Annotated in this window: 59 protein-coding genes and 1 tRNA gene (1 of these 60 cut by a window edge); 47 read left to right on the forward strand and 13 right to left on the reverse strand. The window is 68.3% G+C overall.

All coding sequences use genetic code 11. From position 1 onward, the window contains the following. Window positions 1-160 precede the first annotated feature (160 nt). The 13 genes from G328_RS14505 to G328_RS0106450 all read left to right on the forward strand — a co-directional run bounded on the left by G328_RS14505 (window position 161) and on the right by G328_RS0106450 (window position 11,546). Window positions 161-637 carry a nuclear transport factor 2 family protein gene (locus G328_RS14505; protein ID WP_019618514.1) on the forward strand — a complete coding sequence of 159 codons (477 nt, stop codon included), beginning with the start codon at window positions 161-163 and terminating at the stop codon, window positions 635-637. An 8-nt stretch (window positions 638-645) separates the two neighbouring features. Beyond that, the gene (locus tag G328_RS0106395; protein WP_235619851.1) at window positions 646-2,001 is read left to right on the forward strand and encodes a purine-cytosine permease family protein; all 1,356 of its coding nucleotides are present in this window, start codon (window positions 646-648) and stop codon (window positions 1,999-2,001) included. 4 nt (window positions 2,002-2,005) lie between these two features. Next, a complete protein-coding gene (locus tag G328_RS14510; protein WP_019618516.1) occupies window positions 2,006-2,668 on the forward strand; it encodes a cyclase family protein in 663 nt (220 codons plus the stop codon). 195 nt (window positions 2,669-2,863) lie between these two features. Then, the gene (locus tag G328_RS0106405; RefSeq protein WP_019618517.1) at window positions 2,864-5,785 is read left to right on the forward strand and encodes an Rne/Rng family ribonuclease; all 2,922 of its coding nucleotides are present in this window, start codon (window positions 2,864-2,866) and stop codon (window positions 5,783-5,785) included. 195 nt (window positions 5,786-5,980) lie between these two features. Further along, on the forward strand, window positions 5,981-6,289 hold the full coding sequence (gene rplU / locus G328_RS0106410; protein ID WP_026339697.1) for a 50S ribosomal protein L21: 309 nt from the start codon (window positions 5,981-5,983) through the stop codon (window positions 6,287-6,289). Between the two features lie 19 nt (window positions 6,290-6,308). Then, entirely contained in the window at window positions 6,309-6,566 is a 258-nt protein-coding gene (gene rpmA, locus G328_RS0106415; protein WP_019618519.1) for a 50S ribosomal protein L27, read from the forward strand. A 153-nt stretch (window positions 6,567-6,719) separates the two neighbouring features. Then, window positions 6,720-8,252: a GTPase ObgE gene (gene obgE / locus G328_RS0106420; protein WP_019618520.1), complete on the forward strand. Its 1,533-nt coding sequence runs from the start codon at window positions 6,720-6,722 to the stop codon at window positions 8,250-8,252. 9 nt (window positions 8,253-8,261) lie between these two features. Next, window positions 8,262-8,600 (forward strand): hypothetical protein, encoded by a 339-nt coding sequence (locus tag G328_RS0106425; RefSeq protein ID WP_019618521.1) that lies wholly within the window; start codon window positions 8,262-8,264, stop codon window positions 8,598-8,600. Between the two features lie 12 nt (window positions 8,601-8,612). Next, on the forward strand, window positions 8,613-9,239 hold the full coding sequence (gene nadD / locus G328_RS0106430; protein ID WP_019618522.1) for a nicotinate-nucleotide adenylyltransferase: 627 nt from the start codon (window positions 8,613-8,615) through the stop codon (window positions 9,237-9,239). A gap of 25 nt (window positions 9,240-9,264) precedes the next feature. Further along, a complete protein-coding gene (rsfS, locus tag G328_RS0106435; protein WP_019618523.1) occupies window positions 9,265-9,642 on the forward strand; it encodes a ribosome silencing factor in 378 nt (125 codons plus the stop codon). Window positions 9,643-9,650: 8 nt separating this feature from the next. After that, on the forward strand, window positions 9,651-10,454 hold the full coding sequence (locus G328_RS14515) for a sulfite exporter TauE/SafE family protein (protein WP_019618524.1): 804 nt from the start codon (window positions 9,651-9,653) through the stop codon (window positions 10,452-10,454). Between the two features lie 97 nt (window positions 10,455-10,551). Continuing rightward, window positions 10,552-10,624 (forward strand) — tRNA-Ala (locus G328_RS0106445). A 361-nt stretch (window positions 10,625-10,985) separates the two neighbouring features. Beyond that, a complete protein-coding gene (locus G328_RS0106450; protein WP_019618525.1) occupies window positions 10,986-11,546 on the forward strand; it encodes an NADPH-dependent FMN reductase in 561 nt (186 codons plus the stop codon). Between the two features lie 12 nt (window positions 11,547-11,558). Here the strand turns inward: G328_RS0106450 and G328_RS0106455 are convergent, their stop codons facing one another. Beyond that, the gene (locus G328_RS0106455) at window positions 11,559-12,014 is read right to left on the reverse strand and encodes an SRPBCC family protein (RefSeq protein WP_019618526.1); all 456 of its coding nucleotides are present in this window, start codon (window positions 12,012-12,014) and stop codon (window positions 11,559-11,561) included. A gap of 12 nt (window positions 12,015-12,026) precedes the next feature. After that, entirely contained in the window at window positions 12,027-12,665 is a 639-nt protein-coding gene (locus tag G328_RS0106460) for a DUF2249 domain-containing protein (RefSeq protein ID WP_019618527.1), read from the reverse strand. Window positions 12,666-12,857: 192 nt separating this feature from the next. On the opposite strand from G328_RS0106460, the gene G328_RS0106465 reads away from it, so the two are divergent. After that, complete coding sequence (locus G328_RS0106465) at window positions 12,858-13,346, forward strand: hypothetical protein (protein WP_154651542.1); 489 nt, start codon at window positions 12,858-12,860, stop codon at window positions 13,344-13,346. Window positions 13,347-13,356: 10 nt separating this feature from the next. On the opposite strand, the gene G328_RS0106470 is transcribed toward G328_RS0106465, so the two are convergent. Next, complete coding sequence (locus G328_RS0106470) at window positions 13,357-14,448, reverse strand: NAD(P)-dependent alcohol dehydrogenase (RefSeq protein ID WP_019618529.1); 1,092 nt, start codon at window positions 14,446-14,448, stop codon at window positions 13,357-13,359. 219 nt (window positions 14,449-14,667) lie between these two features. Between G328_RS0106470 and G328_RS0106475 the strand changes: the two genes are divergently transcribed. After that, the gene (locus G328_RS0106475) at window positions 14,668-15,549 is read left to right on the forward strand and encodes a hypothetical protein (RefSeq protein ID WP_019618530.1); all 882 of its coding nucleotides are present in this window, start codon (window positions 14,668-14,670) and stop codon (window positions 15,547-15,549) included. Window positions 15,550-15,665: 116 nt separating this feature from the next. Beyond that, a complete protein-coding gene (locus tag G328_RS0106480) occupies window positions 15,666-16,055 on the forward strand; it encodes a barstar family protein (protein ID WP_019618531.1) in 390 nt (129 codons plus the stop codon). Window positions 16,056-16,065: 10 nt separating this feature from the next. On the opposite strand, the gene G328_RS0106485 is transcribed toward G328_RS0106480, so the two are convergent. Next, complete coding sequence (locus G328_RS0106485) at window positions 16,066-16,446, reverse strand: YchJ family protein (protein WP_019618532.1); 381 nt, start codon at window positions 16,444-16,446, stop codon at window positions 16,066-16,068. 88 nt (window positions 16,447-16,534) lie between these two features. On the opposite strand from G328_RS0106485, the gene G328_RS0106490 reads away from it, so the two are divergent. Together G328_RS0106490 and G328_RS0106495 are read left to right on the forward strand one after the other, a co-directional pair. Next, entirely contained in the window at window positions 16,535-17,314 is a 780-nt protein-coding gene (locus G328_RS0106490; protein ID WP_019618533.1) for a cyclase family protein, read from the forward strand. Between the two features lie 8 nt (window positions 17,315-17,322). Then, a complete protein-coding gene (locus G328_RS0106495) occupies window positions 17,323-19,047 on the forward strand; it encodes a thiamine pyrophosphate-binding protein (RefSeq protein WP_019618534.1) in 1,725 nt (574 codons plus the stop codon). A 60-nt stretch (window positions 19,048-19,107) separates the two neighbouring features. On the opposite strand, the gene G328_RS0106500 is transcribed toward G328_RS0106495, so the two are convergent. Both G328_RS0106500 and G328_RS0106505 read right to left on the reverse strand, forming a co-directional pair. After that, window positions 19,108-19,824, reverse strand: coding sequence for a PIG-L deacetylase family protein (locus tag G328_RS0106500; protein WP_026339700.1), 717 nt, complete (start codon window positions 19,822-19,824; stop codon window positions 19,108-19,110). Window positions 19,825-19,827: 3 nt separating this feature from the next. After that, complete coding sequence (locus G328_RS0106505) at window positions 19,828-20,679, reverse strand: NAD(P)-dependent oxidoreductase (protein ID WP_338063020.1); 852 nt, start codon at window positions 20,677-20,679, stop codon at window positions 19,828-19,830. A 23-nt stretch (window positions 20,680-20,702) separates the two neighbouring features. Between G328_RS0106505 and G328_RS0106510 the strand changes: the two genes are divergently transcribed. From G328_RS0106510 to G328_RS0106535, 6 genes are all read left to right on the forward strand, one after another. Further along, complete coding sequence (locus tag G328_RS0106510) at window positions 20,703-21,350, forward strand: GntR family transcriptional regulator (RefSeq protein ID WP_019618537.1); 648 nt, start codon at window positions 20,703-20,705, stop codon at window positions 21,348-21,350. 115 nt (window positions 21,351-21,465) lie between these two features. Then, entirely contained in the window at window positions 21,466-22,425 is a 960-nt protein-coding gene (locus G328_RS14520) for a DUF6282 family protein (protein WP_019618538.1), read from the forward strand. Then, complete coding sequence (locus G328_RS0106520) at window positions 22,425-23,195, forward strand: ABC transporter ATP-binding protein (protein WP_019618539.1); 771 nt, start codon at window positions 22,425-22,427, stop codon at window positions 23,193-23,195. Before G328_RS14520 ends, G328_RS0106520 begins: the two co-directional genes overlap by 1 nt. Further along, window positions 23,192-24,064, forward strand: coding sequence for an ABC transporter permease (locus G328_RS14525; RefSeq protein WP_110463798.1), 873 nt, complete (start codon window positions 23,192-23,194; stop codon window positions 24,062-24,064). Before G328_RS0106520 ends, G328_RS14525 begins: the two co-directional genes overlap by 4 nt. A 31-nt stretch (window positions 24,065-24,095) precedes the next feature. Then, window positions 24,096-25,109, forward strand: a complete 1,014-nt coding sequence (locus tag G328_RS0106530; RefSeq protein WP_187325740.1) for an ABC transporter substrate-binding protein — start codon at window positions 24,096-24,098, stop codon at window positions 25,107-25,109. A gap of 3 nt (window positions 25,110-25,112) precedes the next feature. Further along, window positions 25,113-25,721 carry an RraA family protein gene (locus G328_RS0106535; protein ID WP_019618542.1) on the forward strand — a complete coding sequence of 203 codons (609 nt, stop codon included), beginning with the start codon at window positions 25,113-25,115 and terminating at the stop codon, window positions 25,719-25,721. Window positions 25,722-25,853: 132 nt separating this feature from the next. Here G328_RS0106535 and G328_RS0106540 read toward each other — a convergent pair whose 3' ends face one another. Together G328_RS0106540 and G328_RS0106545 are read right to left on the reverse strand one after the other, a co-directional pair. Next, entirely contained in the window at window positions 25,854-27,293 is a 1,440-nt protein-coding gene (locus tag G328_RS0106540) for an MFS transporter (protein ID WP_019618543.1), read from the reverse strand. Between the two features lie 162 nt (window positions 27,294-27,455). Then, the gene (locus G328_RS0106545; protein ID WP_019618544.1) at window positions 27,456-28,388 is read right to left on the reverse strand and encodes a LysR family transcriptional regulator; all 933 of its coding nucleotides are present in this window, start codon (window positions 28,386-28,388) and stop codon (window positions 27,456-27,458) included. A gap of 117 nt (window positions 28,389-28,505) precedes the next feature. Here G328_RS0106545 and G328_RS0106550 point away from each other — a divergent pair, with 117 nt between their 5' ends. Genes G328_RS0106550 through lysA form a run of 3 tightly spaced genes read left to right on the forward strand, consistent with a single transcriptional unit; the run spans window position 28,506 to window position 32,905 of the window. After that, window positions 28,506-30,065 (forward strand): aminotransferase class I/II-fold pyridoxal phosphate-dependent enzyme, encoded by a 1,560-nt coding sequence (locus G328_RS0106550; protein WP_019618545.1) that lies wholly within the window; start codon window positions 28,506-28,508, stop codon window positions 30,063-30,065. Between the two features lie 48 nt (window positions 30,066-30,113). Then, window positions 30,114-31,607, forward strand: coding sequence for an APC family permease (locus G328_RS0106555; RefSeq protein ID WP_019618546.1), 1,494 nt, complete (start codon window positions 30,114-30,116; stop codon window positions 31,605-31,607). Further along, window positions 31,604-32,905 carry a diaminopimelate decarboxylase gene (gene lysA / locus G328_RS0106560; RefSeq protein WP_019618547.1) on the forward strand — a complete coding sequence of 434 codons (1,302 nt, stop codon included), beginning with the start codon at window positions 31,604-31,606 and terminating at the stop codon, window positions 32,903-32,905. The genes G328_RS0106555 and lysA overlap by 4 nt, the downstream gene beginning before the upstream one ends. 7 nt (window positions 32,906-32,912) lie before the next feature. On the opposite strand, the gene G328_RS0106565 is transcribed toward lysA, so the two are convergent. After that, window positions 32,913-33,767: an IclR family transcriptional regulator gene (locus G328_RS0106565; protein WP_019618548.1), complete on the reverse strand. Its 855-nt coding sequence runs from the start codon at window positions 33,765-33,767 to the stop codon at window positions 32,913-32,915. A gap of 129 nt (window positions 33,768-33,896) precedes the next feature. Here G328_RS0106565 and G328_RS0106570 point away from each other — a divergent pair, with 129 nt between their 5' ends. The 9 genes from G328_RS0106570 (at window position 33,897) to G328_RS14530 (ending at window position 42,626) form a co-directional block, all read left to right on the forward strand. Beyond that, complete coding sequence (locus tag G328_RS0106570) at window positions 33,897-34,559, forward strand: ABC transporter permease (protein WP_019618549.1); 663 nt, start codon at window positions 33,897-33,899, stop codon at window positions 34,557-34,559. Further along, window positions 34,556-35,581 carry an ABC transporter ATP-binding protein gene (locus tag G328_RS0106575; protein ID WP_019618550.1) on the forward strand — a complete coding sequence of 342 codons (1,026 nt, stop codon included), beginning with the start codon at window positions 34,556-34,558 and terminating at the stop codon, window positions 35,579-35,581. Before G328_RS0106570 ends, G328_RS0106575 begins: the two co-directional genes overlap by 4 nt. Before the next feature lies 1 nt (window position 35,582). After that, a complete protein-coding gene (locus tag G328_RS0106580; protein WP_026339702.1) occupies window positions 35,583-36,383 on the forward strand; it encodes an ABC transporter permease in 801 nt (266 codons plus the stop codon). Between the two features lie 61 nt (window positions 36,384-36,444). After that, window positions 36,445-37,392 carry a glycine betaine ABC transporter substrate-binding protein gene (locus G328_RS0106585; RefSeq protein WP_019618552.1) on the forward strand — a complete coding sequence of 316 codons (948 nt, stop codon included), beginning with the start codon at window positions 36,445-36,447 and terminating at the stop codon, window positions 37,390-37,392. Between the two features lie 8 nt (window positions 37,393-37,400). Further along, window positions 37,401-37,916 (forward strand): formaldehyde-activating enzyme, encoded by a 516-nt coding sequence (fae, locus tag G328_RS0106590; RefSeq protein ID WP_235619852.1) that lies wholly within the window; start codon window positions 37,401-37,403, stop codon window positions 37,914-37,916. Continuing rightward, window positions 37,913-38,902: an NAD(P)-dependent oxidoreductase gene (locus G328_RS0106595; RefSeq protein ID WP_019618554.1), complete on the forward strand. Its 990-nt coding sequence runs from the start codon at window positions 37,913-37,915 to the stop codon at window positions 38,900-38,902. The genes fae and G328_RS0106595 overlap by 4 nt, the downstream gene beginning before the upstream one ends. Further along, window positions 38,895-39,680 carry an SDR family oxidoreductase gene (locus G328_RS0106600; protein ID WP_019618555.1) on the forward strand — a complete coding sequence of 262 codons (786 nt, stop codon included), beginning with the start codon at window positions 38,895-38,897 and terminating at the stop codon, window positions 39,678-39,680. Before G328_RS0106595 ends, G328_RS0106600 begins: the two co-directional genes overlap by 8 nt. Window positions 39,681-39,744: 64 nt before the next feature. Then, a complete protein-coding gene (locus tag G328_RS0106605) occupies window positions 39,745-41,208 on the forward strand; it encodes an FAD-binding oxidoreductase (RefSeq protein WP_019618556.1) in 1,464 nt (487 codons plus the stop codon). Beyond that, the gene (locus tag G328_RS14530) at window positions 41,205-42,626 is read left to right on the forward strand and encodes an FGGY-family carbohydrate kinase (RefSeq protein ID WP_019618557.1); all 1,422 of its coding nucleotides are present in this window, start codon (window positions 41,205-41,207) and stop codon (window positions 42,624-42,626) included. The genes G328_RS0106605 and G328_RS14530 overlap by 4 nt, the downstream gene beginning before the upstream one ends. On the opposite strand, the gene G328_RS14535 is transcribed toward G328_RS14530, so the two are convergent. Beyond that, complete coding sequence (locus tag G328_RS14535; RefSeq protein WP_019618558.1) at window positions 42,577-42,981, reverse strand: helix-turn-helix transcriptional regulator; 405 nt, start codon at window positions 42,979-42,981, stop codon at window positions 42,577-42,579. The two genes, G328_RS14530 and G328_RS14535, sit on opposite strands and share 50 nt — an antisense overlap. A 14-nt stretch (window positions 42,982-42,995) precedes the next feature. Here G328_RS14535 and G328_RS0106620 point away from each other — a divergent pair, with 14 nt between their 5' ends. The 5 genes from G328_RS0106620 to G328_RS0106635 all read left to right on the forward strand — a co-directional run bounded on the left by G328_RS0106620 (window position 42,996) and on the right by G328_RS0106635 (window position 47,757). Next, entirely contained in the window at window positions 42,996-44,030 is a 1,035-nt protein-coding gene (locus tag G328_RS0106620) for an ABC transporter substrate-binding protein (RefSeq protein WP_019618559.1), read from the forward strand. Continuing rightward, entirely contained in the window at window positions 43,982-44,389 is a 408-nt protein-coding gene (locus G328_RS16735; protein WP_235619853.1) for an iron chelate uptake ABC transporter family permease subunit, read from the forward strand. Before G328_RS0106620 ends, G328_RS16735 begins: the two co-directional genes overlap by 49 nt. 87 nt (window positions 44,390-44,476) lie before the next feature. Then, a complete protein-coding gene (locus tag G328_RS16170; protein ID WP_390295652.1) occupies window positions 44,477-44,875 on the forward strand; it encodes a FecCD family ABC transporter permease in 399 nt (132 codons plus the stop codon). Continuing rightward, window positions 44,872-45,936, forward strand: a complete 1,065-nt coding sequence (locus tag G328_RS0106630; protein WP_051082866.1) for a FecCD family ABC transporter permease — start codon at window positions 44,872-44,874, stop codon at window positions 45,934-45,936. The genes G328_RS16170 and G328_RS0106630 overlap by 4 nt, the downstream gene beginning before the upstream one ends. A 69-nt stretch (window positions 45,937-46,005) precedes the next feature. Then, entirely contained in the window at window positions 46,006-47,757 is a 1,752-nt protein-coding gene (locus tag G328_RS0106635) for a siderophore-interacting protein (protein WP_019618561.1), read from the forward strand. Here G328_RS0106635 and G328_RS0106640 read toward each other — a convergent pair. Further along, entirely contained in the window at window positions 47,750-48,769 is a 1,020-nt protein-coding gene (locus G328_RS0106640) for a LacI family DNA-binding transcriptional regulator (protein WP_019618562.1), read from the reverse strand. The genes G328_RS0106635 and G328_RS0106640 overlap by 8 nt on opposite strands. A gap of 201 nt (window positions 48,770-48,970) precedes the next feature. On the opposite strand from G328_RS0106640, the gene G328_RS0106645 reads away from it, so the two are divergent. Continuing rightward, window positions 48,971-49,903 (forward strand): dihydrodipicolinate synthase family protein, encoded by a 933-nt coding sequence (locus G328_RS0106645; RefSeq protein ID WP_019618563.1) that lies wholly within the window; start codon window positions 48,971-48,973, stop codon window positions 49,901-49,903. A 214-nt stretch (window positions 49,904-50,117) separates the two neighbouring features. Beyond that, window positions 50,118-51,368: an Nramp family divalent metal transporter gene (locus tag G328_RS0106650; RefSeq protein WP_019618564.1), complete on the forward strand. Its 1,251-nt coding sequence runs from the start codon at window positions 50,118-50,120 to the stop codon at window positions 51,366-51,368. A gap of 19 nt (window positions 51,369-51,387) precedes the next feature. Here the strand turns inward: G328_RS0106650 and G328_RS0106655 are convergent, their stop codons facing one another. Then, window positions 51,388-52,458 (reverse strand): 2,3-butanediol dehydrogenase, encoded by a 1,071-nt coding sequence (locus G328_RS0106655; RefSeq protein WP_019618565.1) that lies wholly within the window; start codon window positions 52,456-52,458, stop codon window positions 51,388-51,390. A 91-nt stretch (window positions 52,459-52,549) separates the two neighbouring features. Beyond that, window positions 52,550-53,605, reverse strand: coding sequence for a helix-turn-helix domain-containing protein (locus tag G328_RS0106660; protein WP_083919573.1), 1,056 nt, complete (start codon window positions 53,603-53,605; stop codon window positions 52,550-52,552). Window positions 53,606-53,855: 250 nt separating this feature from the next. Between G328_RS0106660 and G328_RS0106665 the strand changes: the two genes are divergently transcribed. The 4 genes in view from G328_RS0106665 to G328_RS0106680 are tightly spaced (at most 41 nt apart) and all read left to right on the forward strand, a layout consistent with a single transcriptional unit that may run on beyond the window. Next, on the forward strand, window positions 53,856-54,491 hold the full coding sequence (locus G328_RS0106665) for a TRAP transporter small permease (protein WP_110463800.1): 636 nt from the start codon (window positions 53,856-53,858) through the stop codon (window positions 54,489-54,491). After that, complete coding sequence (locus G328_RS0106670) at window positions 54,488-55,897, forward strand: TRAP transporter large permease (protein ID WP_019618568.1); 1,410 nt, start codon at window positions 54,488-54,490, stop codon at window positions 55,895-55,897. The genes G328_RS0106665 and G328_RS0106670 overlap by 4 nt, the downstream gene beginning before the upstream one ends. Before the next feature lie 41 nt (window positions 55,898-55,938). Then, the gene (locus G328_RS0106675) at window positions 55,939-56,370 is read left to right on the forward strand and encodes a carboxymuconolactone decarboxylase family protein (protein WP_026339705.1); all 432 of its coding nucleotides are present in this window, start codon (window positions 55,939-55,941) and stop codon (window positions 56,368-56,370) included. A gap of 39 nt (window positions 56,371-56,409) precedes the next feature. After that, on the forward strand, window positions 56,410-56,586 hold the 5' end (the start) of the coding sequence (locus G328_RS0106680; RefSeq protein ID WP_040904966.1) for an NAD(P)-dependent oxidoreductase. Its footprint extends 726 nt past the window's final position; 177 of the gene's 903 nt are visible here — the first part of the coding sequence; it begins with the start codon at window positions 56,410-56,412; its stop codon lies off the right edge, out of view.

Genomic DNA, 56,586 nt, shown 5'->3' on the forward strand with positions numbered 1-56,586 from the left:
TCGGTGGGTGGCCTCCAGTATCCACCAGTGCCCGCACATCCTCGCGAGGCGCGAGCGCGCGCGATGGGTTGCATTAGAGAAAACAAATGTTTCATACTGGGTGAACACCGCGCGACGTTCGCGGACGCCGGCCACGGCGAGAACCCCCTCGGAGGACTCAATGACGAACCCCATCCCGACGTCCGGCGCTGCCGACGCAACGGCAACCGACATCACGGTCGACGACATTGCGACCGCCGCCCAGGCAATTGTCGACGCGTTCGCAGCGAACGACGAGGCCGACTACTTCGGCCGGTTCGCGCCCGACTGCTCGTTCGCGTTCCACACCGACGGCGTGATTCACACCGAGCGCGACGCGTGGCAGCAGGGATGGCGCGAGCTGCGCGCCGACGGATGGGAAGTGCTCGAGTGCCACAGCCTCGTGACGCACATCCAGCTCATCCCCGAGGGCGGCATTTTCGTGCACGAGCTCGAGACGACGGCCCGCACCGGCGACGACACCGAGACCTACCGCGAACGTGAAACGATCGTGTTCACGCGCCGCGACGGCGAACTCGTCGCGGTGCACGAGCACCTCTCGACAATCGACGACACCGCGGCCGACACCCAGACCGACGCAAGTGAGGCAGCGGCATGAGCCATGACGTGACCACCGAATCTGCCGACGCGACCCAGGCCGAGGGGCCGATTCGCGGCACCCTCGGCGGCGGGCGCATCCTGCTCATCTGGCTCGCCGCGAACCTCGTCGTGACGACGCTCCTCACCGGCACGCTCTTCGTGCCCGGCGTCACCTTCGCCGAATCGGCGCTCTGGATTGTCGTCGGCACCGTGCTCGGCGCCTGCGTGCTCACCCTCATCGCCGTCATGGGCGTGCGCACGGGCCTGTCGACCATGGCGCTCACGAAGGGGTCGTTCGGCCTGCGCGGCTCGATCGTGCCCGCGCTGTCGAACCTCGTGATTCTCATGGGCTGGTCGTGGGTGCAGGCGATGCTCGCCGGCATCTCGCTCGACTACCTCATCTACAGCTGGACCGGCTTCTCGAACCCCGCGCTGTTCGCCGCCCTGTGCGAGATCGTCGTCGTGCTGCTCGCGATCTTCGGGCACGAGGGCATCGCGAAGATCGAGCCGCTGCTCGGCATCGTCATTCTCGGCTTCATGGCGTACGTCTTCATCACCGCGTTCGGGCAGCACTCGCTCAGCGAGTACCTGCAGCTGCAGGCCGACCCCGAGCTCGGCATGACCGGGCTCAGCGTGTTCGACATCGTCTTCGCCACGGCGATCTCGTGGACCGTGCTCTCGGCCGACCTCACCCGCCCCGCCCGCACGCCCCGCGGCGGCGCGACCGGCGCGGCGATCGGCTACACGCTCTCGACCGTGCTCGCGATGATGCTCGGCGCCGTCGCGATCTCGTACGTGCTGCTCGAGGGCGGCGAGGCGATCCCGTTCGACCCGACCGTGATTATCGACGCGTTCGGTGCGCCGCTCGCGATCGTGATGTTCCTGTCGGTCATGGCGACGAACACCATGGTCGTGTTCGGCATGACGCTCTCGCTGCAGCACGCGTTCCCCCTGAAGAAGCCGCTCCCGTTCGTGCCGACGGCGATCGGCGTCGGCATTGTCTCGGTGATCGGGTCGACCTGGCTCGGGCTGCTCGACCAGTTCACGACGTTCCTCTCGACCATCGGCGCCCCGTTTATTCCGGTGTTTGCCGTCATGATTATCGACTACTACGTCGCGCGCCGCGGCGTGTACGACCGCGACATTCTGCGCCACAGCGGCGGCAAGTACTGGTTCGCGGGCGGCTGGAACCTCGGCGCGATCCTCGCGTGGGTCGTCGGCGGTGTCACCTACTGGGTGCTCGCGTTCGTGTGGCTGTCGCCGGTCGGCGCGGCCCTGCCCACCGTGCTCGTGTCGGCGCTCGTTTATCTTGTGTGGGTGAAGGCCACCCGAATCACCGCCGAACCCGGCGCCCGCTCGCGCCACCTTGCCGAGGAGTCGTAGCGGCGTGTTCGTCGACCTCGCGCATCCGCTTCGCTCGGGCATGCCGGTGTTCCCCGGCGATCCCGCGGTCGCGGTGCGCCCGGCCGCCGAGCTCGAGCGCGACGGCTTCGCGGTCGCCCGGCTCGAGCTCGGCAGCCACAGCGGCACGCACGTGGATGCGCCGGCGCACTCGATCGCGGGCGGCCGCACGATCGACGCGGTCGGGCTCGACGAACTCGTCGGCGACGCGGTTGTCGTGCAGCTGCCGGGGCTCGCGCCGCGCGAGGTGATTTCGCGCGCGCGGCTCGCGCCCCTGCTGGATGCGGGGCTCGGCGGCGCGCGCATCGTGCTGCTCGCGACCGGCTGGGATACGCGGTGGGGCACGCCCGACTATTTCGCGCATCCGACCCTCGACCCCGACGCCTGCCGAGCCCTCCTCGACGCGGGGATGCACGTGCTCGGCGTCGACACCCTCAACCCCGACCCCTCCGACGGCGCCGACCTGCCGGTGCACGGAGCGGTGCTCGGCGGTGACCATCTCATTGTCGAGAACCTGCGGAGGCTCACCGAACTGCCGGCACGGGTGCGCTTCGCCGGAGTTCCGCTCCGAATCGCCGAGGGCGACGGCAGCCCGATTCGGGCGTACGCCGAAGTCGAATACTCCTGCTGCCCGGTGTCACAAAAGTGACCCGGGCAGCGAAGGTGTTGCGTGCCATAATGAGTGCGTGCGCGAGAGCGCATCGAGACTTTCGGGGGAGACCCCGGCCGCACCAGCGGCACGACGCAGAGCGTCGACAGACTTCCCGCGGAAAACCCCGCGGCCAACACAGAGTTCCGACCAGGAATCGCAGACGCGACTGGCCGGTAGTAGCAGGAGCACCCAGTGACGGTGGACAACCACGAGAACAATGCCAGCAACGACGCACAGAACGAGAACGAGCAGGTAGTCGAGGCGCAGCAGCCCGACACCGAGGCGGCCCCGACCGCGCAGACGCAGCTCGACGAGGCGCAGGCTGACGAGACCCAGGCTGACGAGGCACAGCCCAAGGTAACTGAGCCCGAAGCGGCCGACGTGGATGCGGCTGGCACGAATGCCGATGACGCTCAGGCCGACGGCGCCGAGGGTGAGTCGGCTGACGCTGAGCCGGCCGACAGCGAGTCGACCGACACCGAGGCAACCTCGTCCGAACCCGAGCCGACCGAGGACGAGGTCAAGACCCCGGAACGCGACCCGCGCATCCCCGAGGTCATCACGCGCCGCACCCTCTTCTTCCTCGCCCCCGACCTGCCGCCGCTGCCCGAGGCACCGCGCGACAGCCGCGGCGAGCAGCGCCACGACGACGGCGACGACGACTCGTCGCGCAGCGGCCGCCGCAGCCGCTCCCGCCGGGGCGGGCGTGGTAGCGAGAGCCGCGATTCGGGCCGCGACCAGCGCCAGCAGCGCGACCAGCGCGACGACCACGATGACGACGAGCCCGAGGCGCCGCAGATCACCGAGCCGCAGGCGGTCAAGGGGTCGACGCGCCTCGCCGCGAAGCGACAGCGCCGCCGCGAGAGCCGCGAGCTCGGCCGCCGCCGCACGGTCGTAACCGAGAGCGAGTTCCAGGCGCGTCGCGAGTCGGTCGACCGCAAGATGCTTGTGCGGGCGAAAGACGGCCGCGTGCAGATCGGCGTGCTCGAAGACAACATTCTCGTTGAGCACTACGTCGCCCGGAACGAAGACGTCTCGCTCATCGGCAACGTGTACCTCGGCCGCGTGCAGAACGTGCTGCCGAGCATGGAGGCCGCGTTCGTCGACATCGGGGCCGCGCGTAACGCCGTGCTCTACTCGGGCGAGGTCGACTGGAGCGCCGCCGAGCTCGGGCCGAACACGGCCCGCAAGATCGAGAATGCGCTGAAGCCCGGCGACAAGGTGCTCGTACAGGTCACGAAAGACCCGGTCGGCCACAAGGGCGCGCGCCTCACGAGCCAGGTCTCGCTGCCCGGTCGCTACCTCGTGTACGTGCCCGGCAACTCGCTCAACGGCATCAGCCGCAAGCTCCCCGAGACCGAGCGCAGCCGCCTCAAGAAGATCCTCAAGGAGGTGCTGCCCGACGGCGTCGGCGTCATCGTGCGCACCGCCGCCGAGGGTGCGACGCAGGAGCAGCTGCAGCGCGACGTTGACCGCCTCACGAAGCAGTGGGAAGACATTCAGCGCCGCGCCAACTCGGGCGGCAAGGGCGCGCAGACGCTCCACGCCGAGCCCGACATGCTCATCAAGATCATCCGCGATGTCTTCAACGAGGACTTCCACCAGCTGATCATTCAGGGGCAGTCGGAGCTCGACACGATCAAGAGCTACCTCGGCCAGGTGGCCCCTGACCTCCTCGAGCGCGTCGAGCGCTACTCGGGCGACGACATCTTCACCGAGTACAAGGTGAACGACATGATCGAGAAGGCGCTCGGCCGCAAGGTCTGGCTTCCCTCGGGCGGCTCGCTCGTCATCGACCGCACCGAGGCGATGACTGTCATCGACGTGAACACCGGCAAGTTCGTCGGCTCGGGTGGCAACCTCGAAGAGACCGTCACCAAGAACAACCTCGAGGCGGCCGAAGAGATCATTCGCCAGCTGCGCCTGCGCGACATCGGCGGCATCATCGTCATCGACTTCATCGACATGGTGCTCGAGTCGAACCGTGACCTCGTGCACCGCCGCCTCGTCGAGGGCCTCTCGCGCGACCGCACGAAGCACCAGGTCGCCGAGGTGACGAGCCTCGGCCTCGTGCAGATGACGCGCAAGAAGATCGGGCTCGGACTGCTCGAGACGTTCTCGGAGCCTTGCGACGCCTGCGCCGGTCGCGGCGTGGTCGTGCACTCGCACCCCGTCAACCACGGCGGTGGCGGCAACCAGTCGCGCGGCAACAAGTCGCGGTCGAACCGCGGCGGCAACGGCGGCGGCAACAACAACCGCGGCCAGAACACCGACTCGAAGCACCAGAAGTCGCAGAACGGCGGCACGCATGAGATCACCGACGATGCGCGCAACGCGCTCACGAAGATCGCGGCGTCGACTATGCCCGGCACGAACGGTGACGAGGCGGCTCGCGAGGCCGCGGCGCAGAAGCTCGCGGATGCGGCTGCCGCGGCTGCTGCGGGCAAGCCGGTCGCCGATGTGCTCGCGGCGGCGGGGGAGACCTCGACCGACAGCAACGATGGCAATGGCAACGACAACAACGGCGGGGATGAGCGCGAGGGGCGCCGCTCCCGGCGTTCGCGTCGCGGTGGTCGCGGCCGCAACAAGGGCAACGATCAGCGCGACGGCAACGAGTCGCAGAACGGCGGCGAGGCGCAGAACAGCGACGACTCGCAGGACAACACTGCGAAGCAGGATGCCCCCGCGCAGCGCGACACCAGCGACCAGCAGCAGCCGAGCGATGCCACGCAGGGCACCGAAGCGGCACCCGCGGCCGAGCCCGCGACGCGCCCCGACGCATCCGAGTCGAAGGCGCCCGCGCGCAAGTCGCGTCGCCGCATCAGCACCGGCACCGTGACCGCCGACGAGTCGCTGCGCAGCCCGCGGGAGCCCGAACAGCTCGCGATCGAGCTGCCCGAGGCGAAGCCCGCGGCCGAAAAGCCCGAGCTGGCCGGCGATCCGTCGGCGGCCCTCGCCTCGCTCGACGCGGCGCTCGACTCCCTCGCGGGCGTCGAGACGACGTCGACCGAGCCGGCTCAGGCCGCAGCGCCCGAGCAGGCCGCAGCGCCCGCCGCGGAGTCGAAGCCGAAGCGTCGGCGCCGCATCACGACCGGCCCCATCTCGACCGAATAGCGGGTCGAGCCGGGGACGGCTCGCAGGGTTGACGCTCACCCTGCGAATCGAGTAAAGTTGGTCGCTGTTGCACGCTCTTCGAGCAACGCGGCGTCGGCCGCGCAGTTGAGCGTCAGGTTTCGTGCACCGGCACGTCACGCAAGATTCGTTCGCGGGTCGATTGAGTTCGATTTGCAAAGAGAAAAGGTAACTGAAGTGGTATTCGCAGTAGTGCGCGCCGGTGGCCGGCAGGAAAAGGTCGAGGTTGGCTCGGTCGTCACCATGAACCGCGTTGTGGCCGATGAGTCGGGCAAGGTCGAGCTTCCCGCCGTGCTGCTCGTCGACGGCGACAAGATCACCAGCGACGCTGAGAAGCTCGCCAAGGTGACCGTCTCGGCCGAGGTTGTCGAAGACCTCCGTGGTCCGAAGATCCGCATCCAGAAGTACAAGAACAAGACCGGTTACAAGAAGCGCCAGGGCCACCGCCAGGAGCTCACCACGGTCAAGATCACCGACATCAAGTAGTCCAGAGGAGCAGACTGAAATGGCACACAAGAAGGGTGCGAGCTCGTCGAAGAACGGCCGCGACTCCAACGCCCAGCGCCTCGGCGTGAAGCGCTTCGCTGGTCAGGAAGTCAACGCCGGCGAGATTCTCGTTCGTCAGCGCGGCACCAAGTTCCACCCCGGCGCAAACGTCGGCCGTGGCGGCGACGACACGCTGTTCGCGCTTGCGACCGGCACGGTTGAGTTCGGCAACAAGGGCATGCGCAAGGTTGTCAACATCGTCGCAGCTGCCGAATAGGCACTGTGCGCCGCACCTGCGGCACCTGATGAAGGGGCGGAGACTTTCCGCCCCTTTTTCATTGCAGTTTTTCGCGGCGGTGGGTCACCGCCCGCGCCGTACCGTGACTTTGCTCGCGGCGACGGCACAATGGATGTGAGCTAAGGAGCACGCATGGCAACGTTCGTAGACGAGGTACGTCTGTACCTGCGCGCGGGCGACGGCGGCAACGGCTGCATGTCGATTCGTCGCGAGAAGTTCAAGCCCCTCGCCGGGCCTGACGGCGGCGACGGAGGCAACGGTGGCGACATCGTGCTCGTCGCCGACCCCGACGTGACGACGCTGCTCACGTATCACCACACCCCGCACCAGCGCAGCGACGCGGGCGGCTTCGGCATGGGTGACTACCGCAACGGTACGCAGGGTCGCGACCTCGAGCTGCCCGTGCCGGTCGGCACCGTCGTGCGCGACAGCGACGGTGAGGTGCTCATCGACCTCGACACGGCCGGGATGCGCTTCGTCGCGGCCGAGGGCGGCCTCGGCGGGCGCGGCAACAACTCGCTCGCGAGCTCGAAGCGCAAGGCGCCGGGCTTCGCACTGCTCGGCACGCCGGGCGACGAGCTTGAGCTCGTGCTCGAGCTCAAGACGGTCGCCGACGTCGCGCTCGTAGGCTACCCGAGCGCCGGCAAGAGCTCGCTCATCGCGGCCATGAGCGCCGCGAAGCCGAAGATTGCCGACTATCCCTTCACGACCCTGCACCCGAACCTCGGCGTCATCGAGACGGGCAACAGCCGATTCACGATGGCCGACGTGCCGGGCCTCATTGAGGGCGCGAGCGAGGGCCGCGGGCTCGGGCTCGAGTTCCTCCGCCACGTCGAGCGCTGCGAGGCGCTGCTGCATGTGCTCGACTGCGCGACGCTCGAGCCGGGGCGTGACCCGCTCAGCGACCTCGACGTCATCCTTGCCGAGCTCGACGCGTACGAGGTGCCCGAGGGGCAGACGCCGCTCACGCAGCGCCCCGCGATCGTCGCGCTGAACAAGATCGACGTGCCCGACGGTCGCGAGCTCGCCGAGTTCGTGCGGCCCGAGCTCGAGGAGCGCGGGTTCAAGGTCATGCTCGTGTCGACCGTGTCGCACGAGGGCCTGCGGGAGCTCGGCTTCGCGCTCGGCGAGATCGTCGAGGCGGCCCGTGAGCGCCGCGTCGATGACGACCAGCACCGGGAGCGCATCGTCATTCGCCCGAAGGCGGTCGACGAGAACGACTTCACGATTCGCGTCGAGGGCGGCACCTGGGGCGACATTTACCGCATCCTTGGCCGCAAGCCCGAGCGCTGGGTGGCGCAGACCGACTTCGCGAACGACGAGGCGGTTGGGTATCTCGCCGACCGGCTCGCGAAGCTCGGCCTCGAGGATGCGCTGGTCGCGAAGGGTGCGCAGGCCGGGTCGACCGTCGTGATCGGTCCCGGCGACGGCATGATCTTCGACTGGGAGCCGACGCTGTCGAGCGCCGCCGAGGTCATGACGGCGCGCGGCACCGACATCCGTTTCGAGGAGCGCACGCGGCGAACGACGAAGGAACGCCGCGACGACTACTACAAGTGGATGGACGCGAAGGCGTCGGCCCGTGCCGAGCTTGAGCAGGAGCGCGAGGCGGGCCTGTGGCGCGAGTCCGACGAAGCGGCCGATTCGCCTGAAAACTCGCGGTAGGATTGCAGTATGTTCGCGATTTCCCCGGTGATTCAGGCCGCAGATGACGTCATGATCGTGCACCCCGGCGAGATGTGGTTCCCGCCGATTGTGTTCGGCATCCTCACGCTCGTCATCCTGCTCGCACTGGCGCTCGTCGCTTTCTCGTTCCGTAACATGGCGGCGTCGCACCCCGTGAACTCGGAAGTCTCGCCGTACGAGCCCGTCGGCCACCCGGGGCACCCCATCGAGGGCCCGAGCCACGAGGGCGCGCAGGTTGCGCACGGCCACGAAGACGCGCTCGTGCGTGACCAGATCGGCCGCTCGCAGGGTGAGCAGCGCGCCGCCGAGCAGCACCACGACCGCTAGCGAATCACCGGCGTGACGCCAGCCGAACAGCACTCGAGCCCCCGCCGCCGTCGCGTCGGCATTATGGGCGGCACGTTCGACCCGATTCACCACGGACACCTCGTCGCGGGCAGCGAAGTCGCACAGCACTTCGACCTCGACGAGGTGTACTACGTTCCCACCGGGAACCCGTACATGAAGTCGGGCGTCTCACCCGCTGAGCACCGCTACCTCATGACGGTGATCGCGACCGCGTCGAACCCGCGATTCTCGACGAGCCGCGTCGACATCGACCGACCGGGGCCGACCTACACGATCGATACGCTCCGTGATTTTCACGAGAAGCTGCCCGACGCCGAACTCTTCTTCATTACGGGAGCCGACGCCGTCGCGCAGATTCTCGAGTGGAAAGAGGCGAGCGAGATGTTCGACCTCGCGCACTTCGTCGCGGTCTCGCGGCCTGGCCACGAGCTCGACCTCGAGGGGCTCTCGCTCGAGAACGTCTCGGTGCTCGAGATTCCCGCACTCGCCATCTCATCGACCGACCTGCGCAACCGCGTGCGGGCCGGCGCCCAGGTCTGGTACCTCGTGCCCGACGGCATCGTGCAATACATCAACAAGAACCGGCTGTATCGGCCGGACGAACAGCGCAGCATTTAGCTGCCGGGGTTGGGAGACCAGATTTATGACCGCAACTGAGCACGCCATCGAGCTCACCCGCGCCGCGGCCCGCGCCGCCGACGAACGACAGGCCACCGACCAGATTGGCCTCGATGTGAGCGAGACGCTGCCGTATGCGGACGTGTTTCTCATCGCCTCGGGCCGCAACGAGCGCATGGTGCTGTCGATCGCCGAAGAGATCGAAGACAAGCTCCGCGAGGGCTACGACCTGAAGGCGCTGCGCCGCGAGGGCACCGACCTCGGCCGATGGGTGCTGCTCGACTTCGGCGACCTCGTCGTGCACGTGTTCCACGAGGAAGAGCGCGAGTACTACTCGCTCGAGCGCCTCTGGCGTGACGCCCCTGTCGTCCCGCTCGAGCTCGCCACCGAGGCGCAGGACTAGCGCCCGCCGTGGCCAGCGAGGGGCTGCCCGAGCACCGCAACTGGTGGGGGCTCGTCGTCACGGGCCTCGCCGTTGGTATCGCCTCGGGCCTGTTCGGGGTCGGCGGCGGCATCATCGTCGTGCCGGCGCTCGTGTACGTGCTCGGCTACGGGCACAAGCTCGCCTCGGGCACGTCGCTGCTCGCGATCGTGATTCCGGCCGCGGTCGGGGTCGTGAGCTACGGCGTGCGCGGTGACGTCGACTACCTCCTGGCACTGCTGCTCGCCGTCGGCTCCATCGTTGGCGCGCCGATCGGCGCGTGGCTGCTCAAACGCTTGAACCGGCGCGCCGTGCAGTGGGCGTTCATCGCGTTCATCGTCATCGTGATCGTCTCGCTGTTCCTCGTCGTGCCGTCGCGAGACGCCACGGTGCACCTCGACCCGATCAAGGGCGCGCTCGTCGTCGTCGCGGGCTTTATCGCCGGCGTTGCGGGCGGCCTGCTCGGCATCGGCGGGGGAGTGATCGTCGTGCCGACGCTCGTGCTGCTGTTTGGCGCGAGTGACCTCGTCGCGAAGGGCACGTCGCTACTCATGATCATCGCGACCGGGTTCGCGGGCACCGTCGCGAACATCCGTCACCGCAACGTCGATGCGCGGGGCGCGCTCGTGCTCGGGCTCGCGGCGGGGGCAGTGACGCCGTTCAGCGTGTGGCTGTCGACGATCATGTCGCCGTACGCGGCGAACGTCACGTTCTCGGTGTTCCTCGTGCTCATCATTGTGCGAATGCTGCGCGATGTGCTCTCGAAGCCTGACTCGAGCGGCTCCGCGAAGTAGGGCGAGGGTCGGCGGATACGCGCCGGCAGTAATTTGCGAAGCCCGGTTTCGGTGGGCTATAGTCGTTGAGTTGCCTCCGCAGCTGCGGAGACGAAATGGGCCCATGGCGCAGCTGGTAGCGCACCTGCATGGCATGCAGGGGGTCGCGGGTTCGAATCCCGCTGGGTCCACAAAATTTCGCGAGTCGCGACACCGAGTATCGGGTCGCGACTCGCGTCGTTTCCGCGCGCCGCCCTCGGCCGGCCTTCGGCCAGCCTTCGGCCAGCCCTCGGCTCACGGCTCTCGGCTCTCGGCCCTCGACCGCTGTGCCGTATCCACCTCCGCGAACTGACGGCAATTTGCGGCGTTTCGCCCCGAAACGCTGCAAATTGCCGTCAGTTCGCGAGGGTAGTGGCCGGGTTTCCGGCGCGCTTGCGCTGTAGTTCGCGAGGTCTGCGCAATTGCCTGGTGAGATGATGCTTTAGGAGTGCGTACCGGCCGAAGCTTCGGCCGGCCCGCACGGCGAACCACATCGAGCAGAAGGAGTCAGGCATGCGGGTCGGCATTGTCGTCGGATCAATTCGTGAGGGACGCAAGGGGCGCCACGTCGGCGACTGGGCACTAACGCACGCGCGTGCGTGGGCCGAAGCAAACGACGCAGACGTGCAGTTCGAGCTCATCGACCTCAAGGACTTCGACCTGCCGCTGCTCACCGCCGCGGTCGTGCCGGGCGCCGCGAACCGCAAGTACGACGACGAGCGCGTGCGCAACTGGAGCGCCGCGATCGACGCCTGTGACGCCTACGTGTTCGTGACGCCCGAGTACAACCACGGCGTGCCGGGCGCCTTCAAGAACGCCGTCGACTCGCTCGGCCCCGAGTGGTCGGGCAAGACCGTGGCGTTCGTGTCGTACGGCGCCGACAGCGGCGTGCGCGCCGTCGAACAGTGGCGCCAGATCATGGGCAACTTCCAGATGTTCGTCGTGCGCGCGCAGGTGTCGTGCTCGACGTTCGCCGAGTTCACCGACGGCGAGTTCACGCCGACCGAGCGACGAGCCGGGTCGCTCGGCGACCTGCTTACCCAGCTCGTCGCGGCGACGCGAAAGCTCGCCTGACGGCGCCGACCGCTACAGCGACTCGGCGAGCGCCTTCAAGCGTGCGACCGAGGCGGCAAGCTGCGCCTCGCCGGTTGCGCGAGCGCGCGGGAAGCGCGTCTCGTCGGTGAGCTGCGTCCAGTCGTAGGTGTGCGTGACGTGGCACGTCGCGTCGCCGGTCGCCTCGACGTCCCAGCGCCACACGTGACCGCGAGCCTCTTCGCCGGTGGGCGCGGGCTTCCACGCGATCGTGGTGCCTTCTGCGAAGTCGATGACGTGGTTCTCGCGCGACTCGCCGTTCGTGAGGTTCATGTTGAACACGTCGCCGACCGTGAGCACTCGCTGCCCTTCGGCGGCGGAGGCGAGGTTGTCGTTGCCATCCCACTCGGGCTGGCGGCTCGGGTCGGCGATGAGCTCGAAGACCGTCTCGGCGGCGGCGTTGATGTCGTCGCTCGCGGTGACGATGCGCGATTCGGTGGTGTCAGTCATACCGTCATGCTGTCACGCAGAGGTGGGAGGCGGCACCGAGCCCGCGGGAGAAATCGAGAGGCCCGGCTTGCGCTGGTGCACCGAGAGGTACCGCAGCCCCTCCGGCCCCGCGACGATGCGCCGCTGCGACCGCGCCGGCAGCCACACGAGCGCATCCGGACGCAGGCCGACCGGGTCGCCCTCGGTCTCGAGCGTGCCCGATCCGGAGAGTACGAGCAGCAGCACATCGAGGCTTGGCCCGTCGTGTCGGCGAATCTCGTCGCCGGCCGGGAGCACGATGACGTTCGCGTCGAGGTCGCGGGCGGCCGGCTCGAGCCGCCACGCCGAGCCGCTCGCCGAGTCGCCGTCGCGGGCATCGCCGACGAGGCGGGGGAGCGGCGTGCGCGTGCGCTTCGAGATACGGATGCGCCAGCCGGCTTCGTCGCTCGACCCGGGCAGCGCATCCCAGCCGTACGAGCCCGGCAGCTCACGCGCGAACTCGTCGCGCAGGTGCTTCGGCTCGTGGTCGTTGATGAGCACGAGGGCTTCACCGACCGCGAGCGTCGCGAACTCGGCGAAGATGCGCCCGTGGCGCTGCGGCTTCGGGATCGACCGCACGTCGAGCTCACGGTCCGTGGCGTTGGGTGATGTGGGGTCGGTCTCGTTGGGCATATGGCCATCCTGGCAGCTCACCGCGGGTAGTGAGCACGAATCCGGAGGGGATTTCGTTCCCTACGAACAGCATGCGCGAGGAGTCGGCACCAGTGGTTGCGAGTGAGTCGTCATCGTTGGAGCTGCCATCGCTCGGCCTGGTCGGGTCGTCGGTATCGCGGCGATGTCGGTGGCCCGGTGGACACTATGCGCATGAGTGACGAAGCCTGGACCGAACGAGACGATGCCCTGCGGCACTTTGCCGCGCTCCCCGACGGCCATCCCGCACGACAGTTCGAAGCCTTCGCGCGTCGCGCCATCGATCCCGACTATTCGATGACCGAACTCCTGAAATTCGTGACACCTGAAATGGGCCGCAGGTGGGCCGATTTCAGCGACGTCCACGCGTGGTTGACGAGCAGCGCGTTCGCGATCGCGACCGGGGCCCTTCGACACGTTGGTGCGGAGGACGTCGCCTATGTCCTGCTCTCGCTCGACACGGGGCAGTACCACCACCCGGGCGGCATCCCCGATGAGGTTGCCCATGTGAGCTATGTATGGCGACCCGAGCTTGGCGGATGGCGGATCGATGCCCTCGGCAACCCGCTGCCTCCGCACTGGTTAAACCGCAGCGCTGGAGCGGCAGCCAGCGCGCCCCGGTACGAGACCGACCAATTGGTCGACCTCGTGCCGGGCGACTGAACGAGGCAGCCTACGGACGCGGAGCGTCAGCGAGCCCCTGGTCGGCGCTCGCCGCGGCGTCGGCGAGCGTGTGCGTGTCGATGACGAAGCGGTAGCGCACGTCGGAGCTCAGCACCCGCTCCCACGCCTCGTTGATCTCGGTGGCGCCGACGAGTTCGGTCTCGGGGTGAATGCCGTGCTCGGCGCAGAAGTCGAGCATCTCCTGGATCTCGCCGATGCCGCCGGTCGTCGAGCCCGCGAGCGTGCGGCGGGCGGGAATGAGCGAGAACGCCGGCACCGAGAACGGTTCGGCCGGGGCGCCGACGTTGACGAGGGCGCCGTCGACGTCGAGCAACTGCAGGTAGCTCGTGATGTCGAGGCCCGCCGACACCGTGTTGATGATGAGGTCGAGGCTGCCCTTCAGCGCGCCGAACGCCTCGGGGTCGGTCGTGTCGACATACCGGGCAGCGCCGAAGGCGAGGGCGTCGTCGCGCTTCTTCGTGCCGCGCGAGAGCACCGTGACCTCGGCGCCGAGCGCGACCGCGAGCTTCACCCCCATGTGGCCGAGCCCGCCCATGCCGACGACCGCGACGCGCTTGCCTGGGCCGGCACCCCAGTGGCGCAGCGGCGAGTACGTGGTGATGCCGGCGCACAGGAGCGGCGCGGCCTTCGCAGGGTCGAGACCCTCGGGGATGCGCACAACGTAGTTCTCGTTCGTCACGATCGCCTCGGAGTAGCCGCCCTGCGTGATCGTGCCGTCGACGTCGACCCCGTTGTAGGTCTGGGTGTTGCCGTTGATGCAGTACTGGTCGTGGCCGAGCGCACACTGCGCGCACTCGCCGCACGAGTTCGACTGGCAACCGACACCGACCGTGTCACCGACGCGGTGCTTCGTCACGGCCGACCCGACCGCGGCGACGCGGCCGACGATTTCGTGACCGACGACCTGCGGGTACTGAATCTGGCCCCACTCGCCGCGGATCGTGTGGATGTCGGAGTGGCAGATGCCGGCGTAATCGATGTCGATGAGCACGTCGTGCGGCAGCAGGTCGCGGCGCTCGATGGTGAGTGGAACAAGCGGGCTCGTCGCGTCGACGGCGCCATAGGCGTGCACAGTGCGCATGGGGTGCTCCTTGAAGAGGAAGGGGGAGTGACGGAAAGGTCAGGCGCACGACTGTACCGCCATCGGGTGGTGGCTTCTTGGGGAGGTTCCCAGTCGCGGAACGCGGCGGCTGCTGCGGCGTCGGCACGACGTGCACGGGGCCATGTCGCAGGGTCGACCTAGCTTCACGAGTGAGGCGCGACGTCCGTCGAACCCCGCCTCGCAACCTTTGGAGTAACCGTGTCAAACTTCCAGGCTCCGGCCCAGAACCCCATCCCTCCGGCTCCCGCACCCGCGTCGGGTCTGCAGCCGCCCATCCCGGCTCCGCCGAAGCGCAAGAACGGCCTCGGCATCGCGGCGCTCATCGTCGCGATCGTCGGCTTCGTCTTCGCTTGCATGCCGGGTGCGCTCATCGTCGGCTGGGTGCTGCTGCCCGTCGGCTTTATCCTCGGCCTCGTCGCGCTGTTCCTGCGCGGCAAGGTGAAGTGGCAGGCGGTGAGCGCCGTGATCATTTCGGTCGTCGGCACCATTGTTGGTGTTGCCGTCTTCTTCGGTGTCGTTGCGAACGCCGTCAACGAGGTCGTCGAAGAGAACGGCAACGTCGACGTCACCTCGAACGACGGTGCCGAGGCCGATGCGGTCGACGCTGACGAGGAGGCGGTCGCAGAGGAGGCTGGGGCCGACGACGCTGCCGAGGCAGGCACGCGCGAGAACCCGGTTCCGCTCGGGTCGACGCTCGAGGGCAAGGACTGGATCATCACGATCAACTCGGTCACGCTCGACGCGACCGAGGCGGTCTTGGCCGAGAACCAGTTCAATGAGGCTCCCGCCGACGGCAACGTCTACATTCTCGTGAACTACACCGTCACCTACACTGGCGACGACCTGGAGGGCTCGATGCCCATCATGACGACGGTCGAGTTCGTCACGGCTGCGGGCAACACGGTCGAGTCGTACGAGAGCTTCACGGTCGCACCCGACGCGATTGACACCACGAGCACCCTCTACGAGGGCGCGTCTGCCACCGGGAACGAGGTCTTCGAGGTGCCCGCTCCCGCCGACGGTGTGATCGCGGTGAAGCCCGGCATGACGGCCGACACCGTGTTCGTCGCCATTCAGTAGTTCGGCGGGCCCGGCGTTCGGTCCGGAGCTCGGTCCTGCGGCCCCGCGTATCCGAGTGGATGCGCGGGGCTACGCGGCGCCGCGGTGCGGACATCCCGGTCTGCCACAATCGACGCATGTTTGAGGTCGAGCTGCGCGGCGCCGTGATCACCGACATCGAGTCGCTGTACGACGAACTCAATCGCGGCTTCATGCAGCATGAAGACTGGCAGCTCGGGCAGAGCCTCGACGCCCTCGACGACCTGCTCTACGGCGGTATCGGTGACGCGGTGGGGCACGATCGCATCCGCGTCACCTGGCGAGACCACGAGCGCAGCCGGGCCCGCCTCGGGGCCGAGACGACCGCATCCTGGTACGAGGCCAAGCTCGCCCGGCCCGGCGCGTTCAACGTCGACAAAATCACCCGCGACCTGGCGGCATTACGGGAAACCGGAGGGCCAACCTACTTCGACCTCGTGCTCGAGGTGTTCGCGGGCCACGACAACGTCGAACTCGTGCTGGCCTGAGTCGTCGCGGCTACTGCAGCGCGCGCACGTAGAACCAGCGGCCCTGCTCGCGCACGAACTCGCTGTTTTCGTGCAGCGTGCCGCGCTCATCCGCATCCTTGAAGTGCGCGATGAACTCCACGGTCGCCGTCGAGTCGAACGGCGTGCCTGTCGTGCCGAGCACCTCGAGGCGCTGCCACACGAGGTCGGCGTCGAGATCGAGCCGCTCGGGCCTGCGGCTCGGGTGCCAGGTCGAACGAAGGTAGTTGGCGTCGCCCGTCACAAACGCGGTGAACCGGGAGCGCATGAGCGCCTCGGCGGTCGGCGCGGGCTGCCCCGCGTGGAATCGGCCGCAGCATTCGCCGTAGGTGAGTCCGGTGCCGCAGGGGCAGCGAGTGTCGTTGGCAAGCACGACACCAGCGTAGCCGCGCTCGGTTAGCCTGACATCGCACGGGGATGCGCACCAGGCCGCCCCGGTTCCCAAGGAAGAGGACACCCCAATGGCGCTGCTGCCCGACCTCGTTGCCGCACTCGCGAACGGCTCCGTTCGCATCGTCGATCTCACGAACCGACTCGAGTCGTCGACCCCGACGCTGCGCCTGCCCGACCCCTTCGCGAACCTCATCGACTTCTCGCTCGAGACCGTAAGCGAATATAACGAGCCCGGCCCGTTCTGGAAGCACGCGAACATCCACACCGGCGAACACATCGGCACCCACATCGACGCGCCCGTGCACTGGATCAGCGGGCGCGAGGGCCACGACGTGTCGCAGCTGCCGCCCGCCCGCCTCGTCGGTCCCGCCGTCGTGCTCGACTTCTCGGCCGAGGCGGCGGCCGACGCCGACTTCCTCATCGACGTCGAGCACGTCGAGCGCTGGGAGGCCGAGCACGGCGCCTTCGAGTCGAACACGTGGCTGCTGCTGCGCACCGGCTGGGATCAGTACGCCGACAGCCAAGAGGCGTTCCTCAACGCCGACGAAACCGGCTCGCACACCCCGGGCTGCACCGCCGAGCTTGCCGCGTGGCTCGCCGCCCGCGACGAGATCTCGGGGGTCGGCGTCGAGACCGTCGGCATCGACTGGGGCCGCGGCGCGGAGCTCGACCCGCCGTTCCCGATGCACTATCACCTGCTCGGCGCCGACAAGTACGGCATCACCTCGCTGCAGCGCCTCGCCGAGCTGCCCGCCCGCGGCGCGGTGCTCATCGTCGCGCCGCTGCCGATCGTCGGCGGTACCGGCAGCCCGACCCGCGTCTTCGCCCTCGTCGAAGCGTCGGCATGAGCACAGACATGAGCACAGACGTGTGCGGATTGACCGTTGCTGAGCTCGTCGGGCGTGCGCTCGCGAAGCTCGGCGCACGGCACTGCTTTGGGGTTGTCGGCTCCGGCAATTTCGCGGTGACGAACGCGCTGCGAGATGCCGGGGTCGAGTTCACGGCGACCCGCCACGAGGGCGGCGCGGCGACGATGGCCGACGCGTACGCCCGCATGAGCGACACCGTCGCGCTCGTCTCGGTGCACCAGGGCTGCGGGCTCACGAACGCGGTAACCGGCATCGGCGAGGCAGCCAAGAGCCGCACCCCGATGCTCGTGCTCGCGGCCGAGTCGGCCCCGGCGCCCGTGCCGACGAACTTCTCGATCGACCAGTCGGGACTCGCCGACTCGGTGCTCGCGAGCCCACAACGCGTGAACTCGGCGGCGAGCGCGCTGAACGACGTCGTGCACGCGTTCCGCCTTGCGCGCGACGAGCGCCGCACCGTCGTGCTCAACCTGCCGATCAACGTGCAAGACGAGCGCGTGCCGGCGGCGAGCATCCGCGCCCTCGAGGCGCTCACCGCGCCGCCAAGGCCCGCACCGCCGCGCGCATCAGACGGATCGGTGCGCGCGCTCGCCGACCTCATTCGGCAGGCGGAACGACCGGTGTTCGTCGCCGGCCGCGGTGCACGTCACGCGGGGCGCGAGCTCCGAGAGCTCGGCCGGGTCGCGGGCGCGCTGCTCGCGACCTCGGCCGTCGCGAACGGGCTCTTCGAGGGAGACGCGTTCTCGCTCGGCATCTCGGGCGGCTTCTCGTCGCCCGTCACCGCCGAGCTCATCGCGAACGCCGACCTCATCGTGTCGTTCGGCTGCGCCCTGAACATGTGGACGATGCGCCACGGCCGCCTCATCGGCGACGACACCCGCGTCGCGCAAGTCGACCTCGAGCCGCTCGCGCTCGGCGCGCAGCGGCCGATCGATCTCGGAGTGGTCGGGGATGCGGCGCTCACGGCACGCGCGGTCGCCGACGAGCTCGCGCGCTCCGGCTCGGGGGAGCGGTACCGCACCCGCGATGTCGCCGAGCGCATCGCCGCCGAGGCGCGCTGGAACGATGTGCCGCTCGGCGAGCCCGGAGTGACGGATACGCCGGTTCCGGCCGACCTGTCGGGCGCCGGCGACGACGGCGAGCGGCGCATCGACCCGCGTATCCTCACCGACGCGCTCGACCGCATCCTGCCCACCGAGCGCATCGTGTCGATCGACTCGGGCAACTTCATGGGCTACCCGTCGACCTACCTGCGGGTTCCCGACGAGTACGGGTTCTGCTTCACGCAGGCGTTTCAGTCGATCGGGCTCGGGCTGGCGACGGCGATCGGGGCCGCGCTCGCGCAGCCGGAGCGGCTGCCGGTGCTCGGGGTCGGCGACGGCGGTCTGCTCATGGCGATTGCCGAGCTCGAGACCGCGGTTCGGCTCGGGCTTCCGCTTGTCGTTATCGCCTACAACGACGACGCGTACGGCGCCGAGGTGCACCACTTCGGCGCGGATGCGACGCCGCCCGACTTCGGCGCCGTCACGTTCCCGCGGGTCGACATCGCCTCGATCGCCCGCGGCTTCGGGGCGACGGGCGTGACGGTGCGGTCGCTCGACGACCTCGCCCCGGTGCAGACGTGGCTCGAGTCGGGCGACGGCCCGCTCGTGATCGACGCGCGAATCGCGTCCGACGGCGGCGCGTGGTGGCTCGCGGAGGCGTTCGGGCACTGAGGCGGGAAAATGCCGCGGGGCCGAGCTCGATGAGTCGGCCCCGCGGCATTCGTCGATTCGTTAGAGCGCGGCGACGACGTTCGGGACAAAACGCATGAACGCCTCCGCCTGGCGAATCTCCTTGTTCCCCGTCACCTTGCGCGCGTGATTCCCTCGATGCTCCGCGCGTTCGGCGTAGTACTGCTGCAGGTACGATTGTGCCTTCATTGCACTCATCGCGGTCTTCTTCTGCTCGAACACCTCGGTGATGTCGACGAAGACGCTCGGTACGAAGCCGCACAACTCGGGCTGGTGCGGCTCGAAGGCGAGGAACTCGCTCGGGGGCGCGGTTCGGAACCCCGCTTCGACCACGGCGCCCGCGGTGAGGAGGCGCGCTTTCGCGACGACCTGGTAGGCGACGGGATGGTCTGGGTTAAACGGGTCTTTGTCGGCGTGGGTGAGCACCACGTGCGGCTTGTAGTCGCGCATGATCTCTGCGAGTGCGTTGACGCCCGACAGATCGACCTCGAGAGGATAGTCACCGAGGTCGAGGGACTCGAACGTCGCGCCAACCGCTTCGGCGGCCGCGGTCGCTTCTGCGTGGCGATGCTGTTTGACGTTCTCGACCGTCTGCCCCGGCACCTTCCAGAGCTCGCCGGACTCTCCGCGCTCACCATATGAGAGAGAAACCACTCGAGCTTCTCCGCCGGCAGCGGTGTGTTTCGCGATCGCGCCAGCGGCGCGCCAGACGAAGTCGGCGCTGTGGGCCCCGACAACGAGCATCCGTCGTGATTCCATGGGTTATTCCTCCGTTGTGGTCAGTGAGGTGAGGTGGTCAAGCCACGACGTACTCGCGTCCGTGGCCCAAGTTGGTGTGCCGAGCTCGTGCAGGAACTCGGCTGCATCGCGCGTTTCATGTGCGCGGCGCTCTGCGTGTTGGCGAGATCCGAGGACGAGACGATCGAGGAAGGCTTCGGAAGCCCCCGTCATCTCCGAGAGAATCTGACCGCGCATCCAATCTGCGTGCCCCGCGGCCTCGGCCGCGGTCGTGCTCTCCAAGATCACCGCAGCGAGCCCCTTCATGAACACGCTGCGAAGCAGCTTGCGACGCGCCGCCTCTCCCGCGGCACCCGGCACAACTGTGAACGGGATGCCGAACTGCGCCGCGAAGTCCGTGAACGCGTCGGCGCCTGAGCCCGAGCCGAGGAGCGGAGTGCGGGCGCCAGCTCGATCAACCGGCGCCATGATCGCCACGTCAAGAAACGACTTGCCGGCGGCTCGCGCCGCGGACTCCATCTCAGCCTTGAGGCCGGGGGATGCGGTGTTGCAGTCGGCGAACACGGCGTCGGATCGGAGGTGCGGCAGTGCGTCATCGAACACGGAGTGTGCGGCCCGGGCACCGACGAATGAGAACACGACCGTTGCAGATTTGAGCGCCTCGCGCGGAGAGTCGGCGCGGACAACACCGTCAATCTGATGGAGTTGATACGGGTCGTGGCCAACGACAGTGACACCCATCGCGGCAAGGCCTTCGGCGTACAGCCGACCGGCCTCGCCAAGACCGAGAATTGCTACATGCGTCATTGCGGATTGTCTCTTCCTTGAAACGGGTCGTGACGAACGTACACTATTGTTAACAATCTCGACAACAATCTACTCGAACGGGGTGAGCCACCATGGTTCAGACTGCAAACGGGGTCACGCGGGCGGTCGTCGATGACCTGCGCACGGCAATTTCAACGGGTGACCTTGCCCCCGGGCAGCGGCTCGTCGAGGCAGACCTCGTGCAGGAGTTTGGTGCGGCACGCGGCGAGGTGCGCACGGCGCTGGTGCAGCTTGAGGCCGAGGGGCTGATCGAGCGCGAGCGCCATCGCGGTGCCCGCGTGCGCCGATACACGCTCGAGGAGGCGCTCGAGATCGTGGAGCTCCGAAGCGCGATTGAGAGCATGTGCGCGGCCCGGGCGGCCGCGAACGCGACGCCGGAAGATCTCGAGGATCTCAAGGATATCGGCGAGCAAATGGTTGCGGCGGTCGCGGCGCAGGATCCCGATGCCTACTCCGTGCAGAACCAGCGACTGCACATGCGGGTGCTTGAGGCGAGCCGCATGCGGGTGGCTCCCGAGATCGTTCGTCGCCTGCGTGCGCAGAACGTTCGCCACCGCATCCGCCTGGCGCAGAAGGCGAACCGACCGATCGTGTCGTTGCCCGAGCACCTGCGAATCATTGACGCGATTGCGCGCGGTGATGAGGCGGGGGCGGCGGATGCGATGCGCATTCACCTGCAGAGCGTCGCGGAGGCGACGCGCGGTTACTTCTCCAACTGAGTCGGCCGCGTCGGAAGTCTGTCAACGCATGTCTTGACAGCTGTTAGCAATATTGTTAACAATGTGGTGAACGAAACAACCGGTCGCGACGAGGCGGCCTTCGCAAAGGAGCGAGATGACTGAGTTCCCAGTTCCAGGTTCGACCGCCCGAGAACTCGTGCGCGATGCCTATGACGTTCACGTGCACATCGCGCCCGACGTCATGAAACGACGCATCACCGACCTCGAGCTGGCGAAGCGCTATCGCGACCTTGGCCTCGCTGGTTTCGTGATCAAGTCGCACTACGTGCCGACGGCCGAACGCGCCGCGGTGGTTCGTGCCGCGGTGCCCGAAGTCGATGCGGTCGGCGCCATCACGCTGAACGCGTCGGTTGGTGGCATGAATCCGGTCGCCGTCGAGATTCTTGCGCGGGGCGGCGGTCAGTTCGTGTGGTTGCCAACCGTTGACAGCCAAAACCAGAAGTCGTGCCTCGCCGAGGAGCCGGAGGGTGCGACCCCGCCCATGTGGGCGCAGCTGCAGGACGACCTGCGCGCCGCCGGCATCGCGAGCCCCTCGATTCCGGTCGTTGCCGATGCCGGCGGGATCACCCCAGAGGCCGGGCAGGTACTCGACGTCATCGCGAAGCATGACCTGACCCTCGCGACCGGTCACCTGCACGGCGACGAATCCCACGACATCGTCGCCGAAGCACAGCGTCGAGGTGTCCGACGCATCGTGATCACCCACCCGGAATTCACGTCGCAGCGCATCCCCGTCGAGCACCAGCGCAAGCTCGTCGAGAGTGGGGCACTGCTCGAGCGCTGCTACACGACGCCGCTCACCGGGAAGGTCGCTTGGGACACCTGGTTTGACGCCATTCGCGGTGCAGGGCCAGAAAACTCTGTGGTCAGTACCGACCTCGGCCAGCCGTTCAACCCGCCCGTAGAAGACGGCTTGCCGCTCGTCGCGGAGCTGCTGCTGAAGGAGGGGTTCACCGAGGATGAAGTTCGCCGGATGATCGTGCACAACTCGCGGTGGTTGGCGAAGGCGGAGCCGCTTGCGGATGCACCCGCGGAATTTAAGGAGGGGGCATAGTGCCGTCGATCCTCGAAGTTGAAGGGCTCACAAAGGAGTTCCAGCGCGACGACATGGCCACCGTTGCGCTGCGGGATTTCAATCTGACGATTGAGCAGGGCACGTTCGTGACGATCCTCGGGCGTTCCGGTTGCGGCAAGTCCACGATGCTCAATCTGCTTTCCGGACTGTCGAAGCCGACCGCGGGGGAGGTTCGACACAACGGGGTTCGGCATACCGGCCCGACCCCCGAGATCGGCTACCTCACGCAGAGCGACACGCTGATGCCATGGCGAACGGTTCGCCGAAACGTCGAAATGCCGCTGGAGGTCGCGGGGAAGAACAAGGATGAGCGGAAGGAGATTGCGCTCGACCTCCTGTCACGAGTCGGGCTCGAAGGGTTCGAAGACAGTTATCCCCGCGAGCTCTCGGGCGGCATGCGAAGGCGAGCCAGCCTCGCACGCATGCTGGCCTACGGCGCCGACACCGTGCTCATGGACGAACCGTTCGGCGCACTCGATGCGCAGCTTCGCCACGAACTGCAGGGTGAGCTCTTGCGCCTCTATCAAGAAGTGAGCGACAACACCGTCGTCTTCGTCACCCACGACATCGATGAAGCGCTCCTGCTCGGCGACCGAGTCGTCGTGCTCGGGCCGCTCGGCCGCATCCTTCTGGACCAAGACGTGGATATTCCGCGGCCCCGAGACCCCGACACGACAACGACCGACCCCCACTTCCTCGAACTCCACGACAAGCTCGCCGCAGCGCTGAAGGAAGGAGCGGCATCGTGACCGCAGTCGCAGCCTCCTCGTCCACATCCGCCTCGACAACTCCCAAGCGGCCCGCCGCCAGCGGCCCAGTGAAGGAAGTGCGCAAGCGCACCTGGTGGGGCAAGCACGGACATCGAACCACCGTGTGGTCGCTTCGGGTAACGCTGCTCGTCGCGTTCCTGCTGCTCTGGCAATTCGCCGCGTTTCTCGGCGCGAATCCGATGTATTTCTCGAATCCGGTCGCGGTCTGGGATCAGCTCGTCGACTGGATCGCCGACGGCACGATCGCGACCCACTCGTGGATCACGGTGCAAGAGGTCGTACTCGGCTATGTCATCGGCGCAATTTTCGGCGCGCTACTCGGGTTTATCCTCGCCTCGATTCACCTGATTTACGAGGTGCTGGAGCCATTCATGATGGCGCTCTATTCCATCCCGAAGGTTGCGCTCGCGCCGCTCTTTATCGTCTGGTTCGGCATCGGTCTCGACATGAAGATCATTCTGGCCGCGGTGAGCGTGTTCTTCCTCGTCTTTCTCAACACCGCCGCGGGGGTGCGGGAAGTCGACCGCGGGCTCATCGAAGCCGTGCGGCTCATGGGCGGGTCGAAATGGGACATCGCGAGCAAGGTCGTACTGCCCGCCTCGATGGTGGGCCTGCTGACCGGGCTCAAGGTGTCGATCCCATACGCGCTGATTGGCGCGGTGATCGGTGAACTCGTCGCTTCGAACAGGGGCCTCGGCTACCTGATTAATGATTCCGCCGCCCAATTCAATACGGCCGGTGTATTTGCCGCGGTCGTCGTCCTGACGGTATTGGCAATGCTGCTCAACGCCATTGTCGGCCTCATCGGTTCACGGACGAACCGGTGGAAGCCGCTCGATAGCAACTAATCGTGTTGTTCTGACTCAAAGGAGAGTTGTTGTGAAATTTTCTGGAAAATTCCGTGGGATCGCGGCGGTTGCCGCGGTGGGTGTCGCGCTCGGACTGTCGGGCTGCAGCGGCGGCGCCGGTGGAGATGACGACGTGCTCAACGTCGGGCAGATCAGCGACTCGGTCGCATTCTTCCCCCTCTACGTTGCCGAACAGAATGGTTACTTTGAGGAGGAGGGCGTCACGCTCGGTGAACGGCCTCGCCTCGGCACCGGTGCGAAGCTGGCGGCTGCGCTGACGAGCGGATCGATTGATGTTGCGGCCGGTGTGATCACCGACGCGTTCAACCTTGCGAACAGCGACGACAACACGCTGCTCACCGGGTCACTCGTGACGGAGTACTACGTCGACATCATCGTGGGGCCCGAGTTCGAGCAATCGTCGGGTTCGCTCGAAGACAAGATCAAGTCGCTCGAGGGCACGAACATCGGCATCACGGGCCCCGGCTCGGGCACCGAGGCACTCGTGAACTACCTCTTCGACCAGGTCGGGCTCGACCCGGAGTCCGACGCGACGCTCGTCAACCTCGGCGGTCAGCCGTCTTCGGCGATCGGCGCGCTCGAGTCCGGGCAGGTGGATGCGCTCGCGTTCTTCCAGCCGGCGGGGCAGATGGCCGAAACGCAGGGGACTGGCGAGATCTACATTTCACCGCAGCGCGGTGACGTGCCCGACATGGCGGGTGCCCTGCACGGTGTGACGTTTAGCACCCAGACAGCGATCGACGCGAAGCCCGAGCTCATCGCGGGATTCAATGTGGCGATTGATAAGGCGCTCAAGTTCATCGCGGAGAACCCCGACGAAGCCGCGGAACTGCTTGCCTCCTATCTCGGTGAGTCGTCGCCCGAAACCGTTGACGCGCTCGCCGAACTGCTCCCCGAAGAAATGTCGCCCGGTGTTGCGGTTAGCCAGGAGTCATACGACATCGCGGCGAAGTTCCACGAGGAATCCGGCCTCGTTGCGAGCACTCCCGACTACGCCGACTTTGTTTGGGAAGGCGGTCAGTAGGCGATGATTGCGACGACTGAACAGCCGATCGTTGATCGCCTCGCGAAGGTTGCCTCGAGCCAAATCGGCGACGCGCAGGACCGGCTCAACGTGCTCGACAGCGGGATTCGGCCGATCTGGCAGGGCTGTGCGTTTGTCGGGCGAGCGGTGACCGTGCAGACGGCCGGTGGTGACAACAAGGTGATCCACGAGGTGATTCCGACGCTGGATCCCGGAGACGTGCTCGTGGTGGCCGGCCAGGGCGTCACGCACCGAGCCCTCATCGGTGAACTCATCGCCGAACGGCTGCAACGCAAGGGATGCGTCGGGTTCGTCACCGATGGTGCGGTGCGGGACTGCGTCGACATCGAGCGGCTCGGCTTCCCAGTCTATGCGCAGGGAATCTCGCCTGCGGGGCCGTACCGCAATGGTCCGGGCCGAGTGAATGTGCCAGTTGCCGTTGGGGGAGTCGCGATCATGCCGGGCGACTGGGTCGTCGCCGACGCCGATGGGGTCGTCGTGATCCCGCAGTCGGAGCTCATGACGGTGCTCGAAGCTGCCGAAGCGAAGCGTGAGAAGGAAGCGGGTCAGGCCCGCGACATCCGCGCCGGCCTCGTCGACCGACCCGAGTAAATTGCCAGCGACGCGCGTCGCGGCCACAACGACAACATGGATGCGGTTTTCTGGTGTTGCTGCGGTAGGAACCGCAGCAACACCAGAAAACCGCATCCATGCAGTGGGTGGGTGGGTTACCGCAAGCGGGCCCTACGCCGCGACCGACTCGTTCTCGTAGTCGGTGTCCTTCGTCTCCTTCGAGAAGACGAGCGCGATGAACGTGAGCAGCGCGGCGCCGGCGAGGTAGACGCCGACCCAGAACGGCGAGCCGCCGCCGAAGCTCCACAGCGCGACGAACACGGTCGGGGCGATGCCCGCGCCGATCACCGACGAGAGGTTGTAGGCGACCGCCGAACCCGTGTAGCGCGTGTTCGCCGGGAAGTACTCGGGCAGTACGGCGCCCATCGGGCCGAACGTGAGGCCCATGAGCGCCATACCGATGATGAGCTGCGCCTGCACGCCGAAGTGGCCGAGGCCGAGAATCGGGGTCATCGCGAAGCCGAACACGAAGATCAGCGCGGTGATGGTCATGAGCATCTTGCGGCGGCCGAACTTCTCGGCGAGCGGGCCCGACACGAGCGTGAACAGGCCGAAGAACGCGACCGCGATGATGAGCATGATGAGGAACTCGGTCTTCGGATAGCCAAGCCCGCCGACGTAGCTGCCGGCATCGAACGCAGTGCCCGCCTCGGCCGCGGTGGCCGCCGCCTGCTCGGTCGTCGGCGTCGAGCCGTAGGTGAGCATGAACGCGGTCATCATGTAGAAGAGCACGTAGGTGGCGAGCATCACGAAGGTGCCGAGCAGAATCGCGCGCCACGACTTACGGAACACCTCGACGAGCGGGGCCTTCACGACGTGGTCTTCGCGCACAACCTTCTGGAACGCGGGGGTCTCGGTGAGCTGAATGCGCACCCAGAGGCCGAGGATCACGAGCAGCGCCGAGATGAGGAACGGGACGCGCCAGCCCCACGTGAGGAACTGCTCGGCCGTGAGCGTGAAGTTGAGCACGACGAAGAGCGTGTTGCCGAGAATGAAGCCGATCGGCGCGCCGAGCTGGGGGAACGTGCCGTAGATCGCGCGCTTGTTCTTCGGGGCGTTCTCGGTCGCGAGCAGCGCGGCGCCCGACCACTCGCCGCCGAGGCCGAGGCCCTGGCAGAAGCGCATGAGCACGAGCAGCGCGGGCGCGAGCACGGTCATGTTCTCGTTGATCGAGCCGTCGGCGTTCGCGGCGGTCGGCAGGCAGCCGATCAGGAACGTCGCGACGCCCATGACGAGCAGCGTGCCGACGAGCGTGCCCTTGCGACCGACCCGGTCACCGAAGTGGCCGAAGAGAATCGACCCGAAGGGGCGGGCGATGAACGCGACGCCGAACACGGCGAAGGATGCGAGCAGGCCGGTGATCGGGTCGTCGCTCGGGAAGAAGAGTGCGGGGAAGACGAGCGAGGCGGCGGTCGCGTAGACGTAGAAGTCGTAGAACTCGATCGAGGTGCCGACGAGGCTCGCGACGATGACCTGCCAGGGCTTGTTCTTCTGCGCGCCGGATGCGGCGGGCGCGGCGCCGGTGTTGATGGTCGAGGTGTCGTGTGACACGGGTGTGCTCCTGAGCTGACGAAAACGGCGCGCCGGAGAAGCGTCGTGGCCGCCCGGTGGGGCAGGGCCGCGAAGCGCGGTGGCGCGGTGCCGGTGATCGAGCCGACGGGGTCGGTCGGCGGGAGTAAGCGACACCGAGTCGCAAGTAGGCGACGTTTTAGGCTACACCCGGCCGCGCGGCCCGCCGGAATCTGCCTCGATCGCGGCGGCGAGCACACCGCTCAGCTGCGCCAGCGAAATGCTCGCGCGGCGCCCCGGCCCGGGCACGACCGCGAGCAGCGTGCGGGCGAAGGCGGGGTCGGCGATCGGCACGAGCGCGACGCCCGGCGGCGGCACCGACACCGCGAGCCGGGGCACGAGGCACACCGCGAGACGCGCGGCGACCATCGCGAGCATCACCTGCATGTCGTCGGTGCGAATCGACACCTCGGGCCGCAGGCCGGCCTCTTCGAACGTCGCCATGAGCAGCACATCCATGGGGTCGCGCTCGCTCGAGCCGAGCACCCAGGGCATGGTGTGCAGGCTGCGCAGCGCGTCGGTATCGAGCGACTCGGATGCGCTGAGGGGGTGATCGGTCGGCAGCGCGACGTGTAGTGGGTCGCGATACACCTCGGCGACCTCGAACTCGGGCCGCACCGCGAGCGCGATCGTCGGCACCGAATAGGCGAGCAGGGCGTCGAGCTCGCCGCGGTGCAGGTCGTCGAGCAGCTGCGGCACCTCCTTCAACACGACCTCGAGCTCGCGGCCCGCGCTCGTGACCCGCGCGACGATCTCGGGGAGCAGCGCGGCGGCGGTCGGGAAGGTGCCGAACCGCAGGGTCGTGCGGCCGGTGCGCTGCAGCTCGCGGGCATCCGCCACCGCCCGCTCGCACAGCGCGAGAATCTCGCCCCCGCGCTCAACGAGCAGCGCGCCGACCTCGGTCGGGGTGCTGCCGCGCGGTGTTCGATCGAGCACGGGCCCGCCGACGAGCTGCTCGAGGGCGTGCAGGTGGTAGTCGACGGTCGGCTGGCTCCAGCCGAGGTCGCGGGCCGCGCGCGTGACCGAGCCGGCCGTGTGCACGGCGCGCAGCGCCTGCAGCTGGCGTACGTCGAGCATCCGAACCCCATCTCATACCACAGCTTTTGCTATGCGAAACACTACCAGTCAGCGTATGTGAGTCGGCAGGTATGTGTGGGATTCTGCCGGGCGCCCCACCGCACCAGACTTGGCCCCATGTCGATCTCCGAACTCGCCCGCCCCACCCACCGCGACATCGACGCGACGACAGCGATCGCCGCGGCTCCGAGCGCGGCGCAGCGCACGACCCCCTACGCGGATGCGCTCGAGCGGCACGCGCGCCGGGTCTCGACTCAGCTCATGGTGCCGGGCCACGGCGGCACCGCCACGGGCGTGAGCGGGCGCCTCGCCGACTTCTTCGGGGAACGCCTGCTGCAGCTCGACGTGCCGATGCTCGTCGACGACGTCGACCTCGGCGACAACTCGCCCTACGAGCAGGCGCTCGCGCTCGCGGCCGAGGCCTGGGGTGCCCGACGCACCTGGTTCCTCACGAACGGCGCCTCGCAGGCGAACCGCACCGTCGCCCTCGCGCTGCGCGGGCTTGGCGAGGGCATCGTCATGCAGCGCAGCGTGCACTCGAGCTTCATCGACGGGATGCTCGTCGCCGACCTCGTGCCGACCTACGTCATGCCGAGCATCGACCACCGCCACGGCGTCGCGCACGGCATCACGGTCGCCGCGCTCACCGAGGCGCTCGAGCGCGCCGACGCGTCGGGCGTCACCCCGGCCGCCGTCTACGTCGTCTCGCCGAGCTACTTCGGCGCCGCCGCCGACCTGCGCGCGCTCGCCGACCTCGCCCACGCGCACGGGGTGCCGTTCATCGTCGACGGCGCGTGGGGGCCGCACTTCGGGTTCCACGAGCAGCTGCCCGCCTCGCCGATCGAGCTCGGCGCCGACCTCGTGATCTCGAGCACACACAAGCTCGCCGGCTCGCTCACGCAGTCGGCCATGCTCCACCTCGCCGAGGGTCCGTTCGCCGACGTCCTCGAGGCGCAGATCAACCGCGCGATGTCGATGACCGCGTCGACCTCGTCGTCGGCGCTCCTGCGGGCGTCGCTCGACATCGCCCGCCATGCGCTCGTCAACGGCCACGACCAGATCGGCGAGGCCATCGCCGCCGCGAACGCGTTCCGCGACCGCGTGCGCGCCGACGGCCGCCTCGCCGTGCTCAGCGACGAGTTCGGCCGATTCGACGACATCGTCGACCTCGACCCGCTCCACATCGTCATCGACGTGTCGGTCGCCGGCCTCGGCGGCCACTGGGTGCGGCAGGAGCTCATCGATCGCCACGCGCTCTTCTTCGAGATGTCGACCGCGACGTCGATCGTCGCGATCGTCGGCGCGGGCAAGGTGCCCGACTACGCGGCCGTGTTTGACGCGCTCATCGACGTCATCACGTCGCCCCGCGCCGACCGGGTGCGCGGCGAGACCCCGGTCGCGTTCCCGACGCTGCCCGACCCCGGCGCGCTGCGCCGCACGGCACGGCAGGCATACTTCGCCGAGTCGGAGGTCGTCGACGCGAGCCGCGCGATCGGCCGCGTGTCGGCCGACACCCTCGCCGCGTATCCGCCCGGCATCCCGAATGTGATTCCGGGCGAAGAGATCACGGCCGAAACGGTCGCGTTCTTGCAGGCCGTCGCCGCCTCGCCGACCGGCCACGTGCGCGGGGCGATCGACCCCGGCGTGCAGCGGATGCGCGTGCTTCGCACCAACTAGCGCCGCGCGGCGGCCCACCGACAACGAAGTCTGGAGAAGAATAGAACGATGCCTCGATCGACGCTCGCGCAACAGCTGTTTCGGGTAAAGCCCGTTCCCGCCGAACCCGAAACCAGCACGGGGCTCTTACCGCGCAGCATCGGGCTGCTGCAGCTCACGTTCATGGGCGTCGGCGCGACGGTCGGCACCGGCATCTTCTTCATTCTCTCGGAGGTCGTGCCGATCGCCGGCCCGGCCGCGATCTGGTCGTTCGTCATTGCGGGCGCCGTCGCCGGACTCTCGGCGCTCTGCTACGCCGAGCTCTCGAGCAGCGTGCCGGTCGCGGGCTCGTCGTACAGCTACGCGTACTCGACCCTCGGCGAGCTGCCCGCGATGGGCGTCGCCGCCTGCCTGCTGCTCGAATACGGGGTCTCGGCCGCCGCCGTCGCGGTCGGCTGGTCGCAGTACGTGAACCAGCTGCTCATGAACCTCTTCGGGTTCGAGCTGCCGCAGGCCATCGCCGCCGCGCCCGATGAGGGCGGCGTCGTCAACCTGCCCGCCGTGATCCTCGTCGCGATGTGTATGTTCCTGCTCATTCGCGGCACCTCGGAGTCGGCGATCGCGAACACGATCATGGTCGCGCTGAAGCTCGCCGTGCTCGGGTTCTTCGCCGCGATCGCGATCACCGGCTGGAGCATCGACAACTTCGCCGAGTTCGCGCCGTTCGGGTTCTCGGGCGTCATGACCGGCGCCGGCATCGTCTTCTTCTCGTACGTCGGCCTCGACGCGGTGTCGACCACGGGCGAAGAGGCGAAGAACCCCCGCCGCAACCTTCCGATCGCGATCATCGCCGCGCTCGTCATCGTCACCGCCGTCTACCTCATGGTCGTCATCACCGCCCTCGGCGCGCAGCCAGCGGCCGAGTTCGCCGATCAGTCGGCCGGCCTCGCGGTGATCCTCGAACAGATCGTCGGCGCCTCGTGGCCCGGCACTGTGCTCGCGGTCGGCGCCGTCATCTCGATCTTCTCGGTGACGCTCGTCGTGCTCTACGGCCAGACGCGCATCCTCTACGCGATGTCGCGTGACGGCATGGCCCCGCGCATCTTCGGGCGCGTGAACAAGCGCACCGGCACCCCGATCGCCAACACCGTCATCGTCGGCGTCGCCGTCGCGCTGCTCGCCGGCGTGATTCCCATCAACTTCCTCGCCGAGATGACGAGCATCGGCACGCTCATGGCGTTCCTCGTCGTCGCAATCGCGGTCATGGTGCTGCGCCGCCGCGAGCCCGGCCTCGACCGCAAGCTCCGTCTGCCGCTGCATCCGCTCGTGCCGGTGCTCACCGTCATCGGCTGCGTCTGGATCATCAAAGACCTGCGGCCCATCACGATCCTCATGTTCGCGCTGTGGACCGCCGTCGTGCTCGTTTGGTACTTCGTCGCAGGGCGCAAGCAGTCGGTGCTCGGCAAGCAGATCGACACCGGGCTCATCGTGCTCGTCGGCCCGGGCAAGTATCGCGACGGCGACGCCGCCCGCGCCGAAGCGGCCGCGGAGACGCGGGTATGACGGCGGAGCAGCACCTGACGGGGGAGCGGCCCCTCGGCTCGGTGTCGGCGGCCCTCGCGACCGTCTTCCCCGAGTCCTCGACCGTGACGGCCGACGGCACGCTCGCGATCGGCGGGGTGCCCGCGACCGAACTCGCCGACCGCTTCGGCACGCCCCTGTACGCGTACGACGAGGCTGGCATTCGCCGCCAGCTGCGGCGCTACCTCGACGGGTTCGCCGCGCGCCGACCGGGCTCGAAGGTGCTGTTCGCGTCGAAGTCGTTCCCCGCCGTCGCGATGTACCGTCTCGCGGCCGAAGAGGGCGCGATGATCGACGTCGCCGGCGGCGGCGAGCTCGAGTTCGCGCTGCGCGCCGGGGTGGATCCCGCGCACATCTACTACCACGGCAACGCGAAGACGACGGCCGAGCTCGCGCGGGCGATCGAGGTCGGCGTCGGCACGATCATCGTCGACAACGAGGATGAGCTCGACCGGCTCGAGCGGCTGCTGACCGCGCCCCAGCAGCTCCTGTTGCGCATCCGCCCCGGCATCGAGGCGGCGACGCACGCCTCGCAGGCGACCGGCGGCGACGACTCGAAGTTCGGCCTGCCGCTCGCGCAGGCACACCGCGCGATCGAGCGGATGCGCGCGCATCCGCTCATGGACCTCCGCGGCGTGCACGTGCACATCGGCTCGCAGATTCTCGACGTGGCGCAGTTCGGCGAGGCGGTCGAGCGGGTCGCGCAGCTCGGCGAGTTTGAGGTGTACGACCTCGGCGGCGGGCTCGGGGTCGCCTACACGCCGGCCGACCGCGCGCCCGAAATCGACGACTACCTCGACACCCTCATCGAGGCGGCGAACGCGCACCTGCCGCGGTCGGCGACGCTGCTCATCGAGCCGGGGCGGTCGGTGGTCGCCCGCGCCGGCGTGACGCTCTACCGCGTCGTGAGCGTGAAACACACCGGGCGCACGTTCGTCGCGGTCGACGGCGGGCTCGCCGACGAGCTCGACGCGGCCCTCGCCGACCAGGTGTTCACCCCGGTGGTCGCGAATCGAATGCGCGACGACGCGAGCCTCGAGGCCCAGCTGGTCGGGCGGCAGTGCGAGTCGGGGGATCTGCTCGTCGACCGTGCCCAGCTCGCGCCGGCACGGGTCGACGATGTGATCGCGCTCGCGGCGACCGGCGCGTACGGCTACACGTTCGCGAACAACTACAACGGCGCGCGCAAGCCCGCGGTCGTGTTCGTGCGCGACGGCGTGGCCCGCGAGGTCGTACGCCGCGAGACCTACGACGACATGCTCGCGACCCAGGTGGGGTAGGGGCCCGTCAGCCTGCGGAGTGCGGCGCGAAGCCGAGGTGGGTCGAGATGCGCTCGGCCGACTCGGCGACGTAGGTGCCGAGCTGCTGCAGCCGCGACACCATGCGGGTGCGCGGGCCGCTCACGTTGAGGGCCGCGATGACGTGGCCCGTGAAGTCGCGGATCGGCGCCGACGCCGCGACTACGCCCGACTCGAGCTCCTCGTCAGACAGCGCGAAGCCCTGCTGGCGAATCGTCGCGATCTGCGAAAGCAGGCTCTCGAGGTCGCGCACGAGCACGCGGTCGTGCTTCGGCTCGTCGAGAATCGGGTAGAGGGCGCGCGGGTCGTCGTCGAGCACGGGCTTGTCGGTGCCGTGTTCGGCGTACCAGCGGGTGATGGATGCGGTGTCCCAGTCGCTGAGCAGCACGCGGCCCGAGGGGGTGCGCCAGGCCGAGGTCGTGACGCCCTCCCAGCCGTTCGTGCGGATCTGGTGCGGGCTGAGCTCACTCGCGATCGTGAGCACGTTGCCGCCGCGGAGCACGCAGAGGTGGCTCGTCTCGCCGGTCGCGAGGGCAATCTGGCGCAGGGCGGGGCGCATGCGCTGCGAGAGCGCGGTTTCGACCGAGCGGCTCGCCATCGCGAATAGCTGCGGCCCGAGCGCGTAGGTGCGTGACTCGTCGTTGCGCTCGACGAAGCCGAAGTCGGCGAGCGTCGCGAGCGCGCGCGAGATGGCGCCCTTGTCGCGGCCCGTCGACTGTGCGATTGCGGTGACGCTGAGGCCGGTCTCGTCGCGCGCCTCGGGCGACGAGAGCAGCTCGAGAATTTCGAGGTCGCGGGCGAGCCCGGAGCTGTTGCGGCGCCCGCCGGTGGATGTGCTTGCCATGGCGACATCCAAACATGGTGTTGCCATAGTTACAACGCTCGTTGTTGATATGAACCCCTGCTGCTAATTTTTGAGACATCAGCATTCGTGCGCCGGCGCACACTCTCAACGACGAGAACGGGGTGCTCTATGAGCGGATTTACCTTCGAGAAGTTGCTCAACTTTCTCGAGTCACGGTGGGCAGACATCCTGCTGCTCATCGGTGAGCACTTCGCGGTGACGCTGCTGTCGGTCGGCATCGCGTTCATCGTCGGCATGACGATCGGGATTCTCGTGTGGCAGCAGCCGTTCTGGCGCGAACTGTCGATCTCGACCTCGGCCATTCTCATGACCGTGCCGTCACTTGCGGTGCTCGCGCTGCTGAGCCCCGTGCTCGGCCTTGGCTGGGGCCCGACGATCGTCGCGCTCGTGATCTACGCGCTCCTCCCGATCATCCGGAACACGGCGGTTGGCCTCCGCGAGGTGCCACCCGCAATTCTCGAGTCGGCCCGCGGCGTGGGTATGAGCGGGCCGCGCACGCTCCTCACCGTGCAGCTTCCGCTCGCGTGGCCCGTCATTCTCACGGGCGCCCGCGTCGCGACCCAGCTCGCCGTCGGCATCGCGGCAATCGCGGCGTACGTCGCCGGCCCCGGGCTCGGTCAGTACATCTTCCGCGGCCTCTCGACGCTCGGCTCGGCGCACGCGCTGAACTACGCCCTCGTCGGCACCGTCGCCACGATCATCGTCGCGCTCATTCTCGATGGCGCGTTCACCATCCTCATTCGATTCACCACTTCGAAGGGCCTCAAATGACCTCCACCTCGAATGCGGCCGTGCTCGACCGCCTCGCGTCTTCGGAAGGCGCCATCGACATCGAACTCGACCAGGTTACGAAGGTGTACCCGGGCCAGGAGTCGGCGGCCGTCAACGAGTTCTCGATGCACGTGAACCCCGGCGAACTCGTCGTGTTCGTCGGCCCGAGTGGCTGCGGCAAGACGACCACGATGAAGATGATCAACCGCATCATCGAGCCGACCTCGGGCTCGATCAAGGTTGGCGGCCACGACGTGCTCTCGCTCAACCCGAACGAGCTGCGGCGCCACATCGGCTACGTGATTCAGCAGATCGGCCTGTTCCCACACATGACGATCGCCGAGAACATCGGCATCGTGCCGAAGCTGCTCGGCTGGTCGAAGTCGAAGATCGCCGACCGGGTCGAGGAGTTGCTCGCGACCGTCGAGCTCGACCCGGGCACGTTCGCCGGCCGCTACCCGCGCCAGCTCTCGGGCGGCCAGCAGCAGCGCATCGGCGTCGCCCGGGCGCTCGCGGCCGACCCACCCATCATGCTCATGGACGAGCCGTTCGGCGCGACCGACCCGATCACCCGCGAGCGGCTGCAGTCGGAGTTCCTCGACATTCAGGCGAGCATCGGTAAGACGATCATCTTCGTGACGCACGACTTCGAGGAGGCGATTCGCCTCGGCGACCGCATCGCGGTGCTCGGCCAGCGCAGCAAGATCGAGCAGTTCGATACGCCCGCCGAGATCCTCGCCCGGCCCGCGAACGAGTACGTCTCGTCGTTCATCGGCCACGGCGCCGCCCTCAAACGGCTCGCGCTCATCCCGCTCTCACGCGTTCGGCTCGCGCCGGCGCGCCCCGAGGCGGCGGCGACGGTGGATGCGCAACTCACCCTGCGCGACGCCCTCGACACGCTCGTGGTCACCGGCTCGCCGGCCGTCAACGTGACCCGAGACGGCGCGACGATCGGCTCGATCGACTTCGCCGCCGTGTCGACCGAACTCCGCGGCACGACCCAGTCGCCGGGCGGTGAGTGACGTGTCGACCACCGTGGAAAGCCCGACGACGGCACTCCTGCTGTCGCAGTCGAAGCCGCCAGCGCGCCGGGGCCGAGTGTTCAAGAAGCTCATCCCGCTGATCGTGATCGCCGTCGGGCTGCTCGCGCTCTGGCTGTGGATCTCGTCGCTCGAGCTCGACTCGATCGAGCAGCGCACCCTCAATGCGAGCTACATCGCCGCCCGTATTCGGGAGCACCTCGTGCTCGCGATCGCCGCATCGGTGCTCGTCGCCGTGCTCGCGATTCCTGCCGGCATTCTCGTGAGCCGCACGCGCTCGAAGATCGTGCGGGGCATCATCATCGGCATTGCGAACATCGGCCAGGCCACCCCGGCCGTCGGCCTCGTGATTCTGCTCGCGATCTGGTGGCAGACGGGCTTCGTCACGGCCCTTATCGCCCTCGTCGCCTACTCGTTCCTGCCAGTGCTGCGAAACACGATGACCGGCCTCGAGCAGGTCGACCCGAACATCAAGGAGGCGGCGCGGGGCATGGGTATGCGCCCGGCGCAGGTGCTCTTCAAAGTCGAGCTCCCGCTCGCGGTGCCGGTGATTCTCGCGGGCCTGCGCACCGCCCTCGTCTTCGCGGTCGGGGTCGCGACCGTCGCGACCTTCATCAACGCGGGCGGGCTCGGCGACATGATCGTCAACGGCCTCAAGCTCCAGCGCTTCCCCGTGCTGCTCACCGGCGCGGTGCTCGTCGCCGCGATCGCCATCCTCATCGACTGGGTCGCCGGCCTTGTCGAAGACTTCGTCACCCCCGGCGACGCATCGCTGCGCCGCTAACCATCCTTATCCCTCACCCTCACTCACACCCGCCGCCCGTCGGCCGTTGAAAGGACCCCTCATGACCTCGTTCATCAAACCCCACCGCCTCGCCCGCATCGCCGCGGTTGGCGCGGTCGCCCTGCTCGCCCTCACCGCCTGCTCGAGCGGTGGCGGCTCGACCGAACCCGCGAGCGACGAGCTCGCCGGCCTCACCGGCGAGGTCGGCTCGAAGGACTTCGCCGAGCAGTACATCCTCGCCCACATGACGACCGAGCTGCTCAACCACCACGGCGCCGACCTCACCGCGAACACCGACCTCGTCGGCTCGACCAACGTGCGCCAGGCACTCGAGAACGGGCAGTTCATCGGCTACTGGGAGTACACCGGCACCTCGTGGATCACCTACCTCGGCAACACCGAGCCGGTGAAGGGTACCGAGGAGCAGTTCGAGGCGGTTAAGGAGGCCGACGCCGAGAACGGCATCGCCTGGCTCGACCCCGCCGACTTCAACAACACGTACGCCTTCGCGATTCGCGCCGATAAGGCCGAGGAGCTCGGCGTGACGTCGCTCAGCGACATCGCGTCGCTGCCCGAGGAGGAACAGACCTTCTGTATCGAGAGCGAGTTCTCGACCCGAGATGACGGCTGGCCCGGCCTCTCGGAGGCGTACGGCATCGACGTGCCCGAGAGCAACGTCGTGATGCTCGACACCGGCGTCATCTACACCGCGACCGCCGACGGCGCCGACTGCAACTTCGGCGAGGTGTTCCAGACCGACGGCCGCATCCCCGCGCTCGACCTCGTCGTGCTCGAGGACGACCAGGAGTTCTTCCCCGCGTACCAGGGCGCGTTTACGATGCAGCAGTCGATTCTCGACGAGTATCCCGAGGTCGCCGACGTGCTCGCCGAACTCACCCCGCTGCTCACGACCGAGGTCATGCAGGAGCTGAACCAGCGCGTTGACGTCGACGGCGAAGAGCCCCGCGACGTCGCGGTCGAGTTCCTCACCGAGAACGGGCTCCTCTAATGCCGGCGATGCAGCTCGGCGAATCGTTCATCGGCGAGGGGGCGAACGCCGCCCACATCAACACCGTCTTCGGCGACCGCGAGGGCCCGGTCGGTACCGCCTGGGCGAGCGCCCTCGCGTCGCCGAGCGCCGGCCACGTGCCGTTCGTTGCGGTGCTGCGCCCCTCGCTGCCGGTCAAGCCGCTCACGCTGTTTGTGACGAAGGCGGCGCCCGCCGACGACGCGCACGGCGACCTCATCTGGGGCCCGGCGCAGGCCGGTGTCGCGGCCGGCGTCGCCGACGCCGTCGCCGAGGGCGTGATCGCCGCCGACGAGGTCGACCGCACCGCCATCATCGCCGCGGTGTGGGTGAACCCCGCCGCGACCGACGCCGACGCCGTCTACCACCACAATCGCGAGGCGACCCGCACGGCCCTGCGCAATGGCGCATCCGGCCTGCCCGCACTCGACGACGTGCTCGACGCCCGCTCGGCGCCAGCCAATCCCTTCTACACCGCGCCAACGAAGGCCGAGGAACCTGAATGACCACAACACACCTGCCGGTGATCGGCTTTATCGGTCTCGGCAACATGGGGTCGGGCATGACCCGAAACATCCTGCGCGCGGGCTTCCCGCTCATCGTGACGGATGCGCGGCCCGAGGCCGCAGAGGAGCTCGTCGCCCGCGGCGCGCGGTGGGCCGACGACCCGAGCACGCTCGCGGCCGAGAGCGACATCGTCATCACGATGCTGCCGACGCCGAAGATTGTCGACTCGGTCGCCCGTGGCCCGAACGGGATCCTCGCCGGGATTCGCGACGGCGGTACCTGGATCGACATGTCGACGTCGGTGCCCGAGGTCGTCGCGACGATCCGCGCCGAGCACGCCGATCGCGGGCTCACGCTCATCGACGCGCCCGTGAGCGGCATGTCGATCGGCGCCGCGAACGGCACGCTGCAGATCTTCGTCGGCGCCGAGCACGACGAGTACCTGCGGGTGCGCCCCGTGCTCGAGGCGATGGGCGACCCCGAGCGCATCTTCCTCGTCGGCGCGGCTGGCGCCGGGTACGCCGTGAAGCTGCTCATCAACCAGCTCTGGTTCTCGCACCTCGTCGCAACGTCGGAGGTGCTCGCGATCGGCGCGGCGGCCGGCGTCGACCTCGGGGTGCTGCGCAGCGCGCTCATCGCGAGCCCCGCGCGCAGCAACTTCCTCGAGCAAGACGTGCTGTCGATCCTCAACCACGGCGACTACGACGAGGGCTTCGCGATCGCGCTCGCGTGCAAAGACCTCGGGCTCTCGATCGACCTCGCGCGCTCGGTCGGGGTGCCGGTCGAGCTGTCGGGGCTCGTCGAGCAGGTGTACCGCCGGGCGCTTGCGCAGTACGGGCCGACTGCTGGGGAGATGACCCCGTTCAAGCTCTACGAAGACCTGCTGCGGCAGAACCTTCGGCTCGAACAGCCCGAGCCGATCGGTCCGCACCTCGTGGCGGCGCCCGTGCCCGCGATGGCCGAGGGCGAGGTCGAGCATGTCTGACGGCGACCTCGGCGACTTCACCCTCGACGCCTTCTCGCTCGCCGGTAAGACCGCGCTCGTCACGGGCGGGAACACGGGGCTCGGCCAGGGCTTCACGGTCGCGCTCGCGAACGCCGGGGCGAACGTCTACGCCCCCTCGGTGATCGACGACGGCGGCGAAACCGCGGCGCTCGTGCGCCCCGGCGGCGGCACCGTGACCTGCGCGCCCGCGAACCTCACCGAGCCCGGCGTACCCGAGCGGGTCATCGCCGACTGCATCGCAACGTTCGGGGCGATCGACATCCTCGTGAACTCGGCCGGCATCGTGCGCCTCGGCGGGGTCACCGAGTTCGGTCGAGCCGAGTGGGACCCGATGGTCGCCGTCAACCTCACCGCGGCGTTCGAGCTCAGCCACTTCGCGGCGCGCGCCATGATTCCGCGGCGCAGCGGGAAGATCATCAACATCGCCTCGCTGTTCGCGTTTCTCGGTGGCCTCGACTCGCCCGCCTACGCCGCGACGAAGCACGGCATCGCGGGCCTCACGAAGGCGTACGCCGACGAACTCGGCCGCTATGGCATTCAGGTGAACGCCCTCGCGCCCGGCTACTTCGCGACGGCCATCACGGCCGTGACGCGCAGCCGCCCGGGCGAGAACCAGCGCATCCTCGACCGCATCCCGGCTGGTCGCTGGGGCGAGGTCGCCGACCTCATGGGGCCGCTCGTGTTCCTCGCGAGCCGAGCCTCCGACTACGTCAACGGCCACACCCTCACCGTCGACGGCGGCTACCTCGTGCGCTGACGCGCTGCGACCCCGCATCCAATTCCACTCGACAACCAGCTCGACCCGAAGAAGGAGACCAGCCATGGTGGCGTCTCGCGCAACCCTGTCCGAATCCGAGATCGTGCAACACCTCACCGACCTGCTCGGCGCCGATCAGCTCGACACCGACCCCGACGAGCTCCGCGCCGCGAGCGTCGATCGGTTCAAGAAGTACTCCGCCGCCCACGGCATCTTCGACGGCCCGTTCCCCGCCGCGATCGCCTACGTTCGCTCGGTCGACGACGTCGAGCGCGTGCTCGCCTTCGCCCGCGAGCACCGCATCAACATCGTGCCCCGCACCGGGCGCACCGCGACCGAGGGCGGCCTCGAGACCGTCGTCGAGGGCTCGATCGTGCTCGACGGCTCGCGCATGAACGAGATTCTTGACATCAACGAGACCGACATGACCGCGACCGTGCAGTGCGGCGTGCCGCTCGAGCGGCTCGAGGCCGTGCTGCGTGAGCGCGGCCTCACGACGGGGCACTCGCCGCAGTCGAAGCCGCTCGCGCAGTACGGCGGCCTCGTCGCGACCCGGTCGATCGGGCAGTTCTCGACGCTCTACGGCGGCATCGAAGACATGGTGCTCGGCGTCGAGGCCGTGTTCCCCGACGTCGGCACGGTGCGCATCAAGTCGGTGCCGCGTCGCGCCGCGGGCCCCGATATTCGCCACATCATCATCGGTAACGAGGGCGCGCTCGGTTTCATCACCGAGGTGACGATCAAGGTGTTCAAGTACCAGCCCGAGCACAACCGGTTCGTCGGCTACCTCGTTGACTCGCTCCCGGCCGGTGTCGAGGGGCTGCGCAAGGTCATCGTCGACGGGTACCGGCCGTCGGTCGCCCGCGTGTACTCCGAGGGCGACGCCTCGCAGCACTTCTCGCACTTCGCCGAGGGCAAGGCCGTCGTCGTCTTCGTCGCCGAGGGGCCCGCCGGTATCGCCGACGCCACCGAGGCCGGCATCCGCGCGATCTTCGACGACATCCCGCACACTCCCGTCGACCCAGCGCTCATCGAGGCGTGGTTCGCGAACCTCAACTGGGGGCAAGACAAGATCGACGCTGAGATCGAGCACATGCTCGCCGAGCACGAGCTCGGCTACACGACCGAGGTCTCGGTGAACTGGAGCCGCGTCGGCGACCTGTTCGAGTCGGTCATGCGGCGCATCCGCACCGAGTTCCCGCGCGCCGCCGACCTCACGCTGCTCGGCGCCCACTCGTCGCACTCGTACCAGAGCGGCACGAACCTCTACTTCGTCTACGACTATCGCATCGAGGTCGAGCCGCGCGACGAGATTCGCGAGTACCACATCCCACTCAACGCGATCATCGTCGAGGAGGCGCTGCGGCACGGCGGCTCGATGGTGCACCACCACGGCATCGGCAAGTACCGCACGCCGTGGACGCTCGAGGAGCACGGCAGCGCGTATCCGCTGCTCGAGCTGCTCAAGCGTGGGCTCGACTCCGAGGGCATCATGAACTTCGGCACGATCTACCCGGAGCAGGCGTGACGTCAGCGCCCGCGGGCCCGCTCATCGTCGGCATCGACTGCGGCTCGCAGTCGGCGAAGGTGACGGTGTTCGGGCCCGACGGCGAAGTTGCGGCACAGGGGCGCCACGCGCTCGCGCCGTACGTCGCCGGCCGCGAGGGCGAATGGATGCACCCCGACGACGACGTGTGGGAGTCGGTCGCGCACGCCGCCCGGGCGGCGATGGCGCAGCTCGACCGGCCCGAACGGGTGGTCGCGGTGGGCCTGTGTGGCATCCGTTTTTGCCGCGCGGTGCTGCGGCGCGACGGGCGCCTCGCGCGGCCGATGATGAGCTGGATGGACGCCCGGGTCGGGCGACCGCACCGGGCTGAGTCGGCCGACGAGGCGTTCGTGACGACCTGCTCCGGGTACCTCACCCACCGCCTGACGGGCGCGACGGTGGATACGGCGGGCAACTACCTCGGCGCCTGGCCGGTCGACCTCGCGACGGGTACCTGGGGCGGCGACGCCGAGCTGCGCGCGTTCGGCGTGACGCGGCAACAGCTGTTCGACCTCGTGCCGCCGGGCGCCGCGCTCGGCGAGATCACCGATGCGGCGGCGCGGGCGACCGGCCTCAGGGTCGGCATCCCCGTGTTCGCGACCTCGAACGACAAAGCGGTCGAGGCGCTCGGCGCGGGGCTCGCCTCGCCCTCGAGCGCCGTGCTCTCGCTCGGCACGTATATCGCCGGGATGATGGTGACCGACGAGTTCGTCGCCGACGGCGACACCCACTGGACCAACGCGGCGGCCGAGCCCGACCGGTTCCTCGTGGAGTCCGAGGGGATTCGGCGGGGCATGTGGACGGTCAGCTGGGTGCGCGACCTCGTCGGTGTCGACGAGGCGGCCCTCACGCGGCTCGCGGCCGAGGTGCCGCCCGGCGCCGACGGCGTCGTCGCGGTGCTCGACTGGCTTGCCCCCGACGCACACCCCGAGTGGCGCGGCGCGCTGCTCGGGTTCGATGGGTCGCAGGGGAGGGGCGCCATCTTTCGCGCCGTGCTCGAGTCGATCGCGTTCACGATGTACCGCACGCTCACCGCGATGGCGGCCGACCTCGGTCGGTCGATCGACGAGGTGATCGTGAGCGGCGGCGGCGCCCGCAACGAGGTGCTGCTCGGCGTGCTCCAGGCGCTGTTTCGGGCCCCCGTGCGGGTGCCGACCTGCCCCGACGCCGCGGGGCTCGGGGCCGCGATCTGTGCCGCGGTCGGCAGCGGCGTGCATCCCGACTTCGCGGCGGCGCAGCGCGCCATGGTGCGGTTGGCGACGGTCGAGACGGCCGATGCCGACGCCGAACTCTACGCGGAGCTCGCCCGCAGCCACGCCCGAGTGATTGCCGGTGTGCGCTCGCTCGACGTCACCGAGTATCAGCGGATCGGTGCCGCGCGGCGTACTCGCCCGGCGTGACGCCGAAGTACGCCTTGAAGGCCCGGCGAAACGCGCTCACGTCGAGGTAGCCGACCCGGTGGGCGACCGCGTCGATGCCCTTCGGCGCCCGCAGCAGCATTGCCGCGGCCTCCATGCGGGTCTGGGTGCGCCACTGCCGGAACGTGCGGCCCGTGTCGGCGATGAAGGCGCGCTCGACCGTGCGCGACGACGCGTGGTGCGCCGCCGCGAGCTCGTCGAGGGTGCGGTCGTCGCCGGGGTTGAACCGCAACGCCTCGGCGACGCCGAGCGCGGGTCCTGCGCTCGGGAGCGGCAGCGCGGCCTCGCTCACCGGGTGCCGCTCGATGCGCGCGAGCACCTGCCGCTCGAGGTTCACGGAAACCCGCGTTCATGACCGCACACCCCGCCCGAGAACTGCTCGCCGCGCTCGGCTCAGTCGCGACGCTCGTCGCGCTCGCGGGATGCGCCTCGGCCGCGCCCGCGACCGGCGAGACCGACGCCGCGAGCGCCCTGCTCCCGGCGGGCGAGGGGACGACGTCGTACCCGCTCACGCTCGAGACGCCGTTCGGCGACACCGAGCTCGAGGCGCGCCCCGAGCGCATCGCGATCGTCACCGATGCGACGGTCGACACCGACGCCCTCTTTGCGCTCGGCGGCACGCCCGTGTTCGCGCCCTCGACGGTCGACCGCAACCCGTGGCTCGACGACGAGCAGATCGCGTCGATCGACACCCTCTGGGAGTCGAGTGCCGGAGCCGACATTTCGGCGGAGGAGGTTGCGGCGTTGGAGCCCGACCTCATCGTGAACCTCGCCGCGAACACGACGTTCGACCAGGGCCGGTTCGACCAGCTCAGCGCGATTGCGCCCGTGCTCTACGCCGAAACGGGCGAGCTCACGTGGCAGGAGATCACGACGACCCTCGCCGACACGATCGACCTCGGCGAGGCGGGCGCGCAGGCGGTCGCCGAGACCGAAGCGGTGATTCAGGAGGCCGCCGAGGCGCACCCCGAGTTCGAGGGGAAGACCGCGGCCCACGTCGTCGTCTACGACGAGGAGTGGGGCGCCGCCTACGACAGCACGCCGGGGTCAGACACCGCGACGCTCTTCGAAATGCTCAGCTTCACGCTGCCCGAGGCGGCCGAACAGTTCGCGAGCGATGACGTCGTGAGCGACGAGCTCATCGGCGAGATTGACGCCGACTTCCTGCTCGTGAGCATCTTCGACGAGCCCTCGAGCGAGTTCTTCACGACCTCGCAGCTCTACCAGCAAGTGCCGGCGGTGGCCGACGGCCGCGTCGTCATCAACGACGTCGTCGACGAAGACGAGACGAACAGCTTCGCGTGGGGGCTCACGCAGCAGAGCGTGCTCGGCCTGCCGTGGCTCATCGACACCCTCGCCGAGTACGGCAGCGAGGCGCTGAGCTGACCTCGCCCGCGACGACCGAGCCGAACACCGCGGAGGCGGCGGGAACTCCCGCCTCCGCGGTTTCGCGTGCGCGCCGTCGCGCGCTCGGCGTCGTCGTGTTCGTCGTGCTCCTCGCCGTAATGATTGCGGCGAGCGTCGCGTTCGGGGTGAAAGACCTGCCGCTCGCGGAGGTGTGGCGCGGCCTGCTCGCGCACGACACGACCGAGGCGTCGGTGATCGTCTGGGATTCGCGGATTCCCCGCACCGTCGTCGGCCTCATCACGGGCGCGAGCTTCGGCGTCGCCGATGACGCTCGTGCTCGCGGGCGTCGCCATCGCGGCCGTGCTGAACGGCATCTCGAGCTTTCTCACGCTCATTGATGAGGACACGTTCCGCGTCGTGCGCAGCTGGGGCTCGGCTCGCTCGCGCGCATCGACCTCGCCGACACCGCGGCGGTCGCGCCGCTGCTGTTTGCGGGCCTCGCGATCGCGGTTGTGCTCGGGTCGGCCCTGAATCAGCTCGCGCTCGGCGACGACCTCGCCCGGGCGCTCGGCACCCGTGTCGCGCGCACGCGGGCCGCCGGCATCATCGCGGTGACGCTGCTCGCCGGCGGCGCGACCGCGCTCACGGGCGGCATTGCGTTCATCGGGCTCGTCGTGCCGCACGCCGTGCGCTGGTTCGTCGGGCCCGATCAGCGCTGGATCATCGCGTTCTCGATGCTCGCGTCGCCCGTGCTCCTGCTCGCGGCGGATGTGCTCGGTCGCGTCATCGCGCCCGGCGAGATCGAGGCGGGCATCGTCATCGCCGTGATCGGCGCCCCGGTGCTTATCGCGCTTGTGCGCCGTCGGAACGTGAGTGCGCTGTGACCCGGGAGTTGGTCGCGACCCCGCGGGTTATCACCACCCGCACCCGCTGGTGGTCGGCGCGCATCCGGGTGCGCTGGCTCGCCGTGACGGCCGCCCTGTTCGGCCTCGCGCCGGTGCTCGCGACGGCCTCGCTCGCACTTGGGAGTTACGGGCTCACGCTGCCCGACGTCGCCGCCGTGCTCGCGGGCGGAGGCGAGCGCTTTCACCGCATCATCGTGCTCGACTGGCGGCTTCCCTTCGCCCTCGCCGGCGTCGTGTTCGGGGCGCTGCTCGGCATGAGCGGCGCGGTGTTCCAGTCGATCACCCGCAACCCGCTCGGCTCGCCCGACGTCATCGGCTTCGACACGGGCGCGTACACCGCGGTCGTCGTCACGATGCTCTGCTTCGGGGCGGGCGGCTACTGGGTGCTCGCGTTCGCTGCGACCGCGGGCGGGCTCGGTACCGCGCTCGTCGTGTACCTGCTCGCGCGTCGGCACGGGTTGCAGGGGTTCCGGCTCATCATCGTCGGCATCGCCGTGTCGGCCCTGCTCGGCTCGGGGAACGCCTACCTCGTCACGCGCGCCGACATCGCCGACGCGATGACGGTCGGGTTCTGGGCCGCAGGCTCGCTCAGCCGCGTGACCTGGGGCGCGCTCATCCCGACCCTCATCTTCGCCGCCGCCATCGCCGTCGCTGCGGCGGCGCTCGCGCCCCGTCTGCGGCAACTCGAGCTCGGCGACGAGTTCGCTGCGACACTCGGTGTCAACCCTGGCCGGGCCCGCCTCTCGCTCATCGTCGTCGGCGTCGCCTGCAGCGCGATCGTCACCGCCGCGGCCGGCCCCATCAGCTTCGTTGCGCTCGCCGCGCCGCAGCTCGCGCTGCGCCTCACCCGCTCTCCGGGCGTCAGCCTCCTCGGCGCCGCCGGCATGGGCGCGGCGCTGCTCGCCGCCGCCCACGTCGCGTCCCTCATCGTCGAGCAGCTGTTCGCGCCCGTCCCGGTCGGGCTCATCACCGTCTCGATCGGCGGTGCCTACCTCGCGTGGCTGCTCGCCCGCGAACACCGACGCCTCACCGCGGCCTGAGCCGCGCATCCGCCCCGCCCAGCCCCGCACCTTCGCCCCGGCCCATTCGCCCCGACCCAGGAGTTCCCCATGTCGCATCGCCTTCGCCCGCTCGACGTCTACCCGATCACGACGCGAAGGCTTGAGGTGCTCCGCGTCGCCGACGTCACACCGGGGATGCGCCGGGTCACGCTCGGCGGGCCGGGCCTCGACGCGCACATTGCGCCGAACGGCTACGCCGTCGCCGAGTTCCGCTCGCAAGGCTTCGACGACGAGTTCAAGCTGATCCTGCAGCACCCCGACGGCCCCGAACTCGTCGCGCCGACGCAGAACGACGGCATGCTCGACTGGCCCCGCGGCGACGAGCACCTGCTCACGCGCACGTACACGGTGCGGCGGTGGGACCCTGCGTCCCGCGAGGTCGACGTTGATTTCGTGCGCCACGGCACGGGGCCCGCGACGAGCTGGGCCGAGCGCGTGCAGGCCGGCGAGACCGTGCAGATCGCGGGGCCGAAGTCGTCGGCGCCGAACCCGCTCGACGTCGACTGGATACTCGTGGCCGGCGACGAGACGGCGCTCCCCGCGATCGCGCGCTGGCTCGAGTCCTGGCCCGAGGGCGTGCCCGGGCAGGTGTTCATTGAGGTCGCCGAGCGGTCGCATCGGCAGCAGGTTGCGCAGCCCGAGGGCGTCGAGATCACCTGGCTCAGCCGCGACGGCGCGCCCGCGGGGCACTCGACCCTGCTCGCTGACGCGCTTCGCGGCGCCGAGTGGCTTGACGGGACTCCGTACGCCTGGGTCGCGGGAGAGGCGCTCACGCTCGCGCCGATTCGCCGCTGGCTGCGCCGCGACAAGGAGCTGACGAAAGACCACGTCGAGGTGACCGGCTACTGGCGCCGGCAGGAGCTCGAGGCGGGCGACGACGCCGCGGTCGAGACGGTCGGCGACGACGAGCGGTTCCACGAGCTCACCGAGCTCGCGCCGGGGTTCGCGCTGCGCGTCGCCGCGACGATCGGGCTCGGCGCCGCGTTCGACGGTTCGGCGCAGACGATCGACGAACTCGCCCGGCGCACCGGTGCGAATCCCGAGGGGCTGCGGCGCCTACTCGGGTACCTCGAACCGCTCGGCGTTGTTGCGATGGATGGGGAGGCCGTGCGGCTCACCGACCTCGGCGGCTCGCTCGATGACGACGGCCTGGCCGAGCGGCTCAGCCTCGAGGGCTATGACGCGCAGCGCGAGCTCGCCGGGTTGCTCGCGCTGCTCGAGAGCGTGCGTACGGGCGTGGGAGAGTCGGAACGGTGCGGCGCCGACTCGTGGGCCGCCCGAGTCGATGCCGACCCCGAGCTGCTGCGGCAGCGTCGCGAGGCCGAGGCCGACGAGGCTCGGTGGGTCGCCGACGCGCTCGCGGCCGCGATTCCGGCTCGCGGTGAGCTCGTGGTCTCCGGCCGCGGCGCCGACACCTACGCCGCGGCGATCGCGAAGGTAGCACCCTCGGCCAGCGTGCGGGTCGTCGAGCGGTTGGCCGACCTCGACGAACCGGTCGACGGCATCGTGCTCGCGAGCGCGCTCGACGACCTCGGCGACACGTCCGCCGCGCACCTGCTTCGGGTCGCGCGCGCGAGCATCCGCCCGGGCGGTCGGCTGTACGTCTACACCGAGGGTGTCGCCGCGTCGCTCGTCGGTGAGCACGAGGCCGAGGATGCGCTCGTCGACTTCGCGCTCTCGGGCAGCGGCACGCGCACGCTCGAGCATCACGGCGAACTGTTCGAGCGCGCCGAACTGCCGGCGCCCGAGCGCGTCACGGTCGGTTGGGGCGACTCGCTGTTCGTCTTCGATGTCAGCTGAGGCGGCGGGGTGCGGCCGTCGAAGCTCGGGGAATGAGCGTCGGCATGATGCGCTCAACATAACCATCAGCGGGCTCATCACCGCTGAGCAGCAGGTCGATCGCCGCGCCCGCAATCTGGTCGAACGGAGTGTGCACCGACGTGAGTGGAACGGGGAGCCGTGACGCGAGCGGGATGTCGTTGTACCCGACAATCGAGATGTCGGAACCTGGCGTGAGGCCGCGTTCGTGCGCCGCGCGGAGCGCACCGATCGCGAGGTTATCGTTCGCGGCGAAGATCGCGCTCGGCGCGACCGTATCGATGAGGTCGGCGCCTGCGCGGTACCCCTCCTCGAGGCTGTAGCTGCCGCTCCGGATTTGCGATTCGGGCAGGTCGAGTCCGGCCTCGGTGAACGCGCGGCGAGCCCCCGCGACGCGATCAACGGCGCTCGACGCGAAGGATGGGCCCATGATCATGGCGATTTCGCGGTGGCCGAGATCGAGCAGGTGCCGCACCGCGAGATAGCCACCGGTCTCGTCGTCGCCGAGCACTGAGGGGCTCGTGCGGTCGGAGCGGAGCGCGAGCACGTGCGGCACCTGCCGCTCCCGCAGCGAGGTGGTGAGGACGTCATCGAGTCGTGCCGTCGCGAGCACGAGGCCATCGACATTGCGGTCGAGCAGGGTCTCGGTGGCTCGCTGCTCGTCTGCCTGGTCATCACCGCAGGTTGCGACGACGGCGAAGTACCCCTTCGCCTTCGCCGCCCGCTCGAGCGACTCGAACAGCATCGCCATAACGACATCGGTGAGGCGGGGGACCAGTACGCCGATGGTTCCCGTCGCGCCGCGACGCAGGCCGGAGGCGTAGGCGTTCCGCCGGTAGCCGAGCGAGGCGGCGAGCTCGCGGATGCGCTCGGCCGTCGCGCCTTTCGAGCCCGGGAGGCGGTCGTCGAGGGCCCGACTCACGGTCGAGACGCTGACCCCGGCGGCGGCGGCGACATCGCGGAGCGTGACGACCTGACCGGTCGGATGCGACATGTTTCGCCTCCTTTGGTTCGAACCTGCCTCGGAAAGTCGAGCATAGCGCGACGTTTTTTCGCCGCCGCATTGACATGCGCGAGCGGCTCTGTCATTCTTGCAATCGTTCCTGCAAACGTTTGCAAACCTCGATTCGCGACCGACTGCCGGAACCATCGCGACCCACCATCGACCACTCAACGAAGAGCAAAAGGAGACACCATGTCGCTCGACCTTCGCGGCCTCAACCCCGCACCCGTGACCCCCTTCACCGAAGACGGTGAAGTCGACTACGACGCAATTCAGCGCCTCGGCTCGTGGCTCGGTTCAATCGACGGCGTCAAGAGCCTCACCGTGCTCGGCCACGCCGGTGAGGGCACCTTCCTCACCGAAGCCGAACAGCTCGACGTCATCCGCGCGTTCGTTGCCTCCACCGACGGTCGCATCCCGGTCATCGCCGGCATCACCAAGGAGGGCAACAAGACCGCCGCGCTTGAGGCGAAGGATGCGGTCGCGGCGGGCGCTTCGGCCGGCCTCGTCTACCCCTCGCACGGCTGGCTCCGTTTCGGCTACCAGGACGGCGCGCCGCAGACCCGCTACCGCGACATCTACGAGGAGAGCGGCCTCCCGCTGATCCTCTTCCAGTACCCCGACAACACCAAGGCGAGCTACAACCTTGAAACGCAGCTCGACATTGCCGGGCAGGAGGGCGTGTTCGCGACGAAGAACGGTGTGCGCAACATGCGCCGCTGGTACACCGAGATTCCCGCCCTGCGCGCCGCGCATCCCGACCTGCAGATTCTCTCGTGCCACGACGAGTACCTGCTACCCACGATGTTCGACGTCGACGGCCTGCTCGTCGGCTACGGCAACATCGCTCCCGAGGCACTCGTCGAACTCATTGAGGCGGGCAAGGCGCACGACTACGACCGCGCGCACGCGATCCACGAGCGCCTGCTGCCGGTGACACAGAACGTTTACCACCGTGGCTCGCACATGGAGGGCACCGTCGCACTGAAGTGGGGCCTCGTGCACCGCGGCATCCTTTCGCACGCGACCGTGCGCACACCGCTGCTGCCGCTCGCCGAGGGCGCGGACGCGGAGATCGCGGCTGCATTCGACGCGGCGGGAATCGGTCAGGTTGCCTACGCATAGCGCCTGCTGAATCACCGGATGCGGGGAGTTGGCGACCGCTCCCCGCATCCGACACACTGGGAGCGAGCTCCCGCAAGCTCGGTCGCCACCCCACTTATTTGCGTCAATGGCGACGCGTCGGCAATGACGCCGATGCAGAAATGAGGATGCTGACATGGCGAACTCGAAACAATCTTTGCGGCGAACGCAGACTCCGGGAACGGGGTACGGGCGCATGAGCACGCAGGCGGTCGACACGATGATTCACACCGAACACCAGCGCCGCGGCGTGTGGCGCACGCTCGCACTCATGGGGCCCGCGTTCGTCGCTGGTGCCTGGCAATTCGGGCCCGGAAACCTTACGACGGCGGTGCAAGCTGGCAGCGCGTATCAGTACACGCTGATCTGGGTGATCGCGGTGTCGACCATCCTGATGATTTTTATCACCGACATGTCGGTGCGACTCGGCATCAAATCGCCGGTCTCGCTCATCTCGTCGATCAAGGATCACCTCGGCGGCGTGGTCGGCGTCCTTGCGGGTGTCGGCGTGTTTCTCATCTGCCTGTGCTTCTCGGTCGGCAACGCCGTCGGGTCGGGGCTCGGACTCTCGATGCTCGTGCCGAACACCTCACCGGTGATGTGGACCGTGATCGTGAGCGTGCTCGTGGCCGCGCTGCTCATGTTGCGGTCGGTCTACAAGGTCATCGAACGCGTCTTGATCGGCATCGTCGCGCTCATGGCCGTCTGCTTCGTCGTCAGTGCCTTCGTCGCAAATCCCGATTGGGCCGCGGCGGGGGCTGGGCTCCTGCCGAACGCGCCCGACGGATCGTGGCTGCTCATCGTCGCCCTCGTCGGCACGAACCTGTCGATTAATGCGGCGTTCTTCACCGCGTATGGCACCAAGGAACGCAGCCGCACCGAGGCCGACTACCGCGACATCACGCTCGTCGACACGATCCCTGGCATCGTTGCGCCCGGAATCATGACGGCGCTCGTCATCATCGTGGCATCGTCGGTGCTCGGCCAGACGGGTGAGGGGGCCGACTCGATCGCGGGTCTCGCGAAGGTGTTCGAGCCGCTCGCCGGCCCCATCGGTGGGTTCGTCTTCGCCCTCGGCTTCTTCGGCGCCGCGTTCTCGTCGATGATCACCAACGCGATGGCTGGCGGCACGCTGCTCTCCGACGCGTTCGGCCGCGGCGCAAGCGCAAGTACCTCCGTCGCCCGCATTGCGGCCGGCGTGATTCTCGCCTGGGGTGTCGGGATCACGCTCGTCTTCCAGAGCTCGCCGGTGCAGCTCATCGTGATCGCGCAGGCCCTCACGGTGTTCATCGCGCCGATTCTCGCGATCATCATCGTGATCATGGCGAACCGCCGGAGCCTCATGCACGAGATGACGAACACCTGGTGGCAGAACCTGTTCGGGGTGCTCGGCATCGCCGCGGTGCTGGCGCTGTCGATTCGGCTCGCCGTTTCGCTCTGGGGCTAGCGGGCCCCGGCCCGCCGCATCAACTCATCGAGACGAGAATCTTCACCTCGCTGCGGTCGTCGAGGAGCTTCTCGTAGCCCTCGGCCACGATGTCGTCGGCCTTGATCCGGCTCGTAATGAAGGGCGCAACGTTCACGAGCCCCTCGTTCACGAGCCGGATCGCCTCGGCGTGGTCGTTCGCGTAGCCGACCGCTGAGCCGATCACGCGGTCTTGCATCGTGAGCTTGCCCGTGATGTCGAGCTCGACCGGCTTCGTGTGAATCGCGATGACCTCGAGGCGTCCGCCCGCGCCGAGGGTGTCGAGCAGCTGCGCGACGACCGGCGCGACACCCGCAGCATCGAACGCGTACGCCGCCATCGCGCCGTGGGTCTCGTGGCGCACCACCTCGAGAAGGTCCTCGTTCGCGGGATCGACCACGACGTCGGCGACGCCGGTCTCGCGCGCGAGCGACCGGCGCACCTCCGACATTTCGCTCACGATCGTCTTCAGTCCATAGGCGCGCAGCACGGCCGCGGCGAGCAGACCGATCGGGCCCGCCCCGCCGACCACCGCGACGTTGCCCGCATCCTTCTCACCGACACCCGCGTGCCGCACGGCGTGCACCGTGACCGCGAGCGGCTCAATGAGGGCCGCGTGGTCGAGCGGCATGTCACCGACGGGGTGCACCCAGCGCTCCTCCACGACGATGTACTCGGCGAGCCCGCCGCCGCGACCCGAGATGCCGATGAAGCCCATCTGCTCGCAGAGGTTGTACTTGCCGGCCTTGCAGGCGGTGCAGGTGCCGTCGACCATGAGCGGCTCGACCGCCACGTGGTCGCCCACCTGCAACCCCTCGACACCCTCGCCGAGCTCCTCGACGACCCCCGAGAACTCGTGGCCGAAGACGACGGGCAGGGTCTCGCCTGAGAGCGGATGCGGTTCGGTCGTGCTCGGCGCGGGCGGAATCGGCCCGTCGTGGTACAGGTGCAGGTCGCTGCCGCAGATGCCATTAAAGGCGAGGGCGATCTTCACCGTGCCGGGGCGAACCTCTGGCGTTTCGACCTCTTCGATGCGGACGTCTTCCTTGCCGTAATAGCGAACTGCGCGCATGACTCCTCCTTCGTCGGTGCCGGGCGATGCCGGTCACTGCCCACCCTAGGAAGGCGGTCTGAGCGACGGGTGTGGGAGATCGTAGTTTGGGTCAGGCGCGGCTCGCGGCGCCCTGATGCGCGCGACGGTACACGCTCGGGCTCACCCCAAACGCGGTCTTGAACGTGCGGCTGAAGTGTGCCGCGTCAATGAACCCCCACTGCTGGGCGATGTTCAGGATGCTCAACGAACGCTGCGCGGGGTCGAGGAGCGCCTGGCGGCATCGTTCGAGTCGACGTGACCGAATGAAATCCGACACCGTGGTGCCCTCTTCACTAAAGAGGTGCTGCAGGTAGCGCGTCGAAAGAAAGTGCGCGGCGGCAACCGATTCGCTGCTGAGGTCGGGGTCGCCGAGGTGTGCCTCGATGTACTCGCGGAACTTCGCCATGTCCGCGCGGTAGCCGTCGGGCTGGTCACCGGTGTGTGCGGCAAGCTCGGTCGACAGCAGCGTGGAGATGAGTGCGAGGGCGCTGTGCATCACCCGCACGCCGCTGTGATCCGTGAGCATCGAGAGGTTTTCGGCGATGTGTTGCATGAACGGGCTGATGACCTTGCCGATGCCCTCATCACCGCGCAGCCGGAGCGCCGTCGCGCCGTCGAGGAGACGCGTCGAGATGCCGATGAGGCGCGTGGGAAACACGAGCACGAACGTGCGCATCGGCCCGGAGTACTCGAGGGAGTACGGGCGACCGGTGTCATACACAGTGACGTCACCCGGCATGAGATGCGAGCGATTTGCGCCCTGCGTGACGTCACACTCGCCCTCGATCAGCAGCGACAGCTTGAGCAGGTGCGGGTCGTCGGGGCCGGTGTCCGACTCGAGTCGGTGAACGCTGTGCCGATCCGCCTCCATGTACGTCGCGCACATGTCCTCGATCCAGATTCGCTCGAGCAGCCCCTCGAACTCCGTGACGTCGGTGCGCAGGTGCAGCTGAATGAACTGCTTGCTCACGACCTGCTTCCACTGCGCAAACGAGTGCACGGCCGCTCGCTGACGAATCGCGCCGCCAGGCACGGCCGGCGGCGTGAACTCGTTCACGACCGCGTCAACCGGGTGGCGGTGGGATTCGGCTCTCGTGGTTTCGAGAGACGGGGAAGGGCTCGTCATCGGTGTCTCCTGATGCGTCGATGAATCAAAGGACGACCCTGCCAGGCTACTACCGGCCGGTCACCGCCGTGCGCGTCTGGCCAACCGGGAGTGCGGCACGGGTCAACTCGGTGCCGCATGGATTCGCAATACTCGAAACACACCGGAAACGCGACGAGCGTCGAAGAAGACGTGAGCGGTCGGATCGTTCGCCGGTGCGCGGGTGCACTGTCGCAGCCGCGTCGCAGACCAAGGAAGGTGGCGAACCACAATGCAACGGTTGATCGTCGCACTGAGCCGGGGGATGGGGGTGATCGCCGCCCTCAGCCTCGTCGTGCTGATGTTCGCCATCACTCTCGACGTCGTCGTGCGCTATCTGACGAAGGCGAGTGTGCCTGGCATGCTCGAGATCGCGGAATCGTGCCTCGTCATCTCGATCTTTTTCGGGCTGCCCCTCGCCGCGGTTCGAGGCGAGCACGTCGCGGTCTCGCTCGTGACCGACCGCCTTGGCGCGGCAGCGGCTCGTGCCTGCGCGCTGTTCGCGTGGGCAGTCACCTCGCTCTTTCTCGCTTGGATGAGCTGGGCCTCGATTGTTCGAGCGCTCGACGCGACGCAACGAGGCGAGGAGCGATTCGGCCTCATCCGCTGGCCGATCTGGCCGATGCGGTGGGTGATTGTCGTCGGGCTGGTGGTGTTTTTCACGGTCGCGCTGCTCAATGTCATTCGCGTCATCGCCGGTCGTGAGACCCTCGGCGCGCAAGATGACGTCGAGCTCGCCCGCGAGCAGCTGAACGCGGTACTCGAAGACACGGTGTTGGACGACGCAGTGCTGAATGACACCGACTCGACATCGGATGCGCAGCCCACCGCCACATCCCGGAACCCACGAAGCGAGGTTCGCGCATGATCTCCATCGCCGTCATCGTCACGCTCGTCGTGCTGCTGCTGCTTCTCGCGGTGAAGGCACCCGTCGCAGTCTCGCTCGGAGTCTCGGGCGCCGTCGGACTCCTCCTTCTGCACGGTTTCGGGTACACCACCAACGTGCTTGGCTCGACGCCGTTCTCGGACACAGCGAGCTTTAGCCTCACGATCATCCCGATGTTCATCCTGATGGGGATGTTCGCCGTACGCGCGAACCTTGCCGAGCAGGTATTCGCGATCGCGAGCCGGGTCGCTCGCAACGCGCCCGGTGGGCTCGGCGTCGCCACCGTGATGGCCTGCGCAGGATTCTCGGCCGTGTCGGGCTCGAGCATTGGTACCGCCGCGACCATGTCGAAACTCGCGGTCGGCGAGATGCGTCGGCACGGGTATCCCGCGCACTTCGCCTCCGCACTTGTCGCGGTCGCAGGCACCCTCGGTGTCATGATTCCGCCGAGCACGTTCCTCGTGCTCTACGCGATCCTCACGCAGCAGTCGGTGGGGCAGATGCTCGCTGCCGGTATCATTCCCGGCTTGCTGTCGGCAATCGCCTACACGATCTACATCATGCTCATGGGCAAGCGGCTCGTTACGGCCGACGTGAGTCTCGAGGCGGTCGCCACGGCGGCGCACCACGACGCCAAGGCCGCACGCGAGCCTCGCCACGCAACCGCGCTCGCCGAGAAGCCGGAGCCGCAAGCCCCGGCAACTCCCTGGCGCAAACTGCCCTGGCGTGGCGCGGTGCGCGTCGTGATCCTCTTCGCAATCGTGCTCGGCGGGATGTACTCGGGGCTATTCACCTCGACCGAATCGGCGGCAATTGGCGCTCTCGCAGCGCTCGTCATCCTCATTCTTGAGAACCGACGCAAGGGCGGAAAACACATCTGGGGTGCGCTCAAGGGCGCGCTGCAGGACACGGGCTCGACGACCGCGATGGTGTTCATGATCATCGTCGGATCGGGAATCCTCTCGACGTTCTTCATTGCGGCGAGGGTGCCCGACACGATTACCGCGGCGGTAACGGGGCTGCAACTCCCCGCCATGCTCACCATGGCACTGCTGCTGTTCTGCCTCATCCCGCTCGGCATGGTGCTCGAATCGCTGTCGATTCTCGTGATTACGGTGCCGATTCTGTTCCCGATCGCGACCGAGCTCGGGTTCGACGGCATCTGGCTCGGGATTCTCATCGTGAAGCTCATCGAGATCGGCATGGTGACGCCGCCGGTCGGAATCAACGTGTTCGTCGTCGCCGGAACCTCCGGCGTGCCGAGCGAGACCGTCTTTCGCGGAATCACGCCGCTCTTCTTCATCGACCTTGGTGTGGTCGTGCTGCTGTTCCTCGTGCCGCAGATCACCCTCTTCCTTCCCGGGCTCGTTGCGAGCAGCGCGGGCTAGCGCGACCTCGAGCCGATCAGACCCCACCGAAAGGACCCCACATGCAACGAGATGAGCTCTACGAGCGAGGACTCGCCCAACGCCGAACAATGTTCGGCAGCGAGGGCGCCGAAGACCAGGTCGAGCACACGACCGACGTCAACGACAAAATCCAGGAGTACGTCACGCGCGTCTGTTTCGGTGACATTTGGCAGCGCGACGGCCTCAACAAGCGCGACCGCAGCAAGATCACGCTCGCGATGCTGCTCGCCCAGGGCAAGTCCCACGAAATTCGCATCCACATTCGTGGTGCACTCGCGAACGGCGTGAGCCCGCTCGAGATTCGAGAGCTCATCGTGCACTCGATTCTCTACATCGGAATCCCAGGAGCGGTCGAGGGCATCCGGGCATTCGAGGAGATCCTCACCGAGCGCGGCATCAGCTTTGAAATCGATGCGGAAGCGTCCACCACGCCGGCACCTTCGGCGCGGTGACGACAACCCATGATTGAGACACGACAGGAGACGGCGACCATGACGTCCGCAACCACATCCACCCAGACCGTCGGTTTCGTTGGCATCGGAACGATGGGCGAACCGATGTCGAGCAATATCGCGAAGGCCGGCTTTGACCTGCGGCTCTACGACGTCGACAACGAACGTGCGCAAGCCCTCGCGACTCGCCTCGGCGCGACGCCGCTCGGCAGCGCC

It is taken from the genome of [Zimmermannella] faecalis ATCC 13722 (assembly GCF_000381765.1).
Taxonomy (GTDB): domain Bacteria; phylum Actinomycetota; class Actinomycetes; order Actinomycetales; family Microbacteriaceae; genus Gulosibacter; species Gulosibacter faecalis.

Coding starts and splice junctions, on each gene's coding strand:
- G328_RS0106675 (WP_026339705.1), top strand. CDS start 55,939: ATGCAACGAGATGAGCTCTACGAGCGAGGACTCGCCCAACGCCGAACA.
- G328_RS0106470 (WP_019618529.1), bottom strand. CDS start 14,448: ATGCGCACTGTGCACGCCTATGGCGCCGTCGACGCGACGAGCCCGCTT.
- G328_RS0106495 (WP_019618534.1), top strand. CDS start 17,323: ATGAGCACAGACGTGTGCGGATTGACCGTTGCTGAGCTCGTCGGGCGT.
- G328_RS0106665 (WP_110463800.1), top strand. CDS start 53,856: ATGCAACGGTTGATCGTCGCACTGAGCCGGGGGATGGGGGTGATCGCC.
- G328_RS14520 (WP_019618538.1), top strand. CDS start 21,466: ATGACTGAGTTCCCAGTTCCAGGTTCGACCGCCCGAGAACTCGTGCGC.
- G328_RS0106635 (WP_019618561.1), top strand. CDS start 46,006: ATGTCGCATCGCCTTCGCCCGCTCGACGTCTACCCGATCACGACGCGA.
- G328_RS0106565 (WP_019618548.1), bottom strand. CDS start 33,767: ATGGCAAGCACATCCACCGGCGGGCGCCGCAACAGCTCCGGGCTCGCC.
- G328_RS0106480 (WP_019618531.1), top strand. CDS start 15,666: ATGTTTGAGGTCGAGCTGCGCGGCGCCGTGATCACCGACATCGAGTCG.
- fae (WP_235619852.1), top strand. CDS start 37,401: ATGCAGCTCGGCGAATCGTTCATCGGCGAGGGGGCGAACGCCGCCCAC.
- G328_RS0106670 (WP_019618568.1), top strand. CDS start 54,488: ATGATCTCCATCGCCGTCATCGTCACGCTCGTCGTGCTGCTGCTGCTT.
- G328_RS0106570 (WP_019618549.1), top strand. CDS start 33,897: ATGAGCGGATTTACCTTCGAGAAGTTGCTCAACTTTCTCGAGTCACGG.
- G328_RS0106620 (WP_019618559.1), top strand. CDS start 42,996: ATGACCGCACACCCCGCCCGAGAACTGCTCGCCGCGCTCGGCTCAGTC.
- G328_RS0106585 (WP_019618552.1), top strand. CDS start 36,445: ATGACCTCGTTCATCAAACCCCACCGCCTCGCCCGCATCGCCGCGGTT.
- G328_RS0106645 (WP_019618563.1), top strand. CDS start 48,971: ATGTCGCTCGACCTTCGCGGCCTCAACCCCGCACCCGTGACCCCCTTC.
- G328_RS0106660 (WP_083919573.1), bottom strand. CDS start 53,605: ATGACGAGCCCTTCCCCGTCTCTCGAAACCACGAGAGCCGAATCCCAC.
- lysA (WP_019618547.1), top strand. CDS start 31,604: ATGACGGCGGAGCAGCACCTGACGGGGGAGCGGCCCCTCGGCTCGGTG.
- G328_RS0106550 (WP_019618545.1), top strand. CDS start 28,506: ATGTCGATCTCCGAACTCGCCCGCCCCACCCACCGCGACATCGACGCG.
- G328_RS0106535 (WP_019618542.1), top strand. CDS start 25,113: ATGATTGCGACGACTGAACAGCCGATCGTTGATCGCCTCGCGAAGGTT.
- G328_RS0106545 (WP_019618544.1), bottom strand. CDS start 28,388: ATGCTCGACGTACGCCAGCTGCAGGCGCTGCGCGCCGTGCACACGGCC.
- G328_RS0106455 (WP_019618526.1), bottom strand. CDS start 12,014: ATGACTGACACCACCGAATCGCGCATCGTCACCGCGAGCGACGACATC.
- rsfS (WP_019618523.1), top strand. CDS start 9,265: ATGACCGCAACTGAGCACGCCATCGAGCTCACCCGCGCCGCGGCCCGC.
- rpmA (WP_019618519.1), top strand. CDS start 6,309: ATGGCACACAAGAAGGGTGCGAGCTCGTCGAAGAACGGCCGCGACTCC.
- G328_RS0106595 (WP_019618554.1), top strand. CDS start 37,913: ATGACCACAACACACCTGCCGGTGATCGGCTTTATCGGTCTCGGCAAC.
- G328_RS0106575 (WP_019618550.1), top strand. CDS start 34,556: ATGACCTCCACCTCGAATGCGGCCGTGCTCGACCGCCTCGCGTCTTCG.
- G328_RS0106500 (WP_026339700.1), bottom strand. CDS start 19,824: ATGGAATCACGACGGATGCTCGTTGTCGGGGCCCACAGCGCCGACTTC.
- G328_RS0106460 (WP_019618527.1), bottom strand. CDS start 12,665: ATGCCCAACGAGACCGACCCCACATCACCCAACGCCACGGACCGTGAG.
- G328_RS14505 (WP_019618514.1), top strand. CDS start 161: ATGACGAACCCCATCCCGACGTCCGGCGCTGCCGACGCAACGGCAACC.
- G328_RS0106510 (WP_019618537.1), top strand. CDS start 20,703: ATGGTTCAGACTGCAAACGGGGTCACGCGGGCGGTCGTCGATGACCTG.
- G328_RS0106640 (WP_019618562.1), bottom strand. CDS start 48,769: ATGTCGCATCCGACCGGTCAGGTCGTCACGCTCCGCGATGTCGCCGCC.
- G328_RS0106600 (WP_019618555.1), top strand. CDS start 38,895: ATGTCTGACGGCGACCTCGGCGACTTCACCCTCGACGCCTTCTCGCTC.
- G328_RS0106650 (WP_019618564.1), top strand. CDS start 50,118: ATGAGCACGCAGGCGGTCGACACGATGATTCACACCGAACACCAGCGC.
- G328_RS0106450 (WP_019618525.1), top strand. CDS start 10,986: ATGCGGGTCGGCATTGTCGTCGGATCAATTCGTGAGGGACGCAAGGGG.
- obgE (WP_019618520.1), top strand. CDS start 6,720: ATGGCAACGTTCGTAGACGAGGTACGTCTGTACCTGCGCGCGGGCGAC.
- G328_RS0106555 (WP_019618546.1), top strand. CDS start 30,114: ATGCCTCGATCGACGCTCGCGCAACAGCTGTTTCGGGTAAAGCCCGTT.
- G328_RS0106425 (WP_019618521.1), top strand. CDS start 8,262: ATGTTCGCGATTTCCCCGGTGATTCAGGCCGCAGATGACGTCATGATC.
- G328_RS0106490 (WP_019618533.1), top strand. CDS start 16,535: ATGGCGCTGCTGCCCGACCTCGTTGCCGCACTCGCGAACGGCTCCGTT.
- G328_RS0106465 (WP_154651542.1), top strand. CDS start 12,858: ATGAGTGACGAAGCCTGGACCGAACGAGACGATGCCCTGCGGCACTTT.
- G328_RS0106655 (WP_019618565.1), bottom strand. CDS start 52,458: ATGCGCGCAGTTCGCTATTACGGCAAGGAAGACGTCCGCATCGAAGAG.
- G328_RS0106605 (WP_019618556.1), top strand. CDS start 39,745: ATGGTGGCGTCTCGCGCAACCCTGTCCGAATCCGAGATCGTGCAACAC.